Here is a 57,259-nt window from a genome sequence, read left to right on the forward strand (position 1 = left end):
AGGCAAGCCAGCTCCCACAGTGGATATTCATCGTTCTTAAGTGAGCTGCTCGGCCACAGACTCAGGGATGTCGGCATTCGAATACACGTTCTGCACGTCATCCAGGTCTTCAAGCATGTCCAGCAGCTTCAGCACCTTCTGCGCACCGTCCAGGTCCAGTTCGGCACTGGTGGTCGGCAGCATCACGATTTCTGCGTCGGTGCCGTTGAAACCAGCGGCTTCCAGGGCGTTGCGCACGGCGTAGAAGCTGGCGAACGAGGTAAACACGTCGATGGAGCCGTCTTCGTTGGTCACGACGTCATCGGCATCCGCTTCCATTGCGGCTTCCATCAGCGCGTCTTCATCGGTGCCCGGTGCGAAGGTGATCTGCCCCTTGCGCTCGAACAGGTAGGCCACCGAACCATCCGTGCCGAGGTTGCCGCCGCACTTGCTGAACGCATGACGTACGGCTGCCGCGGTACGGTTGCGGTTGTCGGTCATGCATTCGACCATCACCGCCACGCCGCCCGGGCCGTAGCCTTCATAGGTCAGCTCGACCATATCGTCGGTGTCGGCCGCACCAGCACCACGGGCCACGGCGCGGTCGATGATGTCGCGGCTCATGTTGGCGCCCAGCGCCTTGTCCAGCGCCAGGCGCAGACGCGGGTTAGAGCCCGGGTCACCGCCACCCTGGCGGGCCGCGACGGTCAGTTCGCGAATCCACTTGGTGAAGATTTTGCCTTTCTTGGCATCCTGACGCTCTTTGCGGTGCTTGATGTTCGCCCACTTGGAATGGCCAGCCATAACACAACTCCGAATTCTTTAGAAACCTTATCAATCTCGCCCCAGGCGAGATTTCCCTCTTTTAAACGCAAAGGCGCATCCGAAGATGCGCCTTTTTGACTGCGTACAACCTTATCGCGCTTTCACGCTGCAGCCTTACTCAGCCTTCGGCGTCTCGCGCAGGCGGATGTGCAGCTCGCGCAAGGCCTTGGCATCCACCACACCCGGCGCCTGGGTCATGACGTCCGCAGCGCTCTGGGTTTTCGGGAAGGCGATCACTTCACGGATCGACTGGGCGCCGGTCATCAGCATCACCAGACGGTCCAGGCCGAACGCCAGGCCACCGTGCGGCGGCGCGCCGTATTTCAGGGCGTCGAGCAGGAAGCCGAATTTCTCTTCCTGTTCCGCTTCGTTGATGCCCAGCAGGCGGAAGACCGCTTGCTGCATCTCTTTGCGGTGGATACGGATCGAACCGCCACCCAGTTCAGTACCGTTCAACACCATGTCGTAGGCACGGGACAGCGCGCCTGCAGGGTTGGCTTCCAGCTCTTGAGGGGAGCACTTCGGTGCGGTGAACGGGTGGTGCAAGGCGCTGAAGCTGCCGTCGTCGTTCTCTTCGAACATCGGGAAGTCCACAACCCACATCGGCGCCCATTCGCAGGTCAGCAGGTTTAGGTCGTGGCCGAGTTTGATACGCAGCGCGCCCAGGGCCTCGCTGACGATCTTGGCCTTGTCGGCGCCGAAGAACACGATGTCGCCGTCAACCGCACCGACGCGATCAAGGATCGTGTTCAGGTTGGCTTCAGGGATGTTTTTCACGATCGGCGATTGCAGGCCGTCGACGCCGTTGGCGCGCTCGTTGACCTTGATGTACGCCAGGCCCTTGGCACCGTAGATGCCGACGAACTTGGTGTAGTCGTCGATCTGCTTGCGCGGCATGCTCGCGCCGCCAGGCACACGCAGGGCGGCGATGCGGCATTTAGGATCGTTGGCCGGGCCGCTGAACACCTTGAAGTCGACGTCCTTGAGCTGGTCGGCCACGTCCACCAGTTCCAGCGGGTTACGCAGGTCTGGCTTGTCGGAACCGTAGCGGCGCATGGCTTCTTCGAAAGTCATGTGCGGGAATTCGCCGAACTCCAGGCCCAGCACTTCCTTGAACAGGTTGCGGATCATCTGCTCGGTCAGGCCCATGATCTCTTTTTCATCGAGGAAGCTGGTCTCGATGTCGATCTGGGTGAATTCCGGCTGGCGGTCAGCGCGCAGGTCTTCGTCACGGAAGCACTTGGCGATCTGGTAGTAGCGGTCGAAACCGGCCACCATCAGCAGTTGCTTGAACAGCTGCGGCGATTGCGGCAAGGCGAAGAAGCTGCCGGCATGGGTACGGCTCGGTACCAGGTAGTCACGCGCGCCTTCCGGGGTGGCCCGGGTGAGGATCGGCGTTTCGACGTCCAGGAAGCCGTTTTCATCCAGGAAGCGGCGGATGCTGGTGGTCATGCGCGAACGCAGGCGCAGCTTCTCGGCCATTTCCGGACGACGCAAGTCCAGGAAGCGGTAGCGCAGGCGGGTTTCTTCGCCCACATCGGAGTATTCGTTGAGTGGGAACGGTGGGGTTTCCGACTCGTTCAGCACTTCCAGCTCATAGCCCAGTACTTCGATGCCGCCGGACGCCATGTTCTTGTTCACGGCACCGGCCGGACGCAGGCGTACCTTGCCGGTGATCTTGACGACGTATTCGCTGCGCACGCGGTCGGCGGCTGCAAAACTCTCGGCGCGGTCCGGGTCGAACACCACCTGGGCCAGACCATCACGGTCACGGATATCGAGGAAGATCACCCCGCCGTGGTCGCGGCGACGGTGAACCCATCCGCAAAGGGTGATTTCCTGACCTTCCAGGGTCTCGTTCAGTTGGCCGCAATAGTGGCTGCGCATCATGGTCGTGGTTTCACTTCTCGTAATTCGAAATTCGGTGGCAGGCCCGCCTCGTCACCGTACATTAAAGCAGGGGACGGATAATGCAGGAGCCTGCGCGTAGAGTTCAACTCAGTCTGCTTTGTCGCCGCCCGCTAGGTTCTTCTTGGCGCCGGTCTTGAAATCGGTCTCGTACCAGCCGCTGCCGCTCAGACGGAAGCCCGGCATGGACAACATCTTCTTCAACTCAGGTGCCTGGCAGGCAGGGCAATCGACCAGCGGCGCGGCGCTGATCTTCTGAATGGCTTCCAACTGATGACCACAGGAAGCGCATTGATAGTCGTACATGGGCATGGAGATGTCTCGGCGATCAGATCGTTACAGCGCCACGCCCTGCCCTGTGCTTAAAGCCCGGCATGCGCAGCAAAGCGCGGGATTATATCTGGTAAATCAACACAGCGCAGCCGGCTTTGTGCCCAGGGCCCGGCCCGCCGGGATGACGGACCGACCACCGCACTACTGCGCGAGCGTGTCCGCGGACGTGAGGGCGTCCCGGCCTTTGAGCACATGGACCACGCACACCACCCTCACCAGCCCACTGAAGTTCTTCACGCCTCCGTAACGCAAATGCACTTCCCGATCGACGTAGGACAACAATGCACTGACCGAACAGGTATTGAGCCTGGCGATTTCCGTCAGGATGTTCCAATAGATCTGTTCAAGCCGCAGGCAGGTAGAAAACCCATTGAGCCTGACCGACCGGGACAGCGGCTTGGCCAGCCCCATATCAAAACCCTTGGCAAAAGGGTCGACCTTTATCTTGTGAAAACCACAGGTTTCCATCACTCCCTTACCCACTCCACGTGACATACAGCTGACACTCCATTGCCAAACAACAGCCAACAGGTTTCTCCCATTGGACGATGGGCCTATAAAACAGCAGCCAGCACAGAGCAGCCAGAAGACGGGGAGTTGTTAGTCGTAGGACAACGCCAGGAAGCGCAGGGAAACCAGCAGGCGGCGCCCAAAAGGCGCCGCCAGGGTTCGACGATTACTGGTTTTCAAGCAGGGAGCGCAGCATCCACGCGGTTTTCTCGTGAACCTGCATACGCTGGGTCAAGAGGTCCGCCGTCGGCTCATCACTGACTTTGTCGAGCAATGGGAAGATGCCCCGCGCGGTACGCGTGACTGCTTCCTGGCCGGCGACCAACTGCTTGATCATCTCTTCGGCGCTCGGCACACCCTCTTCTTCCTTGATGGAAGACAGGCGGGCGTAAATCGAATAGGCACCCGGCGCCGGGAAGCCCAGGGCACGGATACGCTCAGCAATGGAGTCCACTGCCAGCGCCAGCTCGTTGTACTGCTCTTCGAACATCAGGTGCAGCGTACGAAACATGGGGCCTGTGACGTTCCAATGGAAATTGTGGGTCTTCAGATACAGAACATAGGTATCGGAGAGCAGGCGGGAAAGTCCGTCGACGATGGATTTACGGTCTTCTTCACTGATACCAATATCGATTGCCATGTGTTTCCCCTTCAATTGACGAGCATTCATTGATCAGGTGCAGCTCCACTCTAGCAAGAGAGTGCGCCACGTGCAGCCCGACACACTCGGACGGCATGCGGCAAATCGCCCCGCACCGCCTGCGAGATCTGAGTTGGCAAGCCTGTTTACCTGTAGGAAGGGTCTTGGCTGCCACTGAAAAAATCCCGCACCTGTCTAGGACAAGCGTTTGACGCAGAAATGCCGTGACCGTGGCAACACCCCGAAATGCTTGATTTGAGTAGGCACAGCCTTTGCTGTTAAATAGACGCGGTGTGGCTGCCGTTTATTCCTGCGGCACGTCACATAGGCTGATACCCGCGCACGTGCTCAACGCCTCCCATTGTTCAGAAGCGAACCGTGCCAGTCAGCTCTTCCTTGTGATCCGTCTTAACGTGAGTTAACCAAAATGTTGAAAATCGTCCACCTGCTAACGGGCGTTGCAGCGTTGCTGCTGTCCTTTATTCCGAGCCTGCAGCCTGAAAGCCTGCCCTACCTGGAACAACACGACGCCCTGTACCTGGCCTTGTTCGGCCTTCTTAACCTGACGCTCGCACCGGTAATCCCTTACTGGAACAAAGGCACGCGTCATCAACTGCAAAACCTGGTCAGTGCGCTGCTGGTGCTGACTGTTGTCGTACAAACCCTTACCCTCCTGGCGCCCATGCCTGAAGTCGGGGGCCATCCGGCCATCCTGCTCAGCCTGGTGATTGCTGTGGTCGCCATCGTTCTTCACCTGGCCATCAGCTTCTACCGCTCGTCTCCAGCGGCCGCGTCGCAAAACTATGACATGACCAACCGGGATACCGGGACCGTCAAGTGGTTCAACACCTCCAAGGGCTTCGGCTTCATTTCCCGCGATTCGGGCGACGATATCTTCGTCCACTTCCGAGCCATTCGTGGCGAAGGCCATCGCGTACTGGTCGAAGGCCAGCGCGTGGAATTCTCGGTGATGAACCGTGACAAGGGCCTGCAAGCCGAAGACGTCATCGCTGCCCTGCCGCGTCGCTGATTCCCCAGCTTTCGCAGCAAAAAAAACCGCGATCCAGCCTTGGCTGGGTCGCGGTTTTTTATTGCGTGCGCAGTCAATAGTGGGGCGGCGGCGCTTCTTCTTCGGATGACTCGAATTGCCCGCCCATTTCTTCCTGGCGCTTGAGCAGTGCAGTCATCTGCAATTGCAGGCGTTCGACGGCCCGCTGCTGGGTGACCAGAATGTCATTGAGGGTTTCAATGGTGTCGTCCTGGAAGGCCAGGCGGCTTTCCAGGTCGGTGACGCGTTCTTGCAGGTCCATGGTTCAGTCCTGGGTAAAGATGAAGTCGGCAGGCAATAGCTCACGCAATCGGCTGCGAATCGCGGCCACCTGCTCTTCGGTATAGGGCTGGGCCGGGTGCTTGCCCCACACGGGGGCTGGCCAGGCGGCGTCGTCGCGCTTGCGCACAATCACATGCACATGCAACTGGCTGACCACGTTACCCAACGCGCCGATGTTCATTTTGTCGGCCGCCAAGCCCTCGTTGAGCAGCTGCGCCAAGGCTGTCGTTTCTTGCCACAAGGTTTGTTGATCGGCGACATCCAGTTGAAACACTTCGCTGATACCGTCGATGCGTGGCACCAGAATGAACCAGGGGTAATTGGCGTCATTGGACAGCAGCAGGCGACAGAGCGGGAAGTCCCCAATGGCCAAGGTATCTTGTTGCAGGCGTTGATCTAAGGCGAACACGTGGCACTCCGTTCGGCAGGTCGGTAACAGGTGCCCAGCATACCTTCGAATGCCCAAGGCTTCACGGGCAATGCTGGCGGCCTTGAGGCAGCCGGGCAAAAAAATGCACCCTTTAGAGGCAGTAACTCAAGAGAGCAACGCTAGGCCGGGCCTCAACGGGATGCACCAAAATGACCCACCTGTGCCTCAAAGGGATCCGCCGATTACCCACTGATAAGGGTCAACCGGTAACGTTTTACCCAGGTACAGCATTCAGGTACCACCGAACCGGGGTAACACCCTGGCGTCAAGCCCAACCCAAATGGCGTAAACCCCCCGTGCTTATGCGGTTTTTACAGGTTCATCACACTTTTCACGAAAAAATGACATTCGGTCAGCGGTTTGAGCACGCTTGTTGCATCCACCTCCATATCGTCGGCAACGGCACCCGTCTGGACACAGGTGTTTCGCGATAAAAACAGTGGCGTTTCAATGTGTATCAGGGAAGTGTTCAAACTTTGAACGAAGTCTGAAAACAGCATTGAAGTTGTCAGCCTGGATACATTTTGGGCTGTGAATTTGCGACATGGATCTAGCGATTTACGACAGCCTCGTAAAGAAGCTGAAAGGATAGTTGAGTAAGTATCGTCAATAGGGTCTGCGTGAGCTAACTTTGCGCCGACACAAAAAGAAAGAGCCGCCCAGATAAAAATACAGGTGGGACGGCAGTACTCTTCCTAAAACCAAAGGAGCAAATCACGATGCGCGTGATGAAGTGGAGCATGATCGCCCTGGCTGTTTCAGCAGGCACCTCGCAGTTCGCAATGGCGTCCGCCCAGGACGATTCCAAGGGCTTTGTTGAAGACAGCACGTTCAGCATCAATACTCGCGCGCTGTACTTCAGCCGTGACTTTCGAAATGAGCCAGGGGGCGGTTACAGCACCGTCAACGGCAAGCGTAAAAGCCGTGCTGAAGAAACCGGCCTGGGCTTCAATGCCCTCTACGAGTCTGGCTTCACCCAGGGCACCATTGGTGTCGGTGTCGACGTGATCGGCCTGATGGGCGTCAAGCTCGACAGCGGCAAGGGCCGCGCCGGCACCGGCCTGTTCCCAACCGGTTCCGATGGTCGCTCGCAAGACGACTACTCCAAAGGCGGCGGCGCGGTGAAGTTCCGCATCTCCAACACAGTGCTGAAAATCGGTGACCAATACACCACAGCCCCAGTGTTTGCCTCCGACGACAGCCGCCTGCTGCCAGAGCTGCCGCAAGGTATCTCCATCACCAGCAACGAAATCAAGGGCCTGAAGCTTGAAGGCGGTCACTTCACTTCCAGCGTCGCGCAGAACCAGACCTACCACGACAGCCTGGGCCTGACCAAAACCGACTTTGTCGGCGGTGTGTATGCCTTCACTCCAGAAGTCACCGGCAGCCTGTACTACGCGAAAACCGAAGATTACTTCCGCAAGTACTACAGCAACCTGAACTGGACCCACGCCCTGAGCGATGATCAGTCGTTCGCCCTGGACTTCAACATCTACGACACCAAGAGCGACGGCGCCGGCCTGCAACGCGCAGAGAAAGATGGCGTGACCAAGCTCGACAACCGCGCCTTCAGCTTGCAGGGTGCGTACACCATCGGTGCTCACACCTTCACCCTGGCAGCCCAGAAAGTCACCGGTGACGGCGACTACGGTTACGGCGTAGACGGCGGCGGCACTGTGTTCCTGGCCAACTCCATCGCCCGTTCCGACTTCAACGCCGAAGGCGAAAAGTCCTACCAGGCGCGTTATGACATCAACATGGCGACCTTTGGCATTCCGGGCCTGAGCTTCATGACCCGTTACGTCACCGGTAGCGGCGCCAACACCGGCACCACCTCGAACGGCAAAGAGTGGGAACGCGACATCGAAGCCAAGTACGTGATCCAGAGCGGCCCGGCGAAAAACCTGAGCCTGCGCCTGCGTCAAGCGACTTACCGTTCCGGTGATGGCGTGTACTACGGTTCGCCGTCGATCGACGAGCTGCGTCTGATCGCCAACTACCCGCTGAACATCTTGTAATTGCCGGTTCAATTACAACGATGACTTGAGGCCTCGGCCTTAAACAAAAAGCCGCTCCTCTGTTTAAACAGGGAGCGGCTTTTTTATTGCAGTTTTACTTCAACCAACAAAACAACTAGCAAGCTAAGTAACTAGTTTTTTCAAAGCTGACCTTTCGGCCAACTTCGATAGCATCGCGCCAAGTTACTTCGGCGCACTTTCCTGCATCACCCGAATAACCCGTTGCGGAAACGGAATATCAATCCCGGCCGCTTTCAAACGGTCACGCGCCAGTTCATTGAGCATAAACATCACGTCCCAATAATCCGGAGTGTTGGTCCAGCAACGCAGGGAGACGGTGATGGAACTGTCGCCCAAGGTCGACACCACCGCCACGGCGGCAGGGTCCTTCAGTACACGCGGGTCTTCGGCCAGAGCCAGCAATACTTCACGGGCCTTTTGCAGGTCCGCCTCATAGTCCACACCCACGTCAAACACGACCTTGCGGGTCGGCTGGCGGTTGGTGTTGGTGATAAGGCCGTTGGACAGGCTGCCGTTGGGAATGATCACCGTCTTGTTGTCGCCGGTACGCAGCACCGTGTGGAAGATCTGGATGCTGTCGACGGTACCCGAGGTACCCTGGGCTTCGATCCAGTCACCGATACGGAACGGGCGGAACAACAGAATCAACACGCCGCCGGCAAAGTTCGCCAGGCTGCCTTGCAAGGCCAGGCCGATAGCCAGGGTAGCGGCACCGATCGCCGCAACGAACGAGGTGGTTGCCACACCGATCATCGAGGCCACGTTGACCACCAGCATGACTTTGAGCGCGATGTTCGCAAGGCTGGTGATGAAGTGTTGCAGTGCCAAGTCTGCGTTACGCATGGCCAGCAGACGGCCCACGCGGTGAGTCAAGACGTTGATCAGCCACCAGCCGATGGCCAGGGTGACCAACGCCAGCAATACGCGGCTGCCGTATTCCATGATCATGGGGAGCCAAGACTGGGAGGTCTTGATCAGGTGATCCATTTCAGCGTTCAAATCCATCTACTTTCTCCTGTTGTGCGGCGATAAGGCTGTATTGACTGCCTGAAAACGCAATTGAGCCCCGAAGGGCTCAATTGTAGGCACTGATGCTGGGGCGTGGGACGTCAAAAGTGCCCACAGGTTCCCCAAAGTGCCATCAGTCGCGGAAGTTATTGAACTGCAGCGGCATGTCGAAAGTCTTGGCGCGCAGAGCTGCGATAGCCTCTTGCAGGTCATCACGCTTCTTGCCGGTGACGCGAACCTGCTCGCCCTGGATGGCGGCCTGGACTTTGAGCTTGGCGTCCTTGATATGCGCCACGATCTTCTTGGCCAGCTCTTTGTCGATGCCTTCCTTGAGCACGGCTTCCTGCTTCATCAGCTTGCCGGAGGCGTAGGCATCTTTGACTTCCAGACATTGCACGTCGATCTTGCGCTTGACCAGGGCCAGCTTGAGGATCTCGATCATCGCTTCCAGCTGGAAATCGGCTTCAGCGGTCAGGTTGACGGTCAGTTCCTTTTCCTTGAATTCGAAGCTGCCCTTGCCTTTCAAGTCATAGCGACGGTCCAGTTCCTTGACGGCGTTCTCGACGGCGTTGGTGACTTCGTGTTTGTCCAGTTCAGATACCACGTCGAACGAAGGCATGTGATTTCTCCAATATAAGGGGCGGGCTCAGTAGAGATGGAGCGCGCCCGAGCTAAAATGCCGGGGCATTATAGCGGTTCTTTCGCGCCGTTCACCGCTGGCGACCTTATGGAGTACACACTGATGTCGACCCCCTGGCATATTCTTGGCGCTGGCAGCCTGGGCACCCTCTGGGCCACGCGGCTGGCACGCGCGGGGGTGCCCGTCAGGCTGATCCTGCGTAACCAGGCGCGCCTGGCCAGCTATCGCGCAGGCAAAGGGCTGACCCTGGTGGAGCACGGCGTGGAACAGACTTATCCGGTCATCGGCGAAACGCCTGATAGCTCGGAGCCGATTCGGCGTCTGCTGGTAGCGTGCAAAGCCTACGACGCTCAAAGCGCCATCGCACAGTTGCAGCATCGACTGGCGCCGGACGCCGAATTGATCCTGCTGCAAAACGGCCTCGGCAGCCAGGACGCCGTGGCTGCGCAATGGCCGTCGGCGCGCTGCATCTTTGCCTCCAGCACCGAGGGCGCATTTCGCGATGGCGATTGGCGGGTGGTATTTGCCGGCCATGGCTACACCTGGCTGGGGGACGCGAGCCATCCCACCCCGCCGCTGTGGCTGGATGATTTGCAAGCGGCAGGCATCCCCCATGAATGGGCCACCGATATCCTGACGCGCCTGTGGCGCAAGCTCGCGCTCAATTGCGCCATCAACCCACTGACCGTGTTGTACCACTGCCGCAACGGCGGTTTGAGCGCCCACCACTGCGAGGTCGCCACGCTCTGCGCCGAACTGGCCGAACTGCTGGAGCGCTGTGGCCAGCCTGCGGCTGCACAGGACTTGCACAGCGAAGTCGAGCGGGTGATCCAGGCCACCGCCGCCAACTATTCCTCCATGTACCAGGACGTCGCCAACGCCCGACGCACCGAGATCAGTTACCTGCTGGGCTACGCTTGCCAGGCCGCGGCCCGCCATCAGTTGGCAGCGCCGCACCTGCAACAGGTACACACGCGGTTGGTGGCGCATCTGCTTGCACGCGGATTGGCCAGCGACTGAGGCACGCGCTACCCTGCCTACCTGTCTATCACCTGGGAAAACTCTGATGCCACTGCGCCAGCGTCTTGAAAATCTACCAGTAGGACAAAAACTGCTGGCGGCCCTGCTGGTGCTTCTCACCACCGTATTGCTGGTGGCCAACCTGACGTTTATCAGCGCCGCCTACTGGATCTCCCAGGAAAGCATGGCCCCCCAGGCCTTGCAGGCTATTGGTCGACTGGTGTCCAACCCCTCGCTCGCCGCCGAGGCGCTTGAGTCCCCGACCAAGGCCGAGGCGCTGCTCAATGAATTGACCAGCTATTCACCGTTGCGCGCCGCCGCGCTGTACGACGGCGAAGGCAACCGCCTGGCGCAGATGCAGCACGGCGACCGCCTGCACCTGCCGGACCACTACCGGCATATCGAAGCGTGGCGCCTCACCGAATTTCGCAGCAACCAAATCATCACCCTGCCCCGTGGCACTCAGCCTTCGGGGCATTTGTTGCTGGTGGCCAGCAGTGAGCTGCCGGTGGCGTTCTATACCGGCACGCTGACCGCGAGCCTGGGCATCCTGATTTTCAGTGTGTTGCTGTGGCTGGTCATCGCCCGGCAAATAAAACGCCTGATCACACGACCGATTCATGAACTTGAAGAACTGTCCCGCCAGGTGACCCGCGAGGAGAACTACGCTTTACGCGCCGGGCGTGGCAACCGTGATGAAATCGGCAGCCTGGCCGAAGCGTTCAACACCATGTTGTCGCGCATCGAAGCTCGCGAGCAGCAGCTCAAACGCGCGCGCGACGACTCTCAGGCCGCGTATGACCAGGCCCAGGGTTTGGCCGAAGAAACCCGGCATACCAACCGCAAGCTGGAACTGGAAGTCCAGGTACGCAGCAAGATCGAGAAAAAGCTCACGGGCTTCCAGAACTACCTGAACAGCATCATTGACTCGATGCCCTCGGCGCTGATCGCCCTGGACGAACAACTCTATGTCACCCAGTGGAACCAGGAAGCTACCGCCCTCTCCGGTACGCGTCTGGACGAAGCCCTGAACCAGCCGGTGTTCCTGGCCTTCCAGCCGCTCAAGCCGTACCTGCCACAGATCAAGGCCACCGTGGAGCAGCACACAGTGGAGCGGATAGAACGGGTCACCTGGATCAAGGACGACGAGCCCAAGCATTATGCGCTAACGTTCTACCCGTTGATGGGCGGCGCCGGGCGCGGTGTGGTGATCCGAATCGACGACATCACCCAGCGCCTGTCCCTGGAAGAAATGATGGTGCAATCGGAAAAAATGCTCTCCGTGGGCGGCCTGGCCGCAGGTATGGCCCATGAGATCAACAACCCGTTGGGCGCGATCCTGCATAACGTGCAGAACATTCGGCGGCGCCTGTCCCCCGAGCTGCCCAAGAACCTTGAACTTGCCGAACAGGTGGGCATCGAGCTGGAGACGGTCAACCGATACCTGCAAGGCCGCGAAGTCCCGCAACTGCTCGACGGCATTCAGCAGGCCGGGGCGCGTGCCGCGAAAATCGTTACCCACATGCTCAGCTTCAGCCGCCGCAGCAATCGCCAGATGGCGCCCTGCGATTTGCCGGCGCTGATCGACCAGGCCGTGGAAATCGCCGGTAACGACTTTGACCTGACCATCGGTTTCGATTTCAAGGGCCAGGCGATCATCCGCCAGTTCGATCCGCAACTGGGCCCGGTGCCCGGCACCGCCAACGAGCTGGAGCAAGTGCTGCTCAATTTGCTGAAAAACGCTGCCCAGGCCATTCACCTGCGCGAGGACGACAGCGAGCCGGGGCGCATCATCCTGCGCACCCGCCTCAACCCGCCGTGGGCGGAAATCCAGGTGGAAGACAACGGCATCGGCATGAGCGAAAACGTGCGCAAACGCACGTTCGAACCGTTCTTTACCACCAAGGAAATCGGCCAAGGTACCGGGCTTGGGCTGTCAGTGTCGTATTTCATCATCACCAACAACCACAAGGGCCAGATGGAAGTGCATTCCACCCTGGGCCAGGGCACCTGCTTTACCTTGCGCCTGCCTTTGGCCGGCAGCCAATTGCCCCCCACTGAACTTACCCAACTGGAGCACTGACCATGGGCTTTCGCCTGTCGAAGATCTACACCCGTACCGGCGACAAAGGCGAGACCGGCCTCGGCGACGGCCGCCGCGTGCCCAAGGACCATCCACGCGTGGAAGCGATTGGCGAGGTGGATACGCTGAACAGCCAACTCGGCCTGCTGTTGGCTAACCTTGAAGAACAAAGCGGCAAGCATCCGGGGTTGAAGGATGTGATTGAAGTGCTCACGCCTTGCCAGCACCGTCTGTTTGACTTGGGCGGTGAGCTGGCCATGCCTGTGTACAAGGCGTTGAATGCGGCGGAAGTGGATCGGCTGGAGGCTGCGATTGATCGCTGGAACGAGGAAGTCGGGCCGCTGGAGAATTTCATCCTGCCTGGCGGTTCAGCGTTGATCGCTCAAGCCCATGTGTGCCGCAGCCTGGCGCGCAGCGCCGAACGCCGTTGTCAGCACCTGAATGCGGTGGAACCGTTGGAGGGTGTGGGGTTGGCGTACATCAATCGGTTGTCGGATTTGCTGTTTGTGGCGGCCAGGGTGATTGCCAAACGCCAAGGTGTTGCGGAAGTGTTGTGGCAGGCAGCGGCCAAGCCACACTGAGCAGATCGTTCCCACGCTTTGCGTGGGAATGCATCAACGGACGCTCCGCGTCCCAAAGCGTGACGCAGAGCGTCGCAGGAGGCATTCCCACGCAGAGCGTGGGAACGATCAGCACGATCAGCAGAGCGTGGGAACGCTCATCACACCTGCGGCCAGAACGCCCGAATACCTGCCACACCTTGCGCACCAGCCTCCCAAGCTTGCTCCCGCTGCGCCGGCCCAACCCCGCCCAACAGAAACACCGGCTTGCTGAACCCGGCGATCAACTCAGCCGCCTGTTCCCAACCCAACGGCTGCGCATCCGGATGGGTCTGAGTCGGCTGCACCGGCGACAGCGTGACAAAATCCACGTCCATCAACTCTGCCAGCGCCAGTTCTTCCGCGTTGTGGCAAGACGCCGCCAACCAGCGGTCTTTGGGCAGCGGCCGGCCCTTGCTCGCGTATTTGCGCAACTGCGCCGAGGTCATATGCCACCCCGCAGCAGGGAAATCCCCCAGCCACTCGAACGGCCCCTTGAGCATCAGTTGCGCCTTGCCGGCGCACAGGCCCACCGCATCCACCGCCAGGTCACGGTATTTGGGGTCATAGCCGTTGGGCGCACGCAGTTGAACCAGCTTGATGCCACCAGCAATAGCCTTTTGGATACCGCGCAACAGCGTCGGGGTTTCCAGCTCGCCAGGGGTGATCAGATATTCGGCGGGCAAGCGTGCCGCGGCGACAATCGGCGCATTCGCCGCCGGAAATTCATAGTTGACCAGGTCCCGCGGTGCCACCCACGCCAACGGCTGCCCTTCAGCGCCATGGGGCTCGCCGGTAAAAGCCGAGACTTCCCAGACATCCAGCAATACCTGCTTGTCCGGATAGTCATATTGCACCTTGATCAGCGGCCGCGCCGTGGTGACCTGGATGCCCAGCTCTTCCTGCAATTCACGGGACAAGGCCGTGGCAACCGACTCATCAGCCTCCACCTTGCCGCCGGGAAATTCCCAGAGGCCGCCTTGATGCTGAGTATCGGCACGGCGCGCCAGCAGGATCCTGCCATCGACACCGCGGATCACCGCTGCTGCTACATGTACTCGTTTCACCGCCAGTTTCCTCTTGGTATCAGGTACGGTATTCCGCGTTGATCTTCACGTACTCGTGGGACAGGTCGGTGGTCCAGATGGTTTCGCTGCAGTCACCACGACCCAGTTCGATACGGATGGTGATTTCTTCCTGCTGCATCACCGCCGAGCCCTGGGCTTCGGTGTAGGTTTCGGCGCGGGCGCCACGGCTGGCGATGCACACGTCACCCAGGAACACGTCGATTTTGCTCACGTCCAGGTCCGGCACGCCGGCACGGCCGACAGCCGCGAGGATACGTCCCCAGTTCGGGTCCGAAGCAAACAGCGCGGTCTTGATCAGCGGCGAGTGCGCCACGGTGTAGCCCACATCCAGGCATTCCTGATGGTTGCCGCCGCCGTTGACTTCAACCGTGACGAACTTGGTCGCGCCCTCGCCGTCACGCACGATGGCCTGGGCCACGTCCATGCACACTTCGAACACCGCCTGTTTCAACGCCGCAAACAACGGGCCTTCGGTGGAGGTGATTTCCGGCAGGTTGGCCTGGCCGGTGGCGATCAGCATGCAGCAGTCGTTGGTGGAGGTGTCACCGTCGATGGTGATGCGATTGAACGACTTGTTGGCGCCGTCCAGCATCAGCCGTTGCAGCACATCACGGGAAACTTTGGCGTCGGTGGCGATATAGCCGAGCATGGTGGCCATGTTCGGGCGGATCATGCCTGCGCCTTTGCTGATACCGGTGACGGTGATGGTCACGCCCTCATACACGAACTGGCGGCTCGCGCCTTTGGGCAAGGTGTCGGTGGTCATGATGCCAGTGGCCGCAGCCGCCCAGTTATCCACAGACAGATCATCGAGCGCGGCTTGCAGGGCGCCTTCGATTTTTTCCACCGGCAGCGGCTCACCGATCACACCGGTGGAGTACGGCAACACCTGGCTGGCATCGACGCCGGTCAACTGGGCCAGCTTGGCGCAGGTGCGCGCCGCCGCCACCAGGCCGGGCTCGCCGGTGCCCGCGTTGGCGTTGCCGGTATTGGTCAGCAGGTAGCGAATCGACCCGGCCACGCGCTGCTTGGCCAGAATCACCGGCGCGGCGCAGAAGGCGTTGAGGGTGAACACGCCCGCTACGGTCGAGCCTTCAGCACAGCGCATCACCACCACATCCTTGCGCCCCGGGCGCTTGATGCCGGCCGAAGCGATACCGAGTTCAAAACCGGCAACCGGGTGCAACGTGGGCAAAGGACCAAGACCAACAGCCATGAATGCGCTCCTTAAAAATAGGTGATGTCTGTGCCGTCGCTATCGACGGTGGGAATTAATGGCAAAACGCCGCGACGGCAAAGGCCGGTCGCGGCGCGGGGTGTTGCAGCGTCAGGCGAAAATCTTATTCGATCTGGCCGTGGCAGTGTTTGAATTTCTTGCCCGAACCGCAGTAGCACAGCTCGTTGCGGCCCAGCTTCTGGTCATTGCGAACCGGGGTCTGGGCCAGGGCCACATCGACCTCTTCACCCAATGCTTCAGGCTCATCCAGGCCCGGCGCTTCGTCGTGCTGGAACTGCATGCGCGCCGCCAGTGCTTCGGCTTCCTGACGCAGGCGTGCTTCTTCCTCGATCGGGTCTTCGCGACGCACTTGAACGTGGGACAGCACGCGGATCGAATCGCGCTTGATCGAATCCAGCAATTCGGAGAACAGCGTGAACGACTCGCGCTTGTACTCCTGCTTCGGGTTCTTCTGGGCGTAGCCACGCAGGTGGATACCGTGACGCAGGTGGTCCATGGTCGACAGGTGGTCTTTCCACAGGTCATCCAGCACGCGCAATACGATCTGTTTTTCGAAGGTGCGCAGTGCTTCGGCACTCGCTTGCTCTTCTTTCTCGTTGTACGCCGCCAGCAGCTCAGCCATCAGTTTTTCGCGCAGGGTTTCTTCGTACAGGTGATCGTCTTCGTCCAGCCATTGCTGAACCGGCAAGTCCACACCGAAGTCGCTCTTCAATGCCGCTTCCAGGCCGGCAACATCCCACTGCTCAGGCAGGGACTGTGGCGGGATGTGGGCGCTGACAGTGGCGTTGAGCACGTCCTGACGGAAATCAGCGATGGTCTCGCCAATGTTGTCGGCGGCCAGCAACGTGTTACGCATGTGATAAATCACTTTACGCTGTTCGTTGTTGACGTCGTCGAACTCAAGCAGTTGCTTACGAATGTCGAAGTTACGGCCTTCTACTTTGCGCTGGGCCTTCTCGATGGCGTTGGTCACCATGCGGTGCTCGATCGCCTCACCGGACTGCATGCCCAGGGCTTTCATGAAGTTCTTCACCCGGTCCGACGCGAAGATACGCATCAGGCTGTCTTCCAGCGACAGGTAGAAACGGCTGGAACCGGCGTCACCCTGGCGACCGGCACGGCCACGCAGCTGGTTGTCGATACGGCGCGATTCGTGACGCTCGGACGCGATCACCTGCAAGCCACCGGATTCCAGCACAGCCTGGTGACGCTTCTGCCAGTCGGCCTTGATCTGGGCGATCTGCTCAGGCGTCGGGTTGTCGAGCGAGGCCACTTCCACTTCCCAGTTGCCGCCCAGCAGGATGTCGGTACCACGACCGGCCATGTTGGTGGCGATGGTCAATGCGCCTGGGCGACCGGCCTGGGCGATGATCTCGGCTTCTTTTTCGTGGAACTTGGCGTTCAGTACCTTGTGCTCGATACCTTCCTTGTTGAGCAGGTTGGACACGTGCTCGGAGGTCTCGATGGTGGCGGTACCCACCAGGATCGGACGGCCCTTGGCCATGCCATCCTTGATGTCATTGATGATCGCCGCGTATTTCTCTTCGGCGGTCAGGAACACCAGGTCGTTGTAGTCTTTACGCGCCAACGGCTTGTTCGGCGGGATGACCATCACGGCCAGGTTGTAGATCTGGTGGAATTCGAACGCTTCGGTGTCGGCCGTACCGGTCATGCCGGACAGCTTGTTGTACAGACGGAAGTAGTTCTGGAAAGTGGTGGACGCCAACGTCTGGCTTTCGGCTTGGATGTTGAGGTGTTCCTTGGCTTCGATGGCCTGGTGCAGGCCTTCGGACAGACGACGACCGGGCATGGTACGACCGGTGTGTTCGTCAACCAGTACCACCTGGCCGTCCTGCACGATGTACTCGACGTTGCGGTGGAACAGCTTGTGGGCGCGCAGGCCAGCGTACACGTGGGTCAACAGGCCCAGGTTGTGCGCCGAGTACAGGCTTTCACCTTCGGCCAATTCGCCGATCTGGGTCAGCATCTCTTCGACAAACTGGTGACCGGCTTCGTTGAGTTCGACCTGGCGGGTCTTCTCGTCGATGGTGAAGTGACCTTCTTTGGTCACCACGCCTTCCACCTCCTCGATGTGCTGCTCAAGACGCGGGATCAACTTGTTGATCTCGGTGTACAGGCGCGAGCTGTCTTCGGCCTGGCCGGAGATGATCAGCGGGGTACGGGCTTCGTCGATGAGGATGGAGTCGACTTCGTCGATCACGGCAAAGTTGAGTTCACGCTGGAATTTTTCATCCATGCTGAACGCCATGTTGTCGCGCAGGTAGTCGAAACCGAATTCGTTGTTGGTACCGTAGGTGATGTCGCAGGCGTACGCGGCGCGCTTCTCTTCCGGCGGCTGGAACGGCGTTACCACGCCGACGGTCAGGCCGAGGAATTCATACAGCGGGCGCATCCAGTTGGCGTCCCGGCGAGCCAGGTAGTCGTTCACCGTCACAACGTGCACGCCCTTGCCGGACAGTGCGTTGAGGTAAACGCCCAGGGTTGCCACCAGGGTCTTGCCTTCACCGGTGCGCATTTCGGCAATCATGCCTTCATGCAAGGTCATGCCGCCGATCAACTGGACGTCGAAGTGGCGCATGCCCATGACGCGCTTACCGGCTTCACGGGCGACCGCAAAGGCTTCGGGCAGCAGCTTGTCGAGGGTTTCACCTTTGGCTATGCGGGCCTTGAACTCTTGGGTCTTGGCGCGCAATTGCTCGTCCGACAGAGCAACCATCTGCTCTTCGAAGGCATTGACCAGCTGCACCGTCTTGAGCATGCGTTTGACTTCGCGCTCATTCTTGCTTCCAAAAAGTTTCTTTAACAAAGGCGCAAACATATCGGCAGGTTCTTCCACACATAGGGATGGAGGGCGCACCGTGAGTGGCCCGAGCAGCCCTCACGGCCGCATTGCGAACGCGCATTCTACCCGGAATCGTGGGTGAGGAAAGTGGCGTTGTTCCCCGAGGCAGGCACGGCGCTGTGAGAGGGCCTGTTTAAAATAAGGGCTTTTGCGCGAACTTCAACCCATGGAGCGCAGAAGTTACTTATTGATTTCATGGGCAAAGCCCAGCCGAGGCACGGCCGCGGGGTGTACCGGCGCTTTCTGTTAAGATAACCGCTCTGTTACCTAAGGTGTCTAAACATGGCATTTCGCCCTCTTACAGCCCGCGCGCCCGGCGTGTTGCTTCGCGAAGCCAAGCCGTTGAAAGCCATCTTTGGCCATGCCAAACGCCTGGGCCATTTGCAACGCCTGCTGGAAAGCCAGCTGCAACCTGCCGCACGTGAGCACTGTCATGTGGCGTCCTGGCGAGAAGGCAATCTGCTATTAATTGTCACCGATGGTCATTGGGCCACGCGCTTGCGTTATCAGCAAAAACGCTTGCAGCGCCAGTTGATGGCGTTTGAAGAATTCGCCGGCTTGACGCGCATTCAGTTCAAGGTACAGCCACCCACCGTGCCGCAAGGCGCAGTGGGGCATACCATGGACCTGTCGGAAACGGCCGCCGAAACCCTTCAGGCCACCGCCGAAGGGATCAACGACCCGGGCTTGCGCGCCGCCCTGGAACGGCTGGCCGCCCATGCCCGGCCCAAAGCCTGAAACGTTATTTGCGTTTGCTGCCGCCCAATAACGAACCCAGCAGACCACGTACCAACTGGCGCCCCATCTGATTGGCGGCCTGCTGCATGGCTGACTTCAACGCCTTGCCCGCCGTGGTCCCCAGGAAGGCACCGGCCCTGTCGGTAAAGCTCGGCTCTTCGGCGGCCGGAGCAGCCTGCTCGGCAGGCCCAAGCTCCTTGCGGGCCATCAGCACTTCATAGGCAGACTCACGATCCACCGGCTTGTCATAGCGCCCCAACAGCGGCGAACTGGCAACCAACGCTTTACGTTCGGCTTCGGTGAGCGGCCCGATCCGCGATTGCGGAGGAGCAACCAGTACGCGCTGGACGACTTCCGGCGTGCCCTTTTCCTGCAAGGTTCCCACCAAGGCCTCACCAGTGCCCAACTCTGTAAGCACCGACAAGGTATCGAATGTCGGGTTGGGACGAAAACCGTCCGCCACCGCTCGCAGGGACTTCTGTTCTTTGGCAGTGAACGCGCGCAAACCGTGCTGGATGCGCAGGCCCAGTTGCGCCAGCACCGTATCCGGCAAGTCGCCCGGCGATTGGGTGACGAAATACACGCCGACGCCTTTGGAACGGATCAGGCGCACCACCTGCTCGAGGCGCTCCTGCAAGGCTTTTGGCGTATCGGCGAACAACAAGTGCGCTTCATCGAAAAACAACGCCAGCAACGGTTTATCGGCATCGCCGCGTTCCGGCAATTGTTCGAACAACTCTGCCAGCAGCCACAACAGGAAGGTCGCGTAGACCTTCGGCGCTTCATGCACCAAGCGGCTGGCGTCCAGCAGGTGGATGCGCCCACGCCCATCACTGGCGGGCTGCAAAATATCCTCCAATTGCAGGGCCGGCTCGCCAAACAGGGCTTCGGCGCCCTGCTGCTCCAGCACTGCCAGACGCCGCAACAAGGCCTGGCTGGAACCGGTGGTCATCAAGGCGGCGTCTTCGCCCAGTAGTTCCGGGTGATAGCGCAGGTGATTGAGCAGTGCCTTGAGGTCCTTGAGGTCCAGCAGCAACAGGCCTTCGCGGTCGGCCACTTTGAACGCCGCATAGAGCGCCGATTGCTGGCTGTCGGTGAGCTCCAACAGGCTGCCGAGCAAGAGCGGGCCCATTTCACTGATGGTGGTGCGCAACGGATGACCGGATTGGCCGTGGATATCCCACAGGGTGACCGGGTACGCCTGGGCTGTGTAATTAAGGAAGGGCATACCGGCGATGCGCTCGGCCACTTTGCCTTGGGGGTTGGCGGCGGCGCCCAGGCCGCAGAGGTCGCCTTTGATGTCGGCAGCGAACACCGCCACACCCGCATCACTGAAGGCTTCCGCCAGGCGCTGCAAGGTGACGGTCTTGCCGGTGCCCGTGGCGCCAGCGATCAACCCATGACGGTTGGCCAGGCGCATGGACTGGGCGATGGGCAGGCCGTCAAGGCCAGCACCGATAAGCAGTTGTGTGGAGTCAGGCATTTCGTCACCTATGGTTAATCTTTAGTGCCGCGAGGTCGATATAGACGGATGTAAGCCCGACAAAGACTAAAAAACGGTCAGATAATTCCGATATGGACCAACGGAGCTATCACCAGAAATACCACACCTTTTTTGACGCTGCCATTTTGCGCCTCCCGCATAGGATGCGCCTCGGATATTAAGACCTTAGCGGACCCTTCAAGCCATGAACAAAAATCTGCGCTTCAGCCACAAGATCCTGCTTGCAGCCTCCCTTATCGTCATCGCCGCTTTCGCGTTGTTTACCCTCTACAACGACTACCTGCAGCGCAACGCGATTCGTGACGACCTCAATAACTACCTGCATGAGATGGGCGACGTCACCGCCAGCAACATCCAGACCTGGCTCACCGGGCGTATCGCCCTGGTGGAAAACGCCGCACAGAACATCGCCATCAACCCTGAACAAAGCGTGGTCGCCAGCCTGCTGGAACAGAAAGCGCTGACCTCGTCATTCATGGCCACCTACGTCGGTGACAGCCAGGGCACCTTCACCATTCGTCCTGACACCAAGATGCCCGACGGCTTCGATCCGCGTGTTCGCCCCTGGTACAAGGGCGCCCAGGCCAGCAACGGTTCAACCCTGACCGAACCCTATATCGACGCGGCGACCGGGCAACTGATCATTTCTGTCGCCACGCCCAGCGCCAAGGGTGGCCAGAGCATCGGCGTAGTCGGCGGCGACCTGAGCCTGCAGACCCTGGTGGACAACATCGGCGCGCTGGATTTTGGCGGCATGGGTTATGCGTTCCTGGTCAGCGCCGACGGCAAAGTGCTGGTGCACCCGGATAAAGCCCTGGTGATGAAGACCCTGGCGGACGTTTATCCAAAAGACACGCCGAAGATCAGCGGCGATTTCAGCGAAGTGCAAGCCAACGGCAAGACCAATATCGTGACGTTCACACCGATCAAGGGCCTGCCCTCGGTGAACTGGTACCTGGGCGTTTCGGTGGATAAAGACAAGTCTTTCGCCATGCTCAGTGAGTTTCGCACCTCGGCGGTGATCGCAACGATCATCGCGGTGGTGATCATCATCGCCCTGCTCGGCATGCTCATCCGCGTCTTGCTGCAACCTTTGCACCTGATGACCCGAGCCATGCAGGACATTGCCGACGGTGAAGGCGACCTGACCCGCCGCCTGACCATCCAGAACAATGATGAATTCGGCACCCTGGGCAATGCCTTCAACCGCTTCGTCGAGCGCATTCATACCTCGATTCGCGAAGTGTCTTCAGCCACCGAGCACGTCAATGAAGTGGCCCTGCGGGTGGTCAGCGCCTCCAACTCGTCGATGGTCAACTCCGACGAACAGGCCAACCGCACTAACAGCGTCGCCGCCGCCATCAACCAACTGGGGGCCGCGGCCCAGGAGATCGCACGCAACGCCGCCCAAGCCTCCAGTCAGGCCAGCGATGCCAGGCACTTGGCCGAAGACGGCCAGCAGGTGGTTGAACGCAATATCAAGGCGATGACGCAGTTATCCAGCATGATCAGCACCTCAAGCACCAATATCGAAGCACTTAACAGCAAAACGGTGAATATCGGCCAGATTCTTGAGGTGATCACCAGCATTTCCCAGCAAACCAATCTGCTGGCGCTCAATGCGGCGATCGAAGCGGCGCGCGCCGGGGAAGCCGGGCGTGGCTTTGCGGTCGTGGCCGATGAAGTGCGCAACCTCGCTCATCGCACTCAGGAGTCGGCGCAACAGGTGCAGACGATGATCGAAGAGCTACAGGTGGGCGCCCGGGACTCGGTGACTACCATGAGCGAAAGCCAACGCCACAGCCTGGACAGCGTGGAAATCGCCAACCTGGCCGGCGAGCGCCTGAACAGCGTGACCCAGCGCATTGGCGAGATCGACGGTATGAACCAGTCGGTCGCCACCGCCACTGAAGAACAGACCTCGGTGGTGGAGTCGATCAATATGGACATCACCGAGATCAACACCCTCAACCAGGAAGGGGTGGAGAACCTGCAATCGACCCTGCGCGCCTGCTCGGATCTGGAACAACAGGCCTCGCGCTTGAAGCAATTGGTGGGCAGCTTCCGGATCTGAGGGGCAATACCGACCATTACAGCGAACGCAATGCGATCCAATGTGGGAGCGGGCTTGCTCGCGAAAGCAGTCTATCAGTTGAAGATGTACTGACTGATTCACCGCTTTCGCGAGCAAGCCCGCTCCCACAGGGGACCTGCGTTTAACAGACCGGCATAACACACCAATCCCAATCGAACATCTATCCTTACCTCAGGTCCATCTAGGGAGAGCAATGGATCGGAGGGATGTTCATCGTGCATATCGCTGACATAACCATGTTCTACGCCCCGGCCAGCGGTGGCGTACGCACTTACCTTGACGCCAAGCACCGGCGTCTGGCGCTCAAGCCGGGCATTCGCCACAGCCTGTTGATACCCGGTGCACACTTGAGCGAGCAGGACGGCATCTTCAAAGTACCGGCGCCCGCCCTGCCCTTCGGCAAAGGCTATCGCTTCCCCCTTCGTTTGGCGCCTTGGCGAAATGTCCTGCACGATTTACAGCCTGACCTGATCGAAGTTGGCGACCCTTACCTGACCGCCTGGGCCGCACTGGATGCCCGACGCCAATTGGATGTGCCGGTCATCGGCTTTTACCACTCCGACCTGCCACTGCTGGTGAGCAATCGCATGGGGCCTTGGTTTACCCCCAATGTTGAAGCCTATGTGCGCAAACTCTATGGGAATTTCGACCGAGTGCTCGCCCCCAGCCAGGTAATGGCCGACAAGCTCACCGGGCTTGGCGTCAGAAATGTCTTCGTGCAACCCCTGGGTGTAGACCTGCAAACCTTCACCCCTGAGGTACGTGACCCCGGCCTGCGCGCCGAACTGGGGATTGGCGAAGACACTCGACTACTGATCTTCGCCGGGCGCGGCTCCAAGGAGAAAAACCTGCCGGTGCTGCTCAACTGCATGAAACGCCTGGGGGAAGGCTACCACTTGCTGTTGGTGGGCTCCGGCATGCCGGCCAGCGTGCCAGACAATGTCACCGTGATTGACGGATTCCGGCCCGCCCAACATGTCGCTCGGCTGATGGCCAGCGCCGACGCCTTACTGCATGGTGGCGACCAGGAGACCTTCGGCCTGGTGATCCTGGAAGCCATGGCCTGCGGTATTCCAGTGGTCGCCGTGGCGGCCGGGGCCTTTACCGAGATTATCGACGAGCGTTGTGGCGTGCTGTGTGCGCCAAACAACCCCAAGGCCATGGCCGATGCGGTGCGCGAGTTGTTCAGTACCGACAGCCGACGCCTGGGTGCTCAGGCTCGGCGCCATGTCGAGCAGCATTATGCGTGGGACACAGTAGTCGACAGCCTGCTGGGGCATTACTGCGCCGTGCTGGGCAGCCATGAACCGATGCTCGCCCATGGCTGAGCGCGCGCTGATGCTGGTACTGCACGACGTGGCACCGCACACCTGGGCCGACTACCGGCCCTTCGTCGAGGCCGTCGATGCACTGGGCGACGTGCCCATCACTTGGCTGGTGGTGCCGGACTTCCATCACCATGACGACCTGGCCGCCCACCGCGATTTTCGGCGCCTGCTCGATAGCCGTGTCGCCAAGGGCGATGAACTCACCTTGCATGGTTATTACCATTGCGACGACCAACTTCGGCCGCGTACGCCAAAAGAATGGTTTATGCGACGCATCTATACCCACGAAGGCGAGTTTTACCAGCTGTCCGAAGCCGAGGCGTTGCGGCGGTTGACCGCCGGCATTGAGGTATTCCAGCGCAATGGCTGGCCGCTGCATGGCTTTGTTGCGCCAGCCTGGTTGATGAGCGATGGCACCCGGCAGGCATTGCGCCAGTTGCCGCTGAGCTACACCAGCGACCCACAACATTTTTATCGCCTACCGGACTTCACGCCTATCAGCGCCCCTGGCCTGGTGTGGAGCGCCCGCAGTGCATGGCGCCGGGGATTGTCCAAAATCCTCACTGATCGCCGCGAACAGCGATGGCAGGCCGCCCCGCTGATCCGACTGGGTTTGCATCCGGTGGACATGCGCCACAGGTTTTCCCGCGATTATTGGCTAGACACCCTGCAACGCCTGCTCAACGCGGGGCGCGTCCCCCAAACCAAGGCCGCCTGGCTGGCGACGCAGCCATGGGCCGACTGATCTGGTTAGTGTTGGCGCTCTTGGTGGCGCTGGTGATTCCATTGTGGCTGGGCGGCGGCGAAAGCATTGCGCGCCTGCGCCAGTTTCCGTTGCCCCAGTTACTGGGGATGTTCGCCATGATCATCGGCTGCTGGCTGATCAACAGCCTGCGCATCCGCCTGTTGCTTGGCGAGCATCGCCGCCAGTTAGGGCCGCTCAAAAGCCTTGGCGTGGTGATATCCACTGAATTCGCCATGTGTGCAACTCCCGGCGGCAGCGGCGGGCCGTTGACCCTGATGGCCCTGCTGGCGCGCAATGGTATCCGCCCCGCCCATGGCAGCGCGGTGTTCGCCATGGACCAATTGAGCGACCTGGTGTTTTTTCTCTGCGCACTGGTGGGGATCTTGCTGTATGCGCTGTTCCATAGCCTCAGCCCGCGTCTGGAGTGGTTGCTGGGGCTTAGCGCCGTGTCGATGGTGGGTGGGGTAATCAGTGGCTGGGCCGTGGTGCATGTTCACCGGCGGCTGATTCGCCTGGCGGGTTTGGCACTCAAGGCCATGAAGGTCGGCGCTACCACCCGCCGACGCTGGGCACGCCGGTTGCTGCGTTTTCTTGCGGCGTTCAGCGCCACCCTGAAACTACCCCGGAGCACCTTGCTTGGGGTCTTTGCGCTGACCAGCCTGCATTGGCTGCTGCGTTACAGCGTGCTGTACCTGGCGCTACGCGGGTTGGGGGGCGAGGTACAGTGGGCCTGGAGCTTTCTGATCCAGATGTTATCCCTGACTGCGGGGCAGTTCAGCCTGGCGCCAGGCGGGGCCGGCGCTGCGGAATTGACGTCAGCGGCACTGCTGGCGCCCATGGTGGGCACATCCACAGCGGCTGCGGCAATTCTGATCTGGCGCGCGGTGACCTACTACTTCTATTTGCTGGCCGGTGCGCCAGTGTTTCTATTGATGGTCGGCAAACCGCTGCTCAAGCGTCTTTTTCAGGGGCGGCAGGCGGCTGGTCCTGCGCCTGTGTCTGCTCCCATAAACGCGCCGCGCCTGGAAAATCAGTACCATCCTCGGCATCCAGCGCGTCCGGGTCGTAACGACTCAAACAGCCCTCGCCCAAGGTAGCAGGCGCCCGTGAGGTGGCTTTATCCAGCGGGTCGCTCATGGGAATCTCCTGAAACAGAAATAAAAAAGGGCCTGGAGAGTTTTACCTCCAGGCCCCGGTGTCTTTCAATCAAAATCGCTGGGTCAGAAGACCACGGTCTTGTTGCCGTGCACCAACACGCGATCTTCCAAGTGATAGCGCAGGCCACGGGCCAGCACCATCTTCTCGACGTCACGGCCGAAGCGCACCATGTCTTCAATGCTGTCGCTGTGGCTGACGCGCACCACGTCCTGCTCGATGATCGGGCCGGCGTCCAGCTCTTCGGTCACGTAGTGGCAGGTTGCACCAATCAGCTTCACGCCACGCAGGGAAGCCTGGTGATACGGCTTGGCACCGACAAAGGACGGCAAGAAGCTGTGGTGAATGTTGATCACCTTGCCAGCGTATTCGCGGCACAGTTCCGGTGGCAGGATTTGCATGTAGCGCGCCAGCACCACTACATCCGCATCATGCTGCTTGACCAGACGCGACACCTCGGCAAATGCCGGTTCCTTGTCCTGTGGGTTGACCGGCACATGGTAATAAGGGATGCCATGCCATTCGACCATGCTGCGCAGGTCATCGTGGTTGGAGATCACGCAAGCAATCTCGCAATCGAGTTCGTCGCTGTGCCAGCGGTGCAGCAGGTCTGCCAGGCAGTGGGATTCGCGGCTGGCCATCAGCACCACGCGTTTCTTCTGCTCTGTATCGGTGATGTGCCAGGTCATCGAAAACTCTTCGGCAATCGGCGCAAACGCCTCGCGGAATGCTTCCAGGCCAAAGGGCAGCGTATCGGCACGGATTTCGTGACGCATGAAAAACCAACCACTGAGATCGTCCGAGTGATGGCTCGCCTCGGTGATCCAGCCATTATGGGAAGCCAGAAAGTTACTGACCTTGGCAACGATGCCAACCCGGTCCGGGCAAGCAATCACCAGCCGAAAAGTGCGCATTAGGGGGAAACTCCAGAACTTCACAAAGGCCGCTATTCTAGCGATTACGCAGAAAAACTGCAGTATTCCCTTGCACCTTATCTTGAGGCATGGCCGTGGCAACACCCCTTAATCGTGTAAGGTTTTACCACCGCTATATGACGGTACAACGGCATGCTGAGGTCAGTAGCAAAAAATTAACGCGATTATCTTTGCGCTTAACGCTGACTAATTAACTCATCGGCCAGGTTTTCTCACACACATTCAATGTCATTCACCTGAATAACGTCTTAAATGTTTACTTGATGAAATTGCCTGACTATTATTAGGCCACTCACCCTGTCATTCAGCGTTCTACATAAGGTAGTCCACATGTCACTGATCAACGAATACCGCGCCACCGAAGAAGCTATCAAAGAGCTGCAAGCCCGTTTGAAGAACCTGTCCGAAGACGACAAGCTGAAAACCGAGCTGGAATTCGAAGGCAAATTGCGCACCCTGATGGGTGAATACTCCAAATCCCTGCGTGACATCATCGCGCTGCTGGATCCAGAGTCGAAAGTTAAAGCACCGCGCGGCGCTGTGAAAACTACCGGCACCAAGCGTGCTCGCAAGGTCAAGCAATACAAAAACCCACACAACGGCGAAGTGATTGAAACCAAAGGTGGCAACCACAAAACTCTGAAAGAGTGGAAAGCCAAGTGGGGCGGTGACGTAGTTGAAGGTTGGGCAACCCTGCTGGGCTAAGCCCGGTCGGACGTTCACCCGATACGTCACACATGAAAAACGCCAGCTTGCTGGCGTTTTTTATTGTCTGAATATTCTGTAGTTATGCGCTTACAGACTCAAGCGCGCCGCTAATGAATCCACATAGTCCTGCCATTGCGCCAGCACCTGGCACTGAAACGATGTAGCACTAACCGCCAACTCCTCACGCGCCTGCTTAAATGCCAACAGGGTATTCGGCGCCCCCCACTGCGCCTCCGACAAACGTTGCTGACAGAAAAGTTTCCAGCGTTGTTGCTCGTCATTGTTCAAGGTTTCAGGAAAGTTACGCGCCCGGTAGCGAAATAATAATTCCGGCAAACGATGATCATCGAACGGCCACTGCTGACGGGCTAATTGCGCGGGCTCTGCCATGCGAACTTGCTCACATAAACGGCGGTCACGATCACCAATAAAACCCTCGTAGAGCTGCTGCTCCGGGTCCGCGTTCGACGCAAAGTCTTCCTCGGCATAAATGGCCGCTAACTTGTCCCGCCAAACTTCCTGTGCGTCAGTTAGTCGCAGCGCCCGCGCGAGGCAAGCCTCCTTATCCAGTTGCAGGCGCTCAAGATCTTGCGGGCGCAGCACCTTCAACGGCGCAACCACCGGGCAGCGGTTGATATGCAGTAGCTTGAGCGGAACCGGCAGCTCACCTTCGGCCAGCTCATCGCGGCGCGTGTAAAGACGCTGGCGCAGGGTCGCCGCATCCAGGTCCAACAGCCCTTGTGGATCGAGCCCCAGGTCACAGACGATCAAGGCATTGCGATTGCGTGGGTGCCAGGCCAGGGGCAAGACCACGCCCAGGTAATGGCGTTCGGCGGAGAAACGCCCGGAGATATGCACCATCGGTTGCAGCAACCGCACCTGATCCATGACCCGTTGTTTACTGCGCAGTTGAAACAACCATTCATATAACTTCGGTTGTTTCTCCCGGACCAACCGCGCCAGGGCGATGGTTGCACGCACATCCGACAACGCGTCATGGGCCTGGCCGTGGTCTATGCCGTTGGCCTCTGTCAAGCGTTCGAGCTTGAGGGTCACGCGCCCTTCCTGCTCGGGCCAGTTGATGCCCTCCGGCCGCAGGGCGTAGGCGGTGCGCATCACATCGATCAAGTCCCAGCGACTGTTGCCGCCCTGCCACTCGCGCGCATAGGGGTCGAAAAAATTGCGGTACAGACTGTAGCGCGTCATTTCATCGTCGAATCGCAGGGTGTTGTAGCCGGCGCCGCAGGTACCTGGCGCGGCCAATTCGGCGTGCACCCGAGTCATGAAATCGGCTTCGGCAAGGCCCTTCTCAGCGAGGATACTCGGCGTAATACCTGTGATCGCACACGCTGCCGGATGAGGCAGGATATCGTCGCTGGGCTGGCAATAAAGGTTGATCGGCGCACCGACCTCATTGAGCTCAAGGTCGGTGCGGATACCGGCTACCTGGAGCGGGCGATCGTTGCGCGGGTTGATGCCGGTGGTTTCATAGTCGTACCAGAAAATCGAGGTCACGGGCTATTCCTGTGCTGAAGACCGACAAAGTCTAGGCGCTGCAAGGCGTCCGGGGCCAGCGATACCTTACTGTATAAATATCCAGAAAAACCTCGGGTGGTTGCTTCCATCCTCGACACTGCTAGCATCCGTGTCTCTCAAGTCGCCTCGCAGTGCCAAGGATCGCAATGCCATCAACCCCTCTGGATACCCACTATCAGATAGAAACGCCCGAGGGCATCGACCTGCCCCTGCGCCCTGCTGGCCTGCCCTCCCGGGCATTGGCGTTTGCATTCGACCTGGGCGTGCGCGGGATCATCATGGGTATCCTGCTGGTGCCGCTGGCGCTGCTCGGCAATGTGGGGATCGGGCTGGGTTCGCTGCTGCTGTTCCTGGTGAGCTGGTGGTACATGGTGTTGTTCGAAGTGCTCAACCAGGGCTGCTCGCCAGGCAAGCAGGTCATGGGCCTGCGCGTGGTACAGGATGACGGCACGCCCATTGGCTGGTCGGCATCGCTGATCCGCAACCTGCTGCGTTTTGTCGACATGCTGCCCTTCGGTTATTTCCTGGGCGCGATCAGTTGCCTGCAACATCCGCACTTCAAGCGGCTCGGCGACCTGGCCGCCGGTACGCTGGTGGTCTACCGGGAATTGCCGCTGGTACGCCCAAGCATCCCTCAAGCGCCCGCCCTGCGCTTACCCTTCGCACTGGAGTTGAGCGAACAGCGGGCCATCCTCGGTTTCGCCGAACGCCAGGCCGAACTCTCGGCCGAACGGGTGCATGAATTGGCCGCCATCCTCGCAGAGCCCCTGCAGGTGTCTGCGCCGCGCGCCGTGGAGCAACTCAACGGGGTAGCCCGTGGTTTGTTGGGGCCGACATGAAGCAGAGCCTTTTTGAAAGCCGCCACCAGCGCCAATGGCATACCTTCGCCGAGCAGTTGACACAACTGGAGCAAGGTAAAGCCAAGGCCGCCGATGTTGCCGACTTCCCGCATCAATATCGACGCCTGTGCCAACATCTGGCCCTGGCTCAGCAACGCGGCTATAGCAGTTACCTGGTCGACACGTTGCAACAACTGGCACTGCGCGGCCATCAACAACTGTATCGCCATCGCAGCCAACTGACGGCAAACATACTGGCGTTTCTTCTCGCCGAATTCCCGCGCCTGGTACGCGAACAATGGCGCTTCGTGCTGATCGCTGGCCTGCTGTTCTTTGGCAGCCTGGTGGGGATAGCCCTGCTGGTGTACCTGTTCCCCGATCTTATCTACAGCATCATCAGCCCACAGCAGGTGGCCGACATGCAGGGCATGTACAACCCCGACGCCAGCCGTCTGGGCCGTGCTGCCGAACGGGCCGCCAGCGAAGACTGGATGATGTTTGGCTATTACGTGATGCACAACATCGGCATCGCCTTCCAGACCTTTGCCGCCGGCCTGTTGTTCGGCCTGGGCAGTGTGTTCTTCCTGATTTTCAACGGCCTGGTCATAGGTGCAGTCTCCGGGCACCTTACCGACATTGGCTATGGCCAGACCTTCTGGTCGTTTGTCATTGGTCACGGCGCATTCGAGTTGAGCGCCATCACGCTGGCCGGTGCCGCAGGTTTGCAACTGGGCTGGTCACTGGTTGCCCCCGGGCGCTTGGCACGCAGCGAGGCCCTGCGCCTGGCCGCCCGCAAAAGCGTACGGATGCTTTGCGGTGTCATGGTGTTCCTGTTGATCGCAGCCTTTATCGAAGCCTACTGGTCCTCAACCACTCGCATTGAGCCCTGGATCAAATACGCAGTAGGCGCCGCGCTCTGGCTGCTGGTGGCCGCTTACCTGTCCCTGGCCGGGCGGAGTCGCCATGCGCCTGACTGACGCCAGCGTGGTGATTCGCCCGCGTACTTCCTGGGAAGCCATGGACCTGGGCGTACTGATGGCCAGGGAACACCGTGTCCTGCTGATGGGCAGTTGGGCGCTGGTAAGCTTGCCGGTATTCAGCCTGTTGACGGTGCTGCTCTGGAATTACCCGTCTTTGGTCATGTTCCTGTTCTGGTGGCTCAAGCCGGCCTTCGACCGCTTGCCGCTGTACATTCTGTCCAAGGCCCTGTTTGGTGAGCCCCCCAGCCTCAAACAGGCCGTTCGCCAGTGGCCGCAATTGCTCAAGGGGCAACTGTTCGCAAGCCTGACGTGGCGGCGGCTGAGCATGAGCCGCAGCTTCACCCTGCCCGTCAGCCAACTGGAAGGCCTGGACGGTGACGCACGTCAACGACGCCTTGGAGTGTTGCTGCAACGTAACGCTGGCGCCGCACGCTGGCTGACGACCATCGGTGTGCACATGGAAATCGGCCTCTGGTTTGGCGGCATGACCCTGTTCTATCTCTTCATCCCGCAACAGGTTGAACTGGACTGGGACTGGCAACGGCTAATATTCGCGTCAGCCTCGGACGTGCTTTGGCTTGAGCACCTGAGCAATGCCTTCTATGCCCTGGTCCTGGTGTTCTGGGAACCCATCTACGTCGCCTGTGGCTTCAGCCTGTACCTCAACCGCCGCACAGTGTTGGAGGCCTGGGACCTGGAACTGGTATTCCGTCGGCTGCGCCAGCGCCTGAGCAATGTCGCACCGCTGCTGTTGCTGGTGGTTGGCCTGGCGTTGCTACACATCAGCCCACCGACCATGGCAGATGAAACCACAGCCCATAAGCCACTTAGCACCCAGGCCGCCAGCCAATCCATCCAGGCGTTGCTGGAAAAGCCACCTTTCAAGAACCCGGAAACCGTCACACGCTATCGGTTTGGAGAAGAAAAAGCGCCGGTTAAAAACAAGGCCACGGGCGACGGCAAATTACCTGGCTGGCTCCAGGCACTGCTCGACAACCTTAACAGCGACACCTTCAAATACGTCGCCAAAACTTTGGAAATACTGCTCTGGAGCCTTGTGATTGGCGGCCTGGCCCTGGTGTGCTGGCGTTACCGTGAATGGTTGCGCACGTTCGTCAGCCGCCTTGGGCCTACTCGCACGGACGCTCCCTCGCCCGTTCCCGCTCAGTTGTTCGGGCTGGAACTGGGCACCGAGACATTGCCCGAAGACATCGCCAGCACCGCCGAACAACTATGGCCCACCCATCCACGGGAAGCCCTAGGCCTGCTGTATCGCGGGTTGCTCAGCCGGCTGTTGCACGAGTTCGACCTGCCACTGACAAGCGCCGATACCGAGGGGCAGGTACTGGAGCGTGTTCATCATTTGCAACAACCGCAGTTACTGGCGTTCAGCGACGAACTGACACGCCACTGGCAAAACCTGGCCTATGGTCACCGTCTGCCGCCTTCTTCAGCCCAACAAAAACTGTGCAGCGACTGGCGTGCTCTTTTCAGTGACGGAGCGGGCCAATGAATCGCGCGCTATTGTGGACAGCGCTGTTGTTGGCGTGCCTGGTGGGTGCGGGCGGCTTATATGCCTGGCACAAGGCAATTCCCTACGAGGAAGTGGTTGACCGGGGCCCGTCGCCAGAGGCTCGCGCCAATCCCTATCTGGCCGCCGAGCACTTTCTACGCCAGCACGGCTTGGTCGTGGCACACGCCAAGGGCCTTGAACGACTCGCCGAACTGCCCGCCAAAGGCCATAGCCTGTTGTTGCTGGGAGAGCGCAGCAACATGACCCCACGCCAGGTCGACCAACTGCTGGGCTGGGCAAAAGCCGGTGGCCACCTGCTCTTGGTCGCCGAGGCATTATGGGATGAAGAAGCCGGCACAAGCGGTGACCTGCTGCTTGATCGCCTCACTATCCGCCAAACCTTGAGCGACACCTTCGACGAACCCGTGCCACCGCGTAAAAAAACCAAACCGGATCTGACCAAGCTCTATGTCGACAACGAAACCGCACCGGCGTACTTTAGTTTTGACACTTACTTCAACCTCACCGACCCCAAGCACCTGGCGCAGTTTTCCGCCAACAGCGCCCAGTCCAGCCACCTGATGCAACTCGACCTGGGGCAAGGTCGCGTCACGGTGATCACCGACAGCGACCTATGGAAAACCACAGATATCGGCAACCATGATAACGCCTGGTTGCTGTGGTACCTGAACCAGGGCACTGACGTCACCCTGCTGTTCAACAGCGACACAGACGATCTGTTTACTCTGTTGCTCCGTTATTTCCCCCAGGCCCTCGTCGCCCTGGTTGCGCTGCTTGCTTTGGGGCTGTGGCAGGCAGGCATGCGCCAGGGCCCGATCCAGACACCGGCGCCCAAGGCACGTCGCCAGCTGCAGGAACACTTGCAGGCCAGCGCGGACTTCCTATTGCGCCGCAGCGGCCAGGGCACGTTGTTGCAAGCCTTGCGACACGACATCCTGCGCGCAGCCCGGCGACGCCATCCAGGGTTCGAACACCTCGATGCGTCAGAGCAACGCCAGGTGCTGGAACACCTTACGCGACAACCCCCTCACATCATCAGCCAGGCGCTTGAGCCCGTTGCGCTGAAGCGGCTTTCCAGCGCCGACTTCAGCCGTCAGGTGGCGCACCTGCAAACCCTCAGGAATGCCTTATGAGCGACTCTCCACTGGCCACCGCCCTGACCGCCGAAAACCTTCAGCAGGCCAGCCAGCAGGCCCAGGCGCTGCGCGTGGAATTGCGCAAGGCCGTGATTGGCCAGGACCTTGTGATTGACGACGTGCTCACCGCCCTGATCGCAGGCGGCCACGTACTGCTTGAAGGCGTGCCTGGCCTGGGCAAGACCTTGCTGGTACGGGCCCTGGCCCGCTGCTTTGGCGGTGATTTCGCCCGCATCCAGTTCACCCCGGACCTAATGCCCAGCGATGTCACCGGCCACGCCGTTTACGACCTGCAGACCGAACAGTTCAAACTGCGCAAGGGGCCGTTGTTCACCCACCTGTTGCTGGCCGACGAGATCAACCGTGCACCCGCCAAGACCCAGGCAGCGCTGCTGGAGGCCATGCAGGAACGCCAAGTGACCCTGGAGGGCGAGGCGTTGCCCATCGGCCAGCCCTTCATGGTCCTGGCAACCCAGAATCCTATCGAACAAGAAGGCACCTACCCACTGCCCGAGGCCGAACTGGACCGCTTCATGCTCAAGGTGCGAATGGACTACCCGGATGCTCTACAAGAGCTGGATATGGTCCGCGAAGTGACTCGCTCGTCCAAGGCCGACATGCTGGAGGTACAGCCGTTGCGTACTGTGCTGCAAGCCGAGGACGTAGTAACGATGCAGCAAATTGCCAGTGACCTGCCACTGGATGAACAGGTGCTCGACTATGCCGTGCGCCTGGCCCGTGCCACGCGCAGTTGGCCGGGGCTGGCCATCGGTGCCGGCCCCAGGGCCTCCATCGCTCTGGTACGCGGTGCCCGTGCCCGTGCGCTGTTGCGCGGTGGCGAATTCGTCACCCCCGATGACATCAAGGGCTGCGCCCTGGCGGTACTGCGTCACCGGGTACGCATCGCACCAGAGCTGGACATCGACGGCTTGGAGGTCGACCAGGTGCTCCAGCAGTTACTCGACCAGATTGCGGCACCAAGGCAATGACGCGGCCATGAAACCGACTCGTCTGCTGCTGACCTGGCTGGGCGTTCTGCTCGGCTTGAACATCTTGTTGGGCGCTTCGGCAGCGTTGCAGTTCAAAGTGCCCGCCACCTTGCATTCGGTAGCCTGGGGCCTGCTGCTGGCCCTGTTGCTGCTGGCGATGCTGGATGCCGCACGCTTGCGCCGCCGCCCCTCGGTCCGCGTATACAGGACACTGCCCGGCAGCCTGGCGCTGGGGCGCTGGGAAGAAATACGCCTGTGCCTGGAGCACGACTACCCGCAACCACTGACCGTGCAGGTGTTCGATCACGTGCCCGATGGCCTGGCTGTGGAGAACCTGCCTCAATTCATTCAACTACGCCCCGGTGAACGTGCTGAGCTGGGCTATCGCGTGCGCCCCTTGCGGCGCGGGCACTTCCATTTCAGTCGCTGCGAGCTGCTGCTGCCCAGCCCATTGGGGCTGTGGTCGGCACGACGATGGGTCGACACCCGCGATTCCACCCGTGTTTACCCGGATTTCGCGCGCTTATACGGTGCGCAGTTACGGGGTGTGGATAACTGGCTGAGCCAACTGGGCGTGCGCCAACATCAGCGGCGAGGGTTGGGCCTGGAATTTCACCAACTGCGCGAGTTTCGTGAAGGTGACAGCCTGCGTCAGATCGACTGGAAAGCCACCGCCCGCCAACGAACGCCCATTGCCCGGGAATACCAGGACGAACGCGACCAGCAAATCGTGTTCATGCTCGATTGCGGCCAGCACATGCGCAGCCAGGATGACGAACTTTCCCATTTTGATCACGCGCTCAATGCCTGCCTGCTGCTGAGCTATGTCGCCTTGCGACAGGGCGATGCGGTAGGGCTGTGCACGTTCGCCAGCGACCAGCCGCGCTACCTGAAGCCGGTCAAGGGCAGTGGCCAATTGAACCTGTTGCTCAATGCGGTCTATGACCTACAGACCACGCGAAAAACCGCCGACTACCAGGCGGCCGCCAGCCAGTTGTTGGCACGTCAAAAACGCCGGGCGCTGGTGATCATCGTCACCAACCTGCGGGATGAGGAGGATGAAGCGCTGATGGCTGCCGTCCAGCGTATCGGCAGGCATCACCGGGTACTGGTGGCCAGCCTGAGGGAAGAGGTCCTCGACCAGCTACGTCAGACGCCTGTGCAGACATTGCCCGAAGCCCTGGCTTACAGCGGCACGATCGATTACCTCAACACCCGCAACCAACGCCATGATCGTTTGAGTGCCCATGGGCTGTCGGTGCTCGATACCTTGCCATCGGCGCTGGGTGCCGGGCTGGTCACACGCTATCTGGAGTGGAAAAAGGCCGGGGTATTCTGAGGATGACTGCGCAGGGGTATGGCCAGGAAACGGCCACGACCCCACGCATAATTCAGACAGAGGCCTGCAAAGGATAAAAGCTGAAGTACTGCAACAGCGCGTTGATCAGGTGCCGGTATTCCTCGGGCGCCTCAAGCACGCTGAACCCCGAGTCGTAATGCTGCGGGGTGACATCCTCGTGGCTCCACAAGCAGGTTGCCGTGAGGTCAATCGCCTTGAACTCGCCTTGCGCCACCGGCACTTTCAAGCGCAGCTCGAAATCCACCTCGGTCATCATGGGTAACGAGCTGATCAGCATCAGACCGTTTTCAGACACATTTCCAAGATAGCCGATTGGCTTGTCGGTAATACGATTGAACACCTGCAGAAAATACGGCAGTTGATGCCGCTCGATCCGTCGTTCGGTAAACATGGTGAAGTCGCCATCCAATAGCCAAAAATCTGGCCGTGCCAGTGATTCGGAACAAGCAATCGCTCGCTCTCCCTGGATCTCGGTGTGACAAAACCTACCGCTTGTCACCAAACAAATGCCGAATCCGGGCCTTGCATCCGTTCGAATGGGAAACTGCACAAACAGACATTCAAAGATTAGCCCAAGACTGGCGACAGGCCAGCTATAAAATGACAAATACCATTACAACGACGCAGGCCTTGGTTTTGCCAGGCCTGCAGCCGGCAGATGCCCCAGTTGCTGCAAGGTATCGAGCCGCGCGCGGGCTCGATAGGCGTACTCGCTAGACGGGTAGTGGCCGATGATGAACTGATAGGTCTGCGCGGCATCGACAAACAGTTTCTGGCGTTCCAGGCACTGCCCGCGCAACATCGAAACCTCCGGTTGCACGTAGCGGCGGGTACGACTCTCGCGATCGACCTGGGACAACTCCAGGGTGACACGCTGGCAATCACCGACCCCATAGGCGCGGTAAGCGTTGTTCAAATGGTGGTCCATCGACCAGCGGGTACAGCCGACAACACTGACGGCCAGGGCAGCAACGAGCAAAATTCGCATGGGGTTCTCCTGTCTTGTGCAGTGTATCGACCCCTGGTCGAAAATCTTCAAGGCGTTTGCCCATTCAACCGCAGCCAAAACAAGCCAATCGTCGATAAGTAGTGCAAACGAACAATGACTACAACGAAAGAGCATAGTAGCCTTCCCCAGCGCTTGAACTCAGGAGTCCGTGCATGTCCGTCCGTCGTACCAAAATCGTCGCCACCCTTGGCCCGGCCAGTAACTCGCCGGAAGTCCTCGAACAGCTGATTCTGGCTGGTTTGGACGTCGCCCGTCTGAACTTCTCCCACGGCACCCCGGACGAGCACAAGGCTCGTGCCAAGCTGGTGCGTGACCTGGCCGCCAAGCATGGCCGCTTCGTTGCACTCTTGGGCGACCTGCAAGGCCCGAAAATCCGTATCGCCAAATTTACCAACAAGCGGATCGAGCTGAAGATCGGTGACAAATTCACCTTCTCCACCAGCCACCCGCTGACCGAAGGCACCCAGGACGTGGTGGGCATCGACTACCCGGACCTGGTCAAGGACTGCGGCGTCGGTGACGAGCTGCTGCTGGACGACGGCCGTGTGGTCATGCGCGTCGACACTGCCACGCCGACCGAACTCAATTGCACCGTGATCATCGGCGGCCCGCTGTCCGACCACAAAGGCATCAACCGTCGCGGTGGTGGCCTGACGGCGCCGGCCCTGACTGAAAAAGACAAGGCTGACATCAAGCTCGCCGCCGAAATGGAAGTGGACTACCTCGCCGTGTCCTTCCCGCGCGACGCCGCCGACATGGAATACGCCCGTAAGCTGCGCGACGAAGCCGGCGGTACCGCCTGGCTGGTAGCGAAGATCGAGCGTGCTGAAGCCGTGGCCGATGATGAAACCCTCGACGGCCTGATCAAGGCTTCCGATGCCGTGATGGTTGCCCGTGGCGACCTGGGCGTGGAAATCGGTGACGCCGAGCTGATCGGTATCCAGAAGAAGATCATCCTGCACGCACGCCGTCATAACAAAGCGGTGATCGTTGCGACCCAGATGATGGAGTCGATGATCCAGAACCCGATGCCGACCCGTGCCGAAGTGTCCGACGTGGCCAACGCCGTGCTCGACTACACCGACGCCGTGATGCTCTCGGCTGAAAGTGCCGCCGGCCCGTACCCGCTGGAAGCCGTGCAGGCCATGGCGCGTATCTGCGTCGGTGCCGAAAAGCACCCGACCAGCAAGACCTCCAGCCACCGCATCGGCAAGGTTTTCGAAAGCTGTGACCAGAGCATCGCCCTGGCTGCCATGTACACCGCCAACCACTTCCCGGGTGTCAAGGCCATCATCGCCCTGACCGAAAGTGGCTACACGCCGTTGATCATGTCGCGCATCCGTTCCTCGGTGCCTATCTACGCTTTCACCCCACACCGCGAAGCCCAGGCCCGCGCGGCCATGTTCCGCGGCGTGTACACCATCCCGTTCGACCCGGCGTCGCTGGCACCGAACGAAGTCAGCCAGAAGGCGATCGACGAGTTGGTCAAACGCGGCGTCGTGGAGAAAGGCGACTGGGTCATCCTGACCAAGGGCGACAGCTACCACACCACCGGTGGCACCAATGGCATGAAGATCCTGCATGTAGGCGACCCGCAGGTCTGAGTGACAAGCTGAAAAACAAAAGCCCCGCCCTATGAATGGCGGGGCTTTTTGCATTTCAATGCAGGTCAATGTGTTGAAAATTTCAGGACCTCATCGCAGGCAAGCCAGCTCCCACAATAGTCAGACAACTCGGTCTACTGTGGGAGCTGGCTTGCCTGCGATGGCGTCATCGGCTCCGGACGATAAGCTCCGATACCGACTTGACCAGGCTTTCATAACGTAAAAGGGCGAGCCAGGAACACATCCGCCAGCAATTGATTACGCGGCAGTCCCGCCAGGAACAAGCGCTTGGAAAAGGCCTCGACGCTGGCAGGGTGCCCGCAAAGCAAGGCCAGGGTGTGCCGGGAAACCAGCCGCAGTTGCGCCAATGCCGGCTGCAACTGCGCCGCGGTCCATAGCTCCACGGTGAGGTGCCCATGTTGCGCGGCAAGCGCTGCCAGGGGTTCATCCAGATAATGAGCCTCGGCCTCATGGGCCAGGTGAATCACGCGAATCTCGCCTTGATGATCCTGGCGCAGTGCCTCGCGCAACACGCCCCACAAGGGGCCCAGGCCAGTACCGGAGGCCAGCAGCCACAAGGGTCGTGATTGCCAGTCAGGATCATAGTGCAGCGCTCCACCCCGCAGTTCGCCCAGGCATACAGGATCACCGACCTTCAACTGTCGCGCGGCATCGCTGAAGGCACCGGGTTGACGGCAGTCGATATGGAACTCCAGATACGGCTCCTCCTGGGGCAAACTCGCCAGGGAATAAGGGCGTGCCACCTGCCCTGCCCACAGCACCAAATGCTGCCCGGCCCTGTACCGCAGGGCACGTTCTGGTTGCAGGCGCAGGCGCAGTACCGTCGAACTCAGCCAATCGGCGCCCACCACCTGGGCGGGCAAGCCATCGCGCTGGGGATCAAACGCGTCGACCTTCAGGTCCGCAATGACCCGGCACTGGCACGCCAGGCGCCAACCTTGCTGGCGCTGCGTCGGGCTCAGGGCTTCGGGCTGCTGGTCGTCAACCTCACCCTCGCAACGCACCAGGCACGCATGGCAACTGCCGGCCCGGCAACTGAAGGGCACGGCCACACCGGCCTGATTCAAGGCATCCAGCAGGTTGCTGCCGGGGGTGACCGACCAGTGGCGTTCGCCGACATACAGTTCAGGCATATAAAGACTCGATCATAAGGAGCGCGCACAGGGAATCATGCCTGCGACAGTTTGACCATAGTCGGGTGTATCGGCCACCGTGCCGGGTTATACTGCCGCGCCTTTTTAGCGTCGCGCCTGCACCATTCTGGCGTGCCTTGGAAAGATGGCTTCAGCCGACCGATGCAACACTGAGGCCATCTTTATTGAATGTTCCCTTATAGAGGAGCGCGACTCATGACCGTGATCAAGCAAGACGACCTGATTCAGAGCGTTGCCGACGCCCTGCAATTCATTTCCTACTACCACCCCGTTGATTTCATCCAGGCCATGCACGAAGCCTACCTGCGCGAAGAATCGCCGGCAGCCCGTGACTCCATCGCCCAGATCCTGATCAACTCGCGCATGTGTGCCACCGGCCATCGCCCGATCTGCCAGGACACCGGTATTGTCACCGTGTTCGTGCGCGTGGGTATGGACGTGCGCTGGGACGGCGCAACCATGGGCCTGGACGACATGATCAACGAAGGCGTGCGTCGCGCCTACAACCTGCCAGAAAACGTCCTGCGCGCCTCGATCCTCGCCGACCCGGCCGGCGCCCGCAAGAACACCAAGGACAACACCCCTGCGGTCATCCACTATTCCATCGTCCCGGGTAACACCGTGGAAGTGGACGTGGCGGCCAAGGGTGGCGGCTCCGAGAACAAGTCGAAAATGGCCATGCTCAACCCGTCCGACTCGATCGTCGACTGGGTGCTCAAGACTGTTCCGACCATGGGCGCCGGCTGGTGCCCACCGGGCATGCTCGGCATTGGCATCGGCGGTACCGCCGAGAAAGCCGCGGTAATGGCCAAGGAAGTGTTGATGGAGTCCATCGACATCCACGAGCTGAAAAAGCGCGGCCCGCAAAACCGTATCGAAGAAATGCGCCTGGAGCTGTTCGAGAAGGTCAACCAACTGGGCATCGGCGCCCAGGGCCTGGGTGGCCTGACCACCGTGCTCGACGTGAAGATCATGGACTACCCGACCCACGCCGCGTCCCTGCCGGTGTGCATGATCCCCAACTGCGCCGCCACCCGTCACGCGCACTTCGTGCTCGACGGCTCGGGCCCGGCGTCACTGGAAGCGCCACCGTTGGACGCCTACCCGGAAATCGTCTGGGAAGCCGGCCCATCGGCTCGCCGCGTCAACCTCGACACCCTGACCCCGGAAGAAGTGCAGAGCTGGAAGCCGGGCGAAACCGTCCTGCTCAACGGCAAGATGCTTACCGGTCGCGATGCGGCGCACAAGCGCATGGTCGAGATGCTGAACAAGGGCGAAACCTTGCCGGTGGACCTCAAGGGCCGCTTTATCTACTACGTCGGCCCGGTTGATCCGGTGCGCGAAGAAGTGGTTGGCCCAGCGGGCCCGACCACTGCAACGCGGATGGACAAGTTCACCCGCCAGATCCTGGAGCAAACCGGCCTGCTGGGCATGATCGGCAAATCCGAGCGCGGCCCTACCGCCATCGAAGCGATCAAGGATCACAAGGCCGTGTACCTGATGGCCGTGGGCGGCGCCGCTTATTTGGTGGCCCAAGCCATCAAGAAGTCGCGCGTGGTTGCCTTCGCCGAACTGGGTATGGAAGCCATCTACGAGTTCGACGTCAAAGACATGCCGGTCACCGTTGCAGTAGACAGCAAAGGTGAATCCGTCCACATCACCGGTCCTGCCATCTGGCAGAAAAAGATCAGTGACAGCCTGGCGGTAGAAGTGCAGTAAGCACCTCATCCAAAAGAATAAAGGCGACTGCGGCCCCACGGCCCAGTCGCCTTTTTTATGCCTGGAGCAAGGGACTGCTCCTGATCTTGCTCTTGATCTGCTTTTGATCTTGATCTCAGGCGCCCCGTTAAACCACGCTGGCCGAACGCAGGCTTGAATTCGTGGGTAACCCGGCAGGACGCCGGGTTAGCCGCCCCGCGCCATGGATGGCGCGTGGCGGCGGCCCACGGATTCAAGCCTGCGTTCGGGCACACCGAGCCTAGGCGAGGTGCCGAGTGGTGGGGCAAGAGCGTTTTGCTGGGCCTGTCCCCCGGCAGCGTACGCCATGAAGCTGGTTATCCAGTCTTCTGCCTCAAGCTCTTTGCATATTCGTTCGGAGACCGATACCCCAGAGCTGAGTGCAGTCGACTGCTGTTGTAAAACCCATGCACATAGCTGGCGATCGATAGCTGTGCCTGTTTTTTGGTGGGGTAGACCCCAAAAGCCTCCTCTCTTTTCAGCGTAGCGAAAAAACTCTCCGCCACTGCGTTATCCCAGCAATTTCCCTTTCGACTCATGCTCTGTTTGAAGTCCTTCTTAGCTAACGCTAGACGGAACTTACTGCTTGCGTACTGACGGCCCTGATCGGAGTGAAATACTGCTCCGCTAGTGCCAGAACAGGCGCTCCAGGCATTCAGAAACGCACTTTCCACCAGGCCATCTGGCATGCGGTCTGACAAGCTGTAGCCCAAGATCTGGCGGGTCTGGATGCTCAACACTACGGCCAGATACAGCCAACCCTCTCTGGTTGGGAGATAGGTGATATCACTGACCCAAGTCGGAGTGGGGTTATCGATGGCAAACTGCCGCGCCACCACATTGTTCGCGACCGGCAAGTAATGGTTGCTGTCAGTGGTACAGGGCCTGAAACCGCGTTTGGACTTGCCGTGAATACCCTCCTCCTGCATCAACCGGCTGACTCGCTTGTGGCCCACTGCATACGATTTCTGGCGTAAGGCTGCGACCAACCGTGGCCGACCGTAGGTGTGTCGACTGGCCGCATAGACGCTGCGCAACTCAATGCGAATCTGAGCGTCAGGATCAGGGCGAGGCTGCCTGTGCGTGTAATCGTAGAAACCTGAAGTTGAGACTTCCATCACCCGGCACAACATACGTACCGGGTATTGAGTCCGTTCAGCAGCGACGAAGGCGTATCTCACCTGGACTCTCTGGCGAAGAATACCGCCGCCTTTTTTAGGATTTCACGCTCCATTTTTAGCTCGGCAACCTCGGCTCGCAGGCGGGCAAGCTCGCTGTCCTCCTTAGTGATGGGCTTGCGCTCGGGCGAGCTCAACGGTTGACCCTTGCGCGTGGCGTTCACCCAGTTATCGAGCGTTTTGACGGACATCTCTAGCTGGCGGGCAGCTTCGGTTCTGCCAACGCTTTCAGCTAACGCAACCGCTTGAGTCTTGAACTCATCGGTGTAGTTACGGCGAGTGGATGGATACATGGCAACCTCCAAGAGAACGATTTAAGTATCGCTTCTTGGCGTCCGTTGTCACGGGACAGGCCCATGCTTACTTTGCCGCTTTTGCAAAGTGAGCCGCCGTCAGGGCGGAACCCTAAGTGGCCGTTACCTAACTAACGGATATGTACTCAATCTGATCCCACATCCCGGTCGGCTGTCAGGCCGCCTTCGCGAGCAAGCCCGCTCCCACATTGCGATCGTGGGGTGTCAGGTAGATAGCCGTCGGCTGGCAAGCCGTCATCGCAGGCAAGCCAGCTCCCACAGTTGGATCGTGGGGTGTCAGGTAGATAGATGTCGGCTGTCAGGCCGTCATCGCAGGCAAGCCAGCTCCCCCACAAGCTCCTTGGTCACAAGATATGAGCTGCCCATGCTATGGTGCTCGCCCCTTACCGTGCCTGTTCATCATCGTATGATCGTGATCCCTCGCCCCCTGCGCCTGACCTTCTATTCTCTGTTGATCATCGCCGGTGCGGTGCTGGCTGCCGCCTTGGCCACGCGCCATGCCGAACACCAGGCCTTGGTGGACGACGCCGCCCGTGCCAATCAGCAGCTCGCGCTGTATGCCAACTCGCTGCACACCCTGATCGAACGCTACCGTGCCCTGCCCGCAGTGCTGGCGCTGGATTCGGAGATGATCAGCGCCTTGAAGGGCCCGCTGGACGCCACCACGCAAGACCGGCTCAACCGCAAGCTGGAGCGCATCAACGGCGCTGCGCAGTCTTCGACCCTGGAACTGATGGACCGCACCGGCCTGGCCGTGGCCGCCAGCAACTGGAACCTGCCCAGCAGTTATGTCGGCCACAACTACGCGTTCAGGCCGTATTTCAGCCAGACCTTGAGCCACGGCACCGGGCGCTTTTATGCAGTGGGCGTGACCACGGGTATTCCGGGCTACTTTCTTTCCAGTGCGGTCGTGGATGAGCACGAGCAGTTCCTCGGCGCCATGGTGGTCAAGCTGGAGTTCCCCGAGCTGGAGCGCGAGTGGGCCCAGGGCAATGACCTGCTGTTGGTCAGCGATGCGCGGGGCATCGTGTTTATCGCCAACCAGCCGGGCTGGCGTTATCGCAACCTGCGGCCGTTGTCCGAAAATGACCTGGCTGAACTCAAGGCCACCCGCCAATACGACAAGAAGCAACTGCAGCCGCTGGACACCCAGCCCCTGCAACGCTTTGACGAAAACAGCCACTTGATTCGCGTCGGCGGCCCCGACGGCAACGCCAATTACATCTGGGAGTCGCTGCCGCTCAAGCGCGAAGGTTGGACCCTGCACCTGTTGCGCAAACCCCAGTTTGCCTTTGAAGACCAACGTAACGCGGGCCTTGCCGCTGCGGGTTCGTGGCTGGCATTGGTGTTCTTGGTGCTGTTCCTCAGCCAGCGCTGGCGCCTGGCCCGCTTGCGCCAGCGCAGCCGTGAAGAACTGGAGCAATTGGTCGAAGAACGCACCCAGGCGCTGCGCACCGCCCAGGATGGCCTGGTGCAGTCGGCCAAGCTGGCGGCATTGGGGCAAATGTCGGCCGCCCTCGCCCATGAAATCAACCAGCCGCTGACCGCCCAGCGCATGCAACTGGCGACGCTGCGGCTGCTGCTCGACCATGGTCGCGTGGACGATGCCTACAAGGCGCTCACGCCATTGGATGACATGCTCACGCGCATGGCCGCGCTCACCGGCCACCTCAAGACGTTCGCGCGCAAGAGCCCCAGTGGCCTGCGCGAAAAGCTGGACCTGGCGACGGTGGTCGACCAATCCTTGCACCTGCTCGACGCGCGCCTGCGTGACGAAGCCATCGGTGTGGTGCTGGACCTCACCCGCCCGGCCTGGGTACGTGGCGACGCGATCCGCCTGGAACAGGTGCTGATCAACCTGTTGCGCAACGCCCTCGACGCCATGGCCGACAAACCGCGCAAGCGCCTGGAAATCCGCCTGCACGCCGATCAGCAGCTGTGGCAGTTGAGCGTCTGCGACAGCGGCGGCGGGATTGCCGAAGAACATTTGAGCAGCGTGTTCGACCCGTTTTTCACCACCAAACCGGTGGGCGACGGGCTCGGTTTGGGACTCGCGGTGTCCTACGCTATCGTGCATGAACTGGGCGGACGCCTGAGTGCCGCCAACCGTGGCGATGGCGCGACTTTCACCTTGACCCTGCCTATCGCCCTGGAGACGCCAGACCTATGTTGAACGCGGTGATTGTGGTCGATGACGAAGCCAGTATTCGCACGGCCGTCGAGCAATGGCTGAGCCTGTCGGGGTTTGACGTGCAGCTGTTCAGCCGCGCCGAAGAGTGCCTGGCGCAACTGCCCAAGGACTTTGCCGGGGTGATTCTGAGCGACGTGCGCATGCCAGGGCTCAGCGGCCTTGAACTGTTGGCCGAGGTGCAGCGCCGCGATGCCGATTTGCCGGTGATTTTGCTCACCGGCCATGGCGACGTGCCAATGGCCGTCGAAGCCATGCGCGACGGCGCCTACGACTTCCTGGAAAAACCCTTCAGCCCCGACGCCTTGCTCAACAGCCTGCGCCGGGCGTTGGACAAGCGTGGCCTGATCCTGGAAAACCGCCGCCTGCATCAACAGGCCGATCATCGCGCGCAGTTGGAGTCCAGCCTGCTGGGTGTGTCCAAGGGCCTTCAAAGCTTGCGCCGCCAAGTGCTGGACCTGGCGAGTTTGCCGGTCAATGTGCTGATTCGCGGTGAAACCGGCAGCGGCAAGGAGTTGGTCGCCCGCTGCCTGCACGACTTCGGCCCACGCGCAAAGAAGCCGTTCGTGGCCCTCAATTGCGCGGCAATCCCCGAGCAGTTGTTCGAAGCCGAACTGTTCGGACATGAAAGCGGCGCTTTCACCGGCGCCCAGGGCAAACGTATCGGCAAGCTGGAATATGCCCACGGCGGCACCTTGTTCCTGGATGAAATCGAAAGCATGCCCCTGGCCCAGCAAGTGAAATTGCTGCGCGTGTTGCAGGAACAGAAGCTGGAGCGACTGGGCTCCAACCAGAGTATCCAAGTGGACCTGCGCATCATCGCTGCCACCAAGCCCGACCTGCTGGAAGAAGCCCGTGCCGGGCGCTTTCGCGAAGACCTGGCCTATCGGCTCAACGTCGCGCAACTGCGCCTGCCGCCATTGCGTGAACGTCGCGAAGATATTCCGCTGCTGTACGAGCATTTTGCGCAAAGCGCCGCCGAGCGTCTGGGCCGCCAGGTCGAGCCCTTGAGTGGGCCACAGTTGGGGCGCCTGCTCAGCCATGACTGGCCGGGCAATGTGCGCGAACTGGCCAACGTCGCCGAGCGCCAGGTGTTGGGGCTGGACGAGCCGGAACCGCAAGGGATCGAGACCGGGCAGTCGTTAGCAGCGCAGCAAGAAGCGTTCGAGGCACACTGCCTGAAGGCCGCGTTGACGCGTCACAAGGGCGATATCAAGGCGGTGCTGGCCGAGTTGCAACTGCCGCGCCGTACCTTCAATGAGAAGATGCAGCGGCATGGGTTGGTAAGGGAGATGTTTGTGTAGCGATATTTGGATCACCATCGCGGGCAAGCCCGCTCCCACATTTTGGTCTGTGAACACAGCAGGTGTGGGAGCTGGCTTGCCTGCGATGGCGTCGGCAGCCATAAGCGGATTTCCGCTCATCACCCAAAAACCATCAGCGACTTTCCGCTCAATAAAATCCCGCAACCCTTCTATTGCGGGCCTTCCTCTACTTGGCACAGCTCCTGCTATAGCCCCAACAGGCTGCGCACGCGCCGCTCCATAAAAACAACTAGATGAAGGATCCTTCAATGGATAACTCCAACACCGTGCCTCTGGGATCGACGGCCGCAAAAGCGCAGGAGCGCACCACCTCCAGCCGCATCAAGTCGATCTTCAGCGGATCGGTCGGCAACATGGTCGAATGGTACGACTGGTACGTCTACGCCGCCTTCTCGCTGTACTTCGCCAAAGCCTTCTTCCCCAAAGGCGACACCACTGCCCAACTGCTCAACACCGCCGCGATCTTCGCCGTGGGCTTCCTGATGCGCCCGATCGGTGGCTGGCTGATGGGCCTCTACGCCGACAAAGTCGGGCGTAAAAAAGCCTTGATGGCCTCGGTGTACCTGATGTGCTTCGGCTCGCTGCTGATTGCCCTGAGCCCAGGCTATGAAATCATTGGTATCGGTGCGCCGATCCTGCTGGTGTTTGCCCGCCTGCTGCAGGGCCTGTCGGTCGGCGGCGAATACGGCACCTCTGCCACCTATCTCAGTGAGATGGCCACCAAGGAACGTCGCGGGTTCTACTCAAGCTTCCAGTACGTGACCCTGATCTCCGGCCAGCTCATCGCGCTGGCGGTGCTGATCGTGCTGCAACAGGTGCTGACTACCGAACAACTGTACGCCTGGGGCTGGCGCATCCCGTTCGCCATCGGCGCCCTGTGCGCAGTGGTCGCGCTGTACCTGCGTCGCGGCATGGAAGAAACCGAGTCGTTCACCAAGAAAGAAAAAGCCAAGGAAAGCGCAATGCGCACCTTGATGCGTCACCCCAAGGAACTGATGACCGTGGTCGGCCTGACCATGGGCGGCACCCTGGCGTTCTACACCTACACCACCTACATGCAGAAATACCTGGTGAACACGGTCGGCATGAGCATCTCCGACTCCACCACCATCTCGGCGGCGACGCTGTTTCTGTTCATGTGCCTGCAACCGATCATCGGCGGGCTGTCGGATAAAATCGGCCGCCGCCCGATCCTGATCGCCTTCGGCGTGCTTGGCACCCTGTTCACCGTGCCGATCCTCACCACCCTGCACACCATCCAGAGCTGGTGGGGCGCGTTCTTCCTGATCATGGCGGCGCTGATCATCGTCAGCGGCTACACCTCGATCAACGCCGTGGTGAAGGCCGAGCTGTTCCCGACCGAAATCCGCGCACTGGGCGTGGGCCTGCCGTATGCCCTGACCGTGTCGATCTTCGGCGGTACCGCTGAATACATCGCGCTGTGGTTCAAGAGCATCGGTATGGAAACGGGCTACTACTGGTACGTGACCGCGTGTATCGCCGTGTCGTTGATGGTCTACGTGACCATGAAAGACACGCGTAAACACTCACGCATCACCACCGACTAAAAAATGTGGGAGCGGGCTTGCTGTGGCGAGCAAGCTTGCTTGCGCTGGGGTGCGAAGCGCCCCCAAAAAGCTGGCTCCAGCTACGCTGTCGAACGGGAGCAAGCTCCCTCGCCACAGCAAGCCCGCTCCCTCATTTAGCCTTAGGACAACTCTGCGGCCTCATTGCGCCCATAGCGCCGCTGCGCATACGACGCGCCAGCAATCATCACCACCAGCACCGCAGCCAATACCGCGGATGAACCGATGGTGCCGAAATCCAAGCCGCCTTTTTCATGGGGTTTGGTCAGAAAATCCCCCAAGGTCGCGCCAAACGGCCGCGTCAGTACAAACGCCACCCAGAACAACAATACCGACGAGATGCGGGTGAAGTACTTGAGTACCACCACCGCGGCGATGGTTGAGCCGATCAACAATGCGCCACCGGCGAAGCCCAGCCCCGAATCGTCCGCGAGGAAATCGCCCAATGCGGTGCCCAAGGTGTTGGAGAACAGGATCGCCATCCAGTAAAACAGCTCCCCTCGGAAGGTCTGCACCTTGTTCACGTTCAGCGAGTCACCACTGAGGTGCCACAATGCAAAGATGATCATCAGGATCACGATCAGGATCATCGACCCGGTGGCGTAGCCCAGTCCCAGCGTGCGGTCCATGAAGTCGGACATCGTGGTACCCGCAGTACTGGTAGACAAAATCACGATCCAGTACAGCACCGGGTTGTAGGTTTTCGACCAGAGTTGCGTCACCAGGGTCACCAGGAACACGCTAATGAGGATCATGGAGCTGATGGCGTAGCCAACGTTCAAGGTCATCGACAGCAAGTCCCCGGCGGTTTCGCCCAAGGTAGTTGCGCAGATTTTCATGACCCAGAACGCCAGGGTGATCTGAGGAAGTTTATTCATGCAGTAGATAGCTCCAAGGCTCAGTCTTATAGGGGGTATTGACCTTGGGCGCAGACTGAAGGGGAAACTGTGAAAAATAGGTGGCAGATGTATGAAAAATCCATGGGCACGATGGAAATTCACCGCCATGAATTGCACTATGACCGCCTCCCAAACCGCGTAGCAGGAACCCCGGCCATGCCTGACGACATCCACTTTTACGAACCCGCCAACGGCCACGGCCTGCCCCATGACCCGTTCAATGCCATCGTCGGCCCACGCCCGATTGGCTGGATCTCCTCGCACGACCGCGAAGGCCGCCTGAACCTGGCGCCCTACAGTTTCTTCAACGCATTCAACTACATTCCGCCGATCATTGGGTTTTCCAGTGTCGGGCGTAAAGACAGCCTGAACAATATCGAACAGACCGGCGAATTCGTCTGGAACCTGGCCACCCGCCCGCTGGCCGAGCAGATGAACCAGAGCTGCGCGGCCGTATCGCCCGAGGTGAATGAATTCGAACTCTCCGGCTTGACGCCGGTGGCTTCGAAAATCGTTGGCGTACCACGGGTGGGCGAGAGCCCGGTGTCGTTCGAGTGCAAGGTGACGCAGATCATCCAGCTGCAACGTGCCGACCAGCAATTGGTGCCGAGCTGGCTGGTGCTGGGCGAGGTCGTGGCGGTGCACATCGCCAAATGGTTGCTCAAGGACGGGATCTACGACACCGCTGCCGCCGAGCCGATTTTACGCGGGGGTGGCCCGGCGGATTATTTCCAGCTGGGGCCAGAAGCGCTGTTCAAGATGTACCGCCCAGGCGCCACCAAACCCTGACTGCAATGCAATCAAAACTGTGGGAGCTGGCTTGCCTGCGATAGCGGTGGGTCAGTTAACCCAAGAGTGACTGATACACCGCTATCGCAGGCAAGCCAGCTCCCACATTGGTTAGGTGTGCTGCCTCAGCGTTCAGCAGTCGCCCAGGTCAGTTGGCCTTCTGCATCCACATCGACCAGATGCTCGAGTTGCAACGTCGCCGCATCATCGGCATCGGACGCTGTCTTGAACGTCTGCCCATCAAGGATCTTGTGAAACCTGGGTGCGCCCATGCCATCCAGTGCCTTGACGGCGACGGCGGCGCTGTAGCCACCTTCGCCCGGTACTACGGCGGAAACGGCTTCGTGGTGGGCAAATTGTTTACGTGCCATGTTGCAAGTCCTGGCCAATGGAAAGTCGGCCATTCTAACCGTTAACCGGCCAGTTGCAGGTACTCGCCGTAGGCCTGTGCCGCCGATGCGTCGGTGAAGGTCTGGAAGTCCATGCTGCGCACGACCATGTCGTTCAGAAGCTCAGTGAAGATCATCAGGGCCGGAGAGTTGAAGTAGGCGCTCATGGCCTGCTCGCTGCTCCAGAACCCGGATACCAGCCATACATCGGGGTCGACCTGGGAGTGCTGCAACGAGAATTGCAGGCAACCCTGGGCCTGGCGACCCGGTTCGATCAAACTGCTCAAGCGTGCACCGAGTTCGGTGCTGCACCCGCTACGGGCGCGGATAAAGGCCATATGGCTCGCGGGAATGGGGGTGGACATGTTCGACTCTCCCGTTGAGAAGTGATGCTCGGCAAGCACAATGAGGGCGTGTTGCCACAGGATCAAAGATAACGGCGCGGCGGTAAGCGCGGTTAGTCAATTCCTGCAGGCTTATTGCACAATCCTGCGAGAAGCGTAGGGAGGACGTTCGGTCTCAGCATTTATTCCAGGCCCAGGCCCCATGTTTCAGGCAGATGACAGGCTGCGTACTTGCCTGATTCACGCGATCTCGCAGGATCAGGCAAGGATGCTGCAGAATCGACGTAACACTTTTTGAAAAGCCGCCGCTAAGCTGAGCCCATCAAAGCAGCGTGTAGAGGACGCCCCATGCCGTCGCCCGAATCCAAGCCCGTTCCCCTCGATGCCGAGATGGAGAAACAACGCGCCGAGCTGGCCAGTATCGTGCACCGCCATACCTGGGAGGACGGCTCCTACGGCACGGCGATCACCTCGCTGTACCTGAACCGCCACAACGCGCCCCGGGATTTCATGCCGGTGCTGGTGGAACCCGCGCTGTGCATCCTAGCCAGTGGCAGTAAGGAAGTGCGCCTGGCCGACGAGATCTTTGCCTACGACCCGCTCAACTACCTGGTGTTCTCGGTGGCGATGCCGGTGGCCGGCCGCATTATTGACGCCACCGCCGAGGACCCGAACCTCTCGGTGCGTATCAATATCGACCCGGCGCAGCTCACCGCGCTGATCGCAGAGGCCGGGCCGATGGGCGTGCCCTCGCGCCCGACCTCACGAGGCATGTACGTCGACCGCATCGATCACGCACTGCTCGACGCGGTGCTGCGCCTGACCCGCTTGCTGGACACGCCTAAAGACATCGCGATGCTCGCGCCCTTGATCAACCGTGAAATTCTCTACCGCTTGCTGCGTGGCCCGCAGGGTTATCGCCTGTATGAAATCGCTGTGGCTAACAGCCAGAGCCATCGGGTGAGCCAGGCGATCACCTGGCTGAACGGCAACTATGAACAGCCGCTGCGTATCGACGACCTGGCCAAGGAAGTGAACCTGAGCGTCTCGACCTTGCACCATCGCTTCAAAGCGATCACGGCCATGAGCCCGCTGCAATACCAGAAGCAACTGCGCTTGCAGGAAGCCCGGCGGCTGATGATTGCCGAAGGGCTGGAGGCCTCGGCGGCGGGCTATCGGGTGGGGTATGAAAGCCCGTCCCAGTTCAGCCGGGAGTACAGCCGGTTGTTCGGTGCGCCGCCGCTGCGCGACCTGGCCCGGTTGCGCCAAAGCATCTGATGTACGCAGAGCAACATGTGGGAGCTGGCTTGCCTGCGATGGCGGTGTGTCAGTCACTAATGAGTCAACTGAACCACCGCTATCGCAGGCAAGCCAGCTCCCACATTTGATCTCAGGTGTTTGTTAGTCCAAGGTTCTTGGTAGTTGCAGGGTGACGCGCAGGCCGCCTTCACGCAGGTTCTGCAAACTCACTTCGCCACCATGGCTATGGGCAATATTGCGCGCAATGCCCAACCCCAGTCCGTAACCCTGCTGCTGGCCGGCCAGTCGAAAGTGCGGTTCAAATACCTGTTCCAGCCGCTGCTGCGGCACACCAGGCCCCTCGTCATCCACATGCAGAATGAACTGCGCGCCATCGTCCTCGATATGCAAATGCGCGTTCTGCCCGTACTTCAGCGCGTTGTCGATCAGGTTGCCGATGCAACGCTTGAGCGCCAGCGGCTTGCCTGGGTAGGCTGACAGCGCCGCGCCATCGAGGGTCACTCGGCCATTGCCATGGGGTGCCAGGTATGGCTCCACCAGGCATTCGAGGACGTGGTTGAGGTCCACCGGCTGGATGTTTTCGTGGATGTCGGTGTCTTTCACGCATTGCAACGCACCCTTGACCAGCAATTCCAGTTCATCCAGGTCACGGCCGAATTTGTTTTGCAGGTTCTCGTCCTCCAGCAATTCCACGCGCAGGCGCAGGCGGGTGATGGGTGTGCGCAGGTCATGGGAAATCGCGCTGAACAACTGGCTGCGCTCGGTCAGGTAACGGCTGATGCGTTCACGCATGGCATTGAACGCACGGCCCACTTCCACCACTTCGCTGCCGCCGCCTTCAGCCACCGGCTCCACATCGGCGCCCAGGGACATGTCCCGCGCCGCTCGCGCCAGGCGTTTGAGCGGCCTGCTTTGCCAGTGCACCAGCAGGCCGATGAACAGCAGCAGAAAACCGCTGGTGAGCACGATGAACCACACCTGCTGGGACGGCAGGCCTTGCTCTTCCAGGCTGGTGTAGGGCTCGGGCAATAGCGAGGCGATGTACAGCCATTCACCGGGTGCCAGTTGGATCTGGGTGACCAGCACCGGCGGGTTCACCGGCTCCAGGGTCAACGCGTAATGGGCCCAGGAGCGTGGCAGTTCGTCGAGCTTCAGGCCGGCATTGAAGATGCGCAGGTCTTCGGCGCTGACGAACTCCACCGAGATGTGCACGTCGGCACCCAGGGTCTGGCGCAGCACTTCATCCACCGCCACCAGCACCGCCTGCTTGCGCGGGGTTTCGGACAATAGCTGCATGTCCAGCGGGCGATCGTTGAGGGTCACCACAAAACGCGTGCCGCCCATACTGCGCAATTGGTCCAGCACCAACGGGCGATAGGCCACCGGCAGCGACCGGAAGTAACTCACGCTGGCGGTCATTGAATGCGCGAGGCTGCGGGCGCTGGTGACCAAGCCCTCAAGCTGGGTGGCGCGCAATTGCGACACCCAGATCACGCTGGACAGCGCCTGGGCGAACAGCACCGCCAGTAAGGTCAGCAGTAACATGCGCCCCAGCAGCGAGCGGGGTACCGGGAAGCGGCGACGGCGTTCGTTCAGCGCTTCAGTGGGCATTGCCGGCAACCACGCTGGCTGCCAGTTGATAGCCGCTGCCGCGCACGGTGCGGATCAGCCGCGGAGGTTTCTCGGTGTCGCGCAGGCGCTGGCGCAAGCGGCTGACGGCCATGTCGACGATACGGTCCAAGGGCATGAGGTCGCGGCCACGGGTGGCGTTGCCGATGGTGTCGCGGTCGAGGATCTGTTGCGGGTGGTCGAGAAACAACTTGAGCAAGGCGAAGTCGGCACCGGAGAGGACCACCTCTTCACCATCCACATGAAACAAGCGGTGGCTGATCATATCCAGGCGCCATTCATCGAACACCCACACATCACCGCCGCTGCTGCGCTCCTGGCCGAATTGGCAGCGGCGCAGCAGTGCCTTGATACGCGCCTGCAACTCGCGGGGGCTGAACGGCTTGCCGATATAGTCATCGGCGCCCAGCTCCAGGCCGATCACGCGGTCGGCTTCGTCGGAACTGGCGGTGAGCATGATGATCGGCACCTGCGCCTGGCGCGGGTGCTGGCGAATCCAGCGGCACAGGCTGAAGCCGTCTTCGTCTGGCAACATGACATCGAGGATGACCAGGTCGCACGGCGCCTCGTTCATTGCCTGGCGGAACCCCGCACCGTCGGACACGCCACGGACCTGGAAGCCGGCGCGACTGAGGTAGGTTTGCAGCAATTCGCGGATTTCCTGGTCGTCGTCGACGAGGAGAATGGATTTACTGATTACGCTCACGGGGGCCTCCTTGTTGTTATGGCCTGGCTTAAATCATCGGGTGCGCTTTAGGCCGTCATCGCAGGCAAGCCAGCTCCCACACTTGGAATGCATTCCGGACTGTGGGAGCTGGCTTGCCTGCGATGGCGCCATTATGACCTATGCAAAAGCTTGCTCAAGCGCCACACCCGCCCCAGTCAGCCCGGAATACGGCGCCGTCACCAACCACACTGGAATACCTTTGAAGTAGTCGCTCATGCAGCCTTTATCCGTGAAGCTTTTAGCGAAACCACTGGCGATAAAGAAGTCGGCAAACCTCGGTATCACCCCACCCACGATGTACACGCCACCGCGTCCACCGGTGGTCAAGACGTTATTGCCCGCCACCCGGCCCAGCCAGATGCTGAACTGGTCCAATACTTCCATCGCCACCGGATCGCCGGCCAGGCCCGCCGCCGTGATGGCTTCGGGGGTGTCGAGCACCGGCTCATGCCCATCCACCGCACAAATCGCCCGGTACAGCCGCGGCAGGCCGCCGCCGCTTAACGCGGTTTCGGCGCTGACATGCCCGATCTCGCTGTAGATGTGTTGCCACAGCTGGGTTTCCCGTGGGCTGCTCAGGGGCAGGTCGACATGCCCACCCTCCCCCGGCAATGCTGCCCAACGGCCTGCGCCGAGGTCCAGCAAGGTGCCGACACCAAGACCCGTACCCGGGCCGATCACCACGGCCGGGCGCAAGGGCTCCGGCGTGCCTTCGCAGACCACGCGGAATTCGTCGGGCTTGAGCCGGGTCATGCCCAGGGCCATGGCCGAGAAGTCGTTGACCAGCAACAGTTCATCCACCTGCAGGGCCTGGCAAAACGCGGTTTTGCTCAGGCGCCAGTGGTTGTTGGTGAACTTGAATTCATCGCCGCTCACCGGCCCGGCCACCGACAGGCACACCGCACCGATGTCCCCGATTTCCAGGCCTTCCTCTTTGAGATAGACCTTGATCGCCTCTTCAGGGCTGCCGTGATCCGCCGTGGCATGCACGCGGATCGAATGCAGTTCCTGATCCCGCCATAACGCAAAACGGGCGTTAGTCCCCCCGATGTCACCGACCAGCGCAAGCTTCACTTAAGCGTCTCCAAGGCAGAGGTAAAGGCGCTGGCGCCCTGCTCTGCGGAGCTTGCGGCCAAGCGCATGAATGCAAACAGCTCGCGGCCGGCCCCCACGTTATTGCCCAACAGGCCCGTGGCAGGCGTGCGCGCTGCAAATACTTCGGCGTCCACCTTAAGCTCCAGGGTGCCGGTAACGCCATCGACGCGGATGATATCGCCATCCTGGACCCGCGCCAGCGGCCCGCCGCTCTGGGCTTCGGGGTTGACGTGGATCGCGGCAGGGATCTTACCCGACGCGCCGGACATGCGCCCGTCTGTTACCAACGCCACTTTGAAACCACGGTCCTGCAACACGCCCAGGAACGGGGTCATCTTGTGCAGTTCCGGCATGCCGTTGGAGCGCGGCCCCTGGAAGCGCATCACCGCGACAAAGTCTTTTTCCAAAAGGCCAGCCTTGAAGGCATCGGCCAGGTCCTGCTGGTCCTGGAACACCACCGCGGGCGCTTCGACAACCTGATGCTCCGGCGCTACCGCCGAAACCTTCATCACGCCACGGCCAAGGTTGCCTTCCATCACGCGCAAGCCGCCTTCCGGCGAGAACGCACGGGCCACCGGGCGCAGGATGGTTTCGTCGAGGCTTTCGATCGGGCCGTCGCGCCAGACCAGTTCGCCATCCACCAGGAAAGGTTCCTGGATATAGCGGCTCAGGCCCTTGCCGGCCACGGTGTTGACGTCTTCGTGGAGCAGGCCGGCTTCCAGCAGTTCGCGGATCAGGAACGACATACCGCCCGCCGCCTGGAAGTGGTTGATGTCAGCCTTGCCATTTGGATACACGTGGGACAGGGTCGGCACCACCTCGGAGAGGTCGGCCATGTCCTGCCAGGTCAGGATGATGCCTGCCGACATGGCAATGGCCGGCATGTGCAGGGTGTGGTTGGTGGAGCCGCCAGTGGCGTTGAGCGCAACGATGGAGTTGACGATGGACTTCTCGTCGACAATCTCGCCAATCGGCGTGAAGTTGCCATTGGCCTTGGTCAAACGCGTGACCTGGTGCGCAGCTTCACGGGTCAACGCATCCCGCAGGGGCGTGTACGGGTTGACGAACGAAGCGCCAGGCAAGTGCAGGCCCATGACTTCCATCAGCAACTGGTTGGTGTTGGCGGTGCCGTAGAAAGTGCAGGTGCCGGGGCTGTGGTAGGACTTCATCTCCGATTCCAGCAGTTCTTCGCGGCTGGCCTTGCCTTCGGCATAGCGCTGGCGCACATCGGCCTTCTGCTTGTTGGAGATACCCGAGGGCATCGGCCCGCCTGGCACGAAAATCATCGGCAGGTGGCCGTAGCGCAGCGCGCCCATCATCAGGCCAGGAACAATCTTGTCGCAGATGCCCAGCATCAGCGCGGCGTCGAACATGTTGTGGGACAGCGCTACCGCCGTGGACATGGCAATGACTTCACGGCTGAGCAGGCTCAGTTCCATGCCCGGCTCGCCCTGGGTCACGCCGTCGCACATGGCGGGGGTGCCGCCGGCGAACTGGCCGACCGAGCCGACTTCGCGCAGAGCCTTTTTGATTTGTTCGGGGAAATGCTCGTAGGGCTGATGCGCCGAGAGCATGTCGTTATAAGAAGAAACAATTGCAACGTTGGCGGCATTCATCATGCGCAGGCTGTTTTTGTCTTCGGTGCCGCAACCGGCCACGCCGTGGGCGAAGTTGGCGCATTGCAGCTTGCCGCGCATCGGACCGTCGCTGGCTGCGCCGCGAATGAGCGCAAGGTAAGCCTCGCGGGTGGCGCGGCTGCGGGCGATAAGCCGTTCGGTGACCTCAAGAACGCGGGGATGCATGTATAGAACTCCAGGCTAACGGATGTGGCGACCTGAGAGTCTATGCTGATCAAACGCCCACGGCTCATGGGATGGCAGGGGGTCGTTTGGATCAT

51 protein-coding genes and 1 pseudogene are annotated in these 57,259 nt (G+C 60.3%); 25 read left to right on the top strand and 27 right to left on the bottom strand.

Annotated elements, in window-relative coordinates; translation table 11 throughout:
• Window positions 1–36: 36 nt before the first annotated feature.
• The 5 genes from AB4P90_RS22885 to AB4P90_RS22905 form a co-directional block, all read right to left on the bottom strand.
• Window positions 37–783 carry a YebC/PmpR family DNA-binding transcriptional regulator gene (locus AB4P90_RS22885; protein WP_003193870.1) on the bottom strand — a complete coding sequence of 249 codons (747 nt, stop codon included), beginning with the start codon at window positions 781–783 and terminating at the stop codon, window positions 37–39.
• Between the two features lie 135 nt (window positions 784–918).
• Window positions 919–2,694, bottom strand: coding sequence for an aspartate--tRNA ligase (gene aspS / locus AB4P90_RS22890; protein ID WP_014719716.1), 1,776 nt, complete (start codon window positions 2,692–2,694; stop codon window positions 919–921).
• A 108-nt stretch (window positions 2,695–2,802) separates the two neighbouring features.
• Window positions 2,803–3,024: an FmdB family zinc ribbon protein gene (locus AB4P90_RS22895; RefSeq protein ID WP_003193872.1), complete on the bottom strand. Its 222-nt coding sequence runs from the start codon at window positions 3,022–3,024 to the stop codon at window positions 2,803–2,805.
• Window positions 3,025–3,186: 162 nt separating this feature from the next.
• Window positions 3,187–3,540 (bottom strand): ribbon-helix-helix domain-containing protein, encoded by a 354-nt coding sequence (locus AB4P90_RS22900; RefSeq protein WP_019821251.1) that lies wholly within the window; start codon window positions 3,538–3,540, stop codon window positions 3,187–3,189.
• Window positions 3,541–3,721: 181 nt separating this feature from the next.
• Window positions 3,722–4,195 (bottom strand): Dps family protein, encoded by a 474-nt coding sequence (locus AB4P90_RS22905; RefSeq protein ID WP_003193874.1) that lies wholly within the window; start codon window positions 4,193–4,195, stop codon window positions 3,722–3,724.
• A 427-nt stretch (window positions 4,196–4,622) separates the two neighbouring features.
• Here AB4P90_RS22905 and AB4P90_RS22910 point away from each other — a divergent pair, with 427 nt between their 5' ends.
• On the top strand, window positions 4,623–5,225 hold the full coding sequence (locus AB4P90_RS22910) for a cold-shock protein (protein ID WP_003193875.1): 603 nt from the start codon (window positions 4,623–4,625) through the stop codon (window positions 5,223–5,225).
• 73 nt (window positions 5,226–5,298) lie between these two features.
• Here the strand turns inward: AB4P90_RS22910 and AB4P90_RS22915 are convergent, their stop codons facing one another.
• Both AB4P90_RS22915 and AB4P90_RS22920 read right to left on the bottom strand, forming a co-directional pair.
• Complete coding sequence (locus AB4P90_RS22915; protein WP_005790924.1) at window positions 5,299–5,505, bottom strand: SlyX family protein; 207 nt, start codon at window positions 5,503–5,505, stop codon at window positions 5,299–5,301.
• Between the two features lie 3 nt (window positions 5,506–5,508).
• A complete protein-coding gene (locus tag AB4P90_RS22920) occupies window positions 5,509–5,934 on the bottom strand; it encodes an HIT domain-containing protein (RefSeq protein ID WP_020302709.1) in 426 nt (141 codons plus the stop codon).
• A 740-nt stretch (window positions 5,935–6,674) separates the two neighbouring features.
• On the opposite strand from AB4P90_RS22920, the gene AB4P90_RS22925 reads away from it, so the two are divergent.
• Window positions 6,675–7,973, top strand: coding sequence for an OprD family porin (locus AB4P90_RS22925; RefSeq protein ID WP_014719719.1), 1,299 nt, complete (start codon window positions 6,675–6,677; stop codon window positions 7,971–7,973).
• 183 nt (window positions 7,974–8,156) lie between these two features.
• Here AB4P90_RS22925 and AB4P90_RS22930 read toward each other — a convergent pair whose 3' ends face one another.
• Window positions 8,157–8,999, bottom strand: a complete 843-nt coding sequence (locus AB4P90_RS22930; RefSeq protein WP_014719720.1) for a mechanosensitive ion channel family protein — start codon at window positions 8,997–8,999, stop codon at window positions 8,157–8,159.
• Window positions 9,000–9,135: 136 nt separating this feature from the next.
• The gene (locus AB4P90_RS22935) at window positions 9,136–9,621 is read right to left on the bottom strand and encodes a YajQ family cyclic di-GMP-binding protein (RefSeq protein WP_003193880.1); all 486 of its coding nucleotides are present in this window, start codon (window positions 9,619–9,621) and stop codon (window positions 9,136–9,138) included.
• Between the two features lie 123 nt (window positions 9,622–9,744).
• Here AB4P90_RS22935 and AB4P90_RS22940 point away from each other — a divergent pair, with 123 nt between their 5' ends.
• From AB4P90_RS22940 to AB4P90_RS22950, 3 genes are read left to right on the top strand one after another with little or no spacing between them, the layout of a single operon-like run.
• On the top strand, window positions 9,745–10,662 hold the full coding sequence (locus AB4P90_RS22940) for a putative 2-dehydropantoate 2-reductase (RefSeq protein ID WP_014719721.1): 918 nt from the start codon (window positions 9,745–9,747) through the stop codon (window positions 10,660–10,662).
• Between the two features lie 46 nt (window positions 10,663–10,708).
• The gene (locus AB4P90_RS22945; RefSeq protein WP_014719722.1) at window positions 10,709–12,745 is read left to right on the top strand and encodes a PAS domain-containing sensor histidine kinase; all 2,037 of its coding nucleotides are present in this window, start codon (window positions 10,709–10,711) and stop codon (window positions 12,743–12,745) included.
• A 2-nt stretch (window positions 12,746–12,747) separates the two neighbouring features.
• Window positions 12,748–13,326, top strand: a complete 579-nt coding sequence (locus tag AB4P90_RS22950; RefSeq protein WP_014719723.1) for a cob(I)yrinic acid a,c-diamide adenosyltransferase — start codon at window positions 12,748–12,750, stop codon at window positions 13,324–13,326.
• A gap of 140 nt (window positions 13,327–13,466) precedes the next feature.
• On the opposite strand, the gene AB4P90_RS22955 is transcribed toward AB4P90_RS22950, so the two are convergent.
• The 3 genes from AB4P90_RS22955 to secA form a co-directional block, all read right to left on the bottom strand.
• On the bottom strand, window positions 13,467–14,411 hold the full coding sequence (locus AB4P90_RS22955) for a Nudix family hydrolase (RefSeq protein WP_191948877.1): 945 nt from the start codon (window positions 14,409–14,411) through the stop codon (window positions 13,467–13,469).
• A gap of 19 nt (window positions 14,412–14,430) precedes the next feature.
• A complete protein-coding gene (argJ, locus tag AB4P90_RS22960) occupies window positions 14,431–15,648 on the bottom strand; it encodes a bifunctional glutamate N-acetyltransferase/amino-acid acetyltransferase ArgJ (protein WP_014719725.1) in 1,218 nt (405 codons plus the stop codon).
• A gap of 124 nt (window positions 15,649–15,772) precedes the next feature.
• Window positions 15,773–18,508: a preprotein translocase subunit SecA gene (gene secA / locus AB4P90_RS22965; RefSeq protein WP_014719726.1), complete on the bottom strand. Its 2,736-nt coding sequence runs from the start codon at window positions 18,506–18,508 to the stop codon at window positions 15,773–15,775.
• Between the two features lie 306 nt (window positions 18,509–18,814).
• Between secA and AB4P90_RS22970 the strand changes: the two genes are divergently transcribed.
• Window positions 18,815–19,270, top strand: a complete 456-nt coding sequence (locus AB4P90_RS22970) for a DUF721 domain-containing protein (protein WP_014719727.1) — start codon at window positions 18,815–18,817, stop codon at window positions 19,268–19,270.
• A 4-nt stretch (window positions 19,271–19,274) separates the two neighbouring features.
• Here AB4P90_RS22970 and AB4P90_RS22975 read toward each other — a convergent pair whose 3' ends face one another.
• Complete coding sequence (locus tag AB4P90_RS22975) at window positions 19,275–20,753, bottom strand: helicase HerA-like domain-containing protein (RefSeq protein WP_014719728.1); 1,479 nt, start codon at window positions 20,751–20,753, stop codon at window positions 19,275–19,277.
• 349 nt (window positions 20,754–21,102) lie between these two features.
• Here AB4P90_RS22975 and AB4P90_RS22980 point away from each other — a divergent pair.
• The 5 genes and pseudogenes from AB4P90_RS22980 to AB4P90_RS23000 all read left to right on the top strand — a co-directional run.
• A pseudogene (locus tag AB4P90_RS22980) lies at window positions 21,103–21,942 on the top strand (cache and HAMP domain-containing protein); the annotation flags it as partial.
• A gap of 141 nt (window positions 21,943–22,083) precedes the next feature.
• Window positions 22,084–22,848 (top strand): methyl-accepting chemotaxis protein, encoded by a 765-nt coding sequence (locus AB4P90_RS22985; protein WP_370694806.1) that lies wholly within the window; start codon window positions 22,084–22,086, stop codon window positions 22,846–22,848.
• 227 nt (window positions 22,849–23,075) lie between these two features.
• A complete protein-coding gene (locus tag AB4P90_RS22990) occupies window positions 23,076–24,197 on the top strand; it encodes a glycosyltransferase family 1 protein (protein WP_014719730.1) in 1,122 nt (373 codons plus the stop codon).
• The gene (locus AB4P90_RS22995) at window positions 24,190–24,942 is read left to right on the top strand and encodes a DUF2334 domain-containing protein (protein WP_395605394.1); all 753 of its coding nucleotides are present in this window, start codon (window positions 24,190–24,192) and stop codon (window positions 24,940–24,942) included. The genes AB4P90_RS22990 and AB4P90_RS22995 overlap by 8 nt, the downstream gene beginning before the upstream one ends.
• Window positions 24,930–26,039: a YbhN family protein gene (locus AB4P90_RS23000; RefSeq protein ID WP_395605395.1), complete on the top strand. Its 1,110-nt coding sequence runs from the start codon at window positions 24,930–24,932 to the stop codon at window positions 26,037–26,039. The genes AB4P90_RS22995 and AB4P90_RS23000 overlap by 13 nt, the downstream gene beginning before the upstream one ends.
• Before the next feature lie 123 nt (window positions 26,040–26,162).
• Here AB4P90_RS23000 and purU read toward each other — a convergent pair whose 3' ends face one another.
• Window positions 26,163–27,011, bottom strand: a complete 849-nt coding sequence (gene purU / locus AB4P90_RS23005; protein WP_019821236.1) for a formyltetrahydrofolate deformylase — start codon at window positions 27,009–27,011, stop codon at window positions 26,163–26,165.
• Window positions 27,012–27,362: 351 nt separating this feature from the next.
• On the opposite strand from purU, the gene mvaT reads away from it, so the two are divergent.
• Window positions 27,363–27,737 carry a histone-like nucleoid-structuring protein MvaT gene (mvaT, locus tag AB4P90_RS23010; RefSeq protein ID WP_019821235.1) on the top strand — a complete coding sequence of 125 codons (375 nt, stop codon included), beginning with the start codon at window positions 27,363–27,365 and terminating at the stop codon, window positions 27,735–27,737.
• A gap of 90 nt (window positions 27,738–27,827) precedes the next feature.
• Here the strand turns inward: mvaT and sbcB are convergent, their stop codons facing one another.
• Complete coding sequence (sbcB, locus tag AB4P90_RS23015) at window positions 27,828–29,255, bottom strand: exodeoxyribonuclease I (RefSeq protein WP_019821233.1); 1,428 nt, start codon at window positions 29,253–29,255, stop codon at window positions 27,828–27,830.
• Between the two features lie 167 nt (window positions 29,256–29,422).
• Here sbcB and AB4P90_RS23020 point away from each other — a divergent pair, with 167 nt between their 5' ends.
• From AB4P90_RS23020 to AB4P90_RS23045, 6 genes are read left to right on the top strand one after another with little or no spacing between them, the layout of a single operon-like run.
• Window positions 29,423–30,115: an RDD family protein gene (locus tag AB4P90_RS23020; protein WP_014719736.1), complete on the top strand. Its 693-nt coding sequence runs from the start codon at window positions 29,423–29,425 to the stop codon at window positions 30,113–30,115.
• Window positions 30,112–31,092, top strand: coding sequence for a stage II sporulation protein M (locus tag AB4P90_RS23025; protein ID WP_122300602.1), 981 nt, complete (start codon window positions 30,112–30,114; stop codon window positions 31,090–31,092). Before AB4P90_RS23020 ends, AB4P90_RS23025 begins: the two co-directional genes overlap by 4 nt.
• Window positions 31,079–32,608, top strand: a complete 1,530-nt coding sequence (locus AB4P90_RS23030; protein WP_395605396.1) for a DUF4129 domain-containing protein — start codon at window positions 31,079–31,081, stop codon at window positions 32,606–32,608. Before AB4P90_RS23025 ends, AB4P90_RS23030 begins: the two co-directional genes overlap by 14 nt.
• A complete protein-coding gene (locus tag AB4P90_RS23035; protein ID WP_014719739.1) occupies window positions 32,605–33,762 on the top strand; it encodes a DUF4350 domain-containing protein in 1,158 nt (385 codons plus the stop codon). Before AB4P90_RS23030 ends, AB4P90_RS23035 begins: the two co-directional genes overlap by 4 nt.
• On the top strand, window positions 33,759–34,754 hold the full coding sequence (locus AB4P90_RS23040) for a MoxR family ATPase (protein ID WP_019821227.1): 996 nt from the start codon (window positions 33,759–33,761) through the stop codon (window positions 34,752–34,754). Before AB4P90_RS23035 ends, AB4P90_RS23040 begins: the two co-directional genes overlap by 4 nt.
• A gap of 7 nt (window positions 34,755–34,761) precedes the next feature.
• Window positions 34,762–36,093 carry a DUF58 domain-containing protein gene (locus AB4P90_RS23045; RefSeq protein ID WP_014719741.1) on the top strand — a complete coding sequence of 444 codons (1,332 nt, stop codon included), beginning with the start codon at window positions 34,762–34,764 and terminating at the stop codon, window positions 36,091–36,093.
• A 52-nt stretch (window positions 36,094–36,145) separates the two neighbouring features.
• On the opposite strand, the gene AB4P90_RS23050 is transcribed toward AB4P90_RS23045, so the two are convergent.
• Both AB4P90_RS23050 and AB4P90_RS23055 read right to left on the bottom strand, forming a co-directional pair.
• The gene (locus AB4P90_RS23050) at window positions 36,146–36,505 is read right to left on the bottom strand and encodes a PilZ domain-containing protein (RefSeq protein WP_019821226.1); all 360 of its coding nucleotides are present in this window, start codon (window positions 36,503–36,505) and stop codon (window positions 36,146–36,148) included.
• A 222-nt stretch (window positions 36,506–36,727) separates the two neighbouring features.
• Complete coding sequence (locus AB4P90_RS23055) at window positions 36,728–37,102, bottom strand: tol-pal system YbgF family protein (RefSeq protein WP_003193903.1); 375 nt, start codon at window positions 37,100–37,102, stop codon at window positions 36,728–36,730.
• Between the two features lie 173 nt (window positions 37,103–37,275).
• On the opposite strand from AB4P90_RS23055, the gene pyk reads away from it, so the two are divergent.
• The gene (gene pyk, locus AB4P90_RS23060) at window positions 37,276–38,727 is read left to right on the top strand and encodes a pyruvate kinase (RefSeq protein ID WP_003193904.1); all 1,452 of its coding nucleotides are present in this window, start codon (window positions 37,276–37,278) and stop codon (window positions 38,725–38,727) included.
• Between the two features lie 212 nt (window positions 38,728–38,939).
• Here pyk and AB4P90_RS23065 read toward each other — a convergent pair whose 3' ends face one another.
• A complete protein-coding gene (locus AB4P90_RS23065; RefSeq protein ID WP_288856120.1) occupies window positions 38,940–39,881 on the bottom strand; it encodes an iron-sulfur-binding ferredoxin reductase in 942 nt (313 codons plus the stop codon).
• Between the two features lie 216 nt (window positions 39,882–40,097).
• Between AB4P90_RS23065 and AB4P90_RS23070 the strand changes: the two genes are divergently transcribed.
• Window positions 40,098–41,621: a fumarate hydratase gene (locus AB4P90_RS23070; protein WP_003193907.1), complete on the top strand. Its 1,524-nt coding sequence runs from the start codon at window positions 40,098–40,100 to the stop codon at window positions 41,619–41,621.
• 335 nt (window positions 41,622–41,956) lie between these two features.
• Here the strand turns inward: AB4P90_RS23070 and AB4P90_RS23075 are convergent, their stop codons facing one another.
• Window positions 41,957–42,820, bottom strand: coding sequence for an IS3 family transposase (locus tag AB4P90_RS23075; RefSeq protein ID WP_020300743.1), 864 nt, complete (start codon window positions 42,818–42,820; stop codon window positions 41,957–41,959).
• Window positions 42,817–43,110, bottom strand: coding sequence for a transposase (locus AB4P90_RS23080; protein WP_020300742.1), 294 nt, complete (start codon window positions 43,108–43,110; stop codon window positions 42,817–42,819). Before AB4P90_RS23080 ends, AB4P90_RS23075 begins: the two co-directional genes overlap by 4 nt.
• 427 nt (window positions 43,111–43,537) lie before the next feature.
• Here AB4P90_RS23080 and AB4P90_RS23085 point away from each other — a divergent pair, with 427 nt between their 5' ends.
• The 3 genes from AB4P90_RS23085 to AB4P90_RS23095 all read left to right on the top strand — a co-directional run bounded on the left by AB4P90_RS23085 (window position 43,538) and on the right by AB4P90_RS23095 (window position 48,212).
• Window positions 43,538–45,304, top strand: coding sequence for an ATP-binding protein (locus tag AB4P90_RS23085; RefSeq protein WP_395605397.1), 1,767 nt, complete (start codon window positions 43,538–43,540; stop codon window positions 45,302–45,304).
• Window positions 45,298–46,623 (top strand): sigma-54-dependent transcriptional regulator, encoded by a 1,326-nt coding sequence (locus AB4P90_RS23090; protein WP_395605398.1) that lies wholly within the window; start codon window positions 45,298–45,300, stop codon window positions 46,621–46,623. The genes AB4P90_RS23085 and AB4P90_RS23090 overlap by 7 nt, the downstream gene beginning before the upstream one ends.
• Before the next feature lie 269 nt (window positions 46,624–46,892).
• Window positions 46,893–48,212, top strand: a complete 1,320-nt coding sequence (locus AB4P90_RS23095) for an MFS transporter (protein ID WP_014719746.1) — start codon at window positions 46,893–46,895, stop codon at window positions 48,210–48,212.
• A 140-nt stretch (window positions 48,213–48,352) separates the two neighbouring features.
• Here the strand turns inward: AB4P90_RS23095 and AB4P90_RS23100 are convergent, their stop codons facing one another.
• The gene (locus AB4P90_RS23100) at window positions 48,353–49,108 is read right to left on the bottom strand and encodes a hypothetical protein (RefSeq protein WP_019817341.1); all 756 of its coding nucleotides are present in this window, start codon (window positions 49,106–49,108) and stop codon (window positions 48,353–48,355) included.
• Between the two features lie 177 nt (window positions 49,109–49,285).
• On the opposite strand from AB4P90_RS23100, the gene AB4P90_RS23105 reads away from it, so the two are divergent.
• Window positions 49,286–49,918, top strand: a complete 633-nt coding sequence (locus AB4P90_RS23105) for a flavin reductase family protein (protein ID WP_014719748.1) — start codon at window positions 49,286–49,288, stop codon at window positions 49,916–49,918.
• Between the two features lie 125 nt (window positions 49,919–50,043).
• Here the strand turns inward: AB4P90_RS23105 and AB4P90_RS23110 are convergent, their stop codons facing one another.
• Together AB4P90_RS23110 and AB4P90_RS23115 are read right to left on the bottom strand one after the other, a co-directional pair.
• Complete coding sequence (locus tag AB4P90_RS23110) at window positions 50,044–50,289, bottom strand: hypothetical protein (protein WP_019817340.1); 246 nt, start codon at window positions 50,287–50,289, stop codon at window positions 50,044–50,046.
• Window positions 50,290–50,330: 41 nt separating this feature from the next.
• Window positions 50,331–50,672, bottom strand: coding sequence for an antibiotic biosynthesis monooxygenase family protein (locus AB4P90_RS23115; protein WP_003193915.1), 342 nt, complete (start codon window positions 50,670–50,672; stop codon window positions 50,331–50,333).
• 327 nt (window positions 50,673–50,999) lie between these two features.
• Between AB4P90_RS23115 and AB4P90_RS23120 the strand changes: the two genes are divergently transcribed.
• Entirely contained in the window at window positions 51,000–51,929 is a 930-nt protein-coding gene (locus AB4P90_RS23120) for an AraC family transcriptional regulator (RefSeq protein ID WP_003193916.1), read from the top strand.
• Between the two features lie 123 nt (window positions 51,930–52,052).
• Here AB4P90_RS23120 and AB4P90_RS23125 read toward each other — a convergent pair whose 3' ends face one another.
• From AB4P90_RS23125 to edd, 4 genes are all read right to left on the bottom strand, one after another.
• Entirely contained in the window at window positions 52,053–53,522 is a 1,470-nt protein-coding gene (locus tag AB4P90_RS23125; protein ID WP_395605399.1) for an ATP-binding protein, read from the bottom strand.
• The gene (locus tag AB4P90_RS23130; protein WP_395605400.1) at window positions 53,512–54,246 is read right to left on the bottom strand and encodes a response regulator; all 735 of its coding nucleotides are present in this window, start codon (window positions 54,244–54,246) and stop codon (window positions 53,512–53,514) included. Before AB4P90_RS23130 ends, AB4P90_RS23125 begins: the two co-directional genes overlap by 11 nt.
• A gap of 138 nt (window positions 54,247–54,384) precedes the next feature.
• Window positions 54,385–55,341 carry a glucokinase gene (locus AB4P90_RS23135; protein WP_395605401.1) on the bottom strand — a complete coding sequence of 319 codons (957 nt, stop codon included), beginning with the start codon at window positions 55,339–55,341 and terminating at the stop codon, window positions 54,385–54,387.
• Complete coding sequence (edd, locus tag AB4P90_RS23140) at window positions 55,338–57,164, bottom strand: phosphogluconate dehydratase (RefSeq protein WP_014719752.1); 1,827 nt, start codon at window positions 57,162–57,164, stop codon at window positions 55,338–55,340. Before edd ends, AB4P90_RS23135 begins: the two co-directional genes overlap by 4 nt.
• Between the last annotated feature and the right edge of the window lie 95 nt (window positions 57,165–57,259).

The organism is Pseudomonas sp. B16120, assembly GCF_044218845.1.
Taxonomy (GTDB): domain Bacteria; phylum Pseudomonadota; class Gammaproteobacteria; order Pseudomonadales; family Pseudomonadaceae; genus Aquipseudomonas; species Aquipseudomonas paracarnis.

Coding starts and splice junctions, on each gene's coding strand:
- AB4P90_RS22885 (WP_003193870.1), bottom strand. CDS start 783: ATGGCTGGCCATTCCAAGTGGGCGAACATCAAGCACCGCAAAGAGCGT.
- aspS (WP_014719716.1), bottom strand. CDS start 2,694: ATGATGCGCAGCCACTATTGCGGCCAACTGAACGAGACCCTGGAAGGT.
- AB4P90_RS22895 (WP_003193872.1), bottom strand. CDS start 3,024: ATGCCCATGTACGACTATCAATGCGCTTCCTGTGGTCATCAGTTGGAA.
- AB4P90_RS22900 (WP_019821251.1), bottom strand. CDS start 3,540: ATGTCACGTGGAGTGGGTAAGGGAGTGATGGAAACCTGTGGTTTTCAC.
- AB4P90_RS22905 (WP_003193874.1), bottom strand. CDS start 4,195: ATGGCAATCGATATTGGTATCAGTGAAGAAGACCGTAAATCCATCGTC.
- AB4P90_RS22910 (WP_003193875.1), top strand. CDS start 4,623: ATGTTGAAAATCGTCCACCTGCTAACGGGCGTTGCAGCGTTGCTGCTG.
- AB4P90_RS22915 (WP_005790924.1), bottom strand. CDS start 5,505: ATGGACCTGCAAGAACGCGTCACCGACCTGGAAAGCCGCCTGGCCTTC.
- AB4P90_RS22925 (WP_014719719.1), top strand. CDS start 6,675: ATGCGCGTGATGAAGTGGAGCATGATCGCCCTGGCTGTTTCAGCAGGC.
- AB4P90_RS22930 (WP_014719720.1), bottom strand. CDS start 8,999: ATGGATTTGAACGCTGAAATGGATCACCTGATCAAGACCTCCCAGTCT.
- AB4P90_RS22935 (WP_003193880.1), bottom strand. CDS start 9,621: ATGCCTTCGTTCGACGTGGTATCTGAACTGGACAAACACGAAGTCACC.
- AB4P90_RS22940 (WP_014719721.1), top strand. CDS start 9,745: ATGTCGACCCCCTGGCATATTCTTGGCGCTGGCAGCCTGGGCACCCTC.
- AB4P90_RS22945 (WP_014719722.1), top strand. CDS start 10,709: ATGCCACTGCGCCAGCGTCTTGAAAATCTACCAGTAGGACAAAAACTG.
- AB4P90_RS22950 (WP_014719723.1), top strand. CDS start 12,748: ATGGGCTTTCGCCTGTCGAAGATCTACACCCGTACCGGCGACAAAGGC.
- argJ (WP_014719725.1), bottom strand. CDS start 15,648: ATGGCTGTTGGTCTTGGTCCTTTGCCCACGTTGCACCCGGTTGCCGGT.
- secA (WP_014719726.1), bottom strand. CDS start 18,508: ATGTTTGCGCCTTTGTTAAAGAAACTTTTTGGAAGCAAGAATGAGCGC.
- AB4P90_RS22970 (WP_014719727.1), top strand. CDS start 18,815: ATGGCATTTCGCCCTCTTACAGCCCGCGCGCCCGGCGTGTTGCTTCGC.
- AB4P90_RS22975 (WP_014719728.1), bottom strand. CDS start 20,753: ATGCCTGACTCCACACAACTGCTTATCGGTGCTGGCCTTGACGGCCTG.
- AB4P90_RS22985 (WP_370694806.1), top strand. CDS start 22,084: ATGGTCAACTCCGACGAACAGGCCAACCGCACTAACAGCGTCGCCGCC.
- AB4P90_RS22990 (WP_014719730.1), top strand. CDS start 23,076: ATGTTCATCGTGCATATCGCTGACATAACCATGTTCTACGCCCCGGCC.
- AB4P90_RS22995 (WP_395605394.1), top strand. CDS start 24,190: ATGGCTGAGCGCGCGCTGATGCTGGTACTGCACGACGTGGCACCGCAC.
- AB4P90_RS23000 (WP_395605395.1), top strand. CDS start 24,930: ATGGGCCGACTGATCTGGTTAGTGTTGGCGCTCTTGGTGGCGCTGGTG.
- purU (WP_019821236.1), bottom strand. CDS start 27,011: ATGCGCACTTTTCGGCTGGTGATTGCTTGCCCGGACCGGGTTGGCATC.
- mvaT (WP_019821235.1), top strand. CDS start 27,363: ATGTCACTGATCAACGAATACCGCGCCACCGAAGAAGCTATCAAAGAG.
- AB4P90_RS23020 (WP_014719736.1), top strand. CDS start 29,423: ATGCCATCAACCCCTCTGGATACCCACTATCAGATAGAAACGCCCGAG.
- AB4P90_RS23025 (WP_122300602.1), top strand. CDS start 30,112: ATGAAGCAGAGCCTTTTTGAAAGCCGCCACCAGCGCCAATGGCATACC.
- AB4P90_RS23030 (WP_395605396.1), top strand. CDS start 31,079: ATGCGCCTGACTGACGCCAGCGTGGTGATTCGCCCGCGTACTTCCTGG.
- AB4P90_RS23035 (WP_014719739.1), top strand. CDS start 32,605: ATGAATCGCGCGCTATTGTGGACAGCGCTGTTGTTGGCGTGCCTGGTG.
- AB4P90_RS23040 (WP_019821227.1), top strand. CDS start 33,759: ATGAGCGACTCTCCACTGGCCACCGCCCTGACCGCCGAAAACCTTCAG.
- AB4P90_RS23045 (WP_014719741.1), top strand. CDS start 34,762: ATGAAACCGACTCGTCTGCTGCTGACCTGGCTGGGCGTTCTGCTCGGC.
- AB4P90_RS23050 (WP_019821226.1), bottom strand. CDS start 36,505: ATGTTTACCGAACGACGGATCGAGCGGCATCAACTGCCGTATTTTCTG.
- AB4P90_RS23055 (WP_003193903.1), bottom strand. CDS start 37,102: ATGCGAATTTTGCTCGTTGCTGCCCTGGCCGTCAGTGTTGTCGGCTGT.
- pyk (WP_003193904.1), top strand. CDS start 37,276: ATGTCCGTCCGTCGTACCAAAATCGTCGCCACCCTTGGCCCGGCCAGT.
- AB4P90_RS23065 (WP_288856120.1), bottom strand. CDS start 39,881: ATGCCTGAACTGTATGTCGGCGAACGCCACTGGTCGGTCACCCCCGGC.
- AB4P90_RS23070 (WP_003193907.1), top strand. CDS start 40,098: ATGACCGTGATCAAGCAAGACGACCTGATTCAGAGCGTTGCCGACGCC.
- AB4P90_RS23080 (WP_020300742.1), bottom strand. CDS start 43,110: ATGTATCCATCCACTCGCCGTAACTACACCGATGAGTTCAAGACTCAA.
- AB4P90_RS23085 (WP_395605397.1), top strand. CDS start 43,538: ATGATCGTGATCCCTCGCCCCCTGCGCCTGACCTTCTATTCTCTGTTG.
- AB4P90_RS23090 (WP_395605398.1), top strand. CDS start 45,298: ATGTTGAACGCGGTGATTGTGGTCGATGACGAAGCCAGTATTCGCACG.
- AB4P90_RS23095 (WP_014719746.1), top strand. CDS start 46,893: ATGGATAACTCCAACACCGTGCCTCTGGGATCGACGGCCGCAAAAGCG.
- AB4P90_RS23100 (WP_019817341.1), bottom strand. CDS start 49,108: ATGAATAAACTTCCTCAGATCACCCTGGCGTTCTGGGTCATGAAAATC.
- AB4P90_RS23105 (WP_014719748.1), top strand. CDS start 49,286: ATGCCTGACGACATCCACTTTTACGAACCCGCCAACGGCCACGGCCTG.
- AB4P90_RS23110 (WP_019817340.1), bottom strand. CDS start 50,289: ATGGCACGTAAACAATTTGCCCACCACGAAGCCGTTTCCGCCGTAGTA.
- AB4P90_RS23115 (WP_003193915.1), bottom strand. CDS start 50,672: ATGTCCACCCCCATTCCCGCGAGCCATATGGCCTTTATCCGCGCCCGT.
- AB4P90_RS23120 (WP_003193916.1), top strand. CDS start 51,000: ATGCCGTCGCCCGAATCCAAGCCCGTTCCCCTCGATGCCGAGATGGAG.
- AB4P90_RS23125 (WP_395605399.1), bottom strand. CDS start 53,522: ATGCCCACTGAAGCGCTGAACGAACGCCGTCGCCGCTTCCCGGTACCC.
- edd (WP_014719752.1), bottom strand. CDS start 57,164: ATGCATCCCCGCGTTCTTGAGGTCACCGAACGGCTTATCGCCCGCAGC.